Source organism: Acidisoma sibiricum (assembly GCF_057837225.1).
This window is the reverse complement of record NZ_CM174445.1, coordinates 2,500,405-2,554,248: the sequence shown is the minus strand read 5'-3', so window position 1 is coordinate 2,554,248 and position 53,844 is coordinate 2,500,405. Positions and strand designations below refer to the sequence as shown.

Here is a 53,844-nt window from a genome sequence, read left to right as displayed (position 1 = left end):
ATAGCTGGGGTCATCTGATCTTCAAGGACCTGGTCAAGGCCAGCGGATGACCACGAGATGCCCACCGGCAATGCCAGGATGGAGACATGTCCATGAGTATTGAGACGAACGTTCAGACCGTGAAGGACTTCTTTGCCGCGATCGGCCGCGGCGACAGGGAGGCTTTACTGGCGCTGGTCGCCGAAGACATCGAGTGGATCATTCCCGGCCAGGACTGGCCGCTGGCCGGAACGCGCCACGGTCACGCGGGGCTGGCGGATTTGCTTGAGACGGCTTCCAAATCGATAGAAACCTCCACGGAACTGCGGGAGTTCGTCGCGCAAGGCGACAGGGTCCTCGTCATCGGCTTCGCGAGGGGAACGATCAAAGCGACGAACAAGACGTTCGAGGATGACTGGATCTTCGCCATTACGGTCGAGCACGGAAAGCTGACGCGCATCCGGGAGTATATCGACACGCAGGCACTGGCGCGTGCCTCGCAGATGGATGCGTCCGGGCCGGCGTAGCAGGGCGTTTGCATAGCCTGCCCGGCGGCGCCCCCGGCCGTCCGGGCGCCACATCGGGTTCATCCGCGCATCACATGCGCGGATGACGACAGACAGGATCAGACGTTTTCAGTATCGAGCGCGTAGCCGGCGGCGCGGACCGTGCGCACCACGTCCAGCTCGCCCGGCCCGTTGATGGCCTTGCGCAGCCGGCGGATATGAACGTCGACCGTGCGCGGCTCGACATGGATGGACGGTCCCCAGATCGCGTCCAGCAGCTCTTCCCGCGAAAAGACGCGGCGCGGCCGCTGCATAAGGAATTCCATCAGCCGGTATTCGGTCGGCCCCAGATGCAGCTGGCGGCCGTTGCGGCTGATGCGGTGGGCGGACAGATCCAGCGTGATATCGTGAAAGGTCAGCTCGCCCTTGGCCGGCACGGTATTGGAGCGGCGCATCAGCGCCCGCATGCGGGCAACCAGCGCCTCGGTGCTGAAGGGCTTGGTGACATAGTCATCGGCGCCGGTATTGAGGCCGCGCACCGCATCCTGATCTTCGCTGCGCGCCGTGATCATGATCACGGGCAATTCGCGCGTCGCTGGCCGGCGGCGGATCTGGCGGCAGACCTCGATGCCGGAGAGATGCGGCAGCATCCAGTCCAGCAGCACCATGTCGGGCTTCACTTCGTTGATGCGGGTCAGGGCTTCTTCGCCATCCCCCGCCTCTTCAACCCGAAAGCCCTGCTTTTCGAGATTGTAGCGCAGCATGGTCATCAGCGCGGCCTCGTCCTCAACGATGAGGACGAGCGGCTTATTGGAAAGAGAGACGCTGTCAGGGATCACTACGGTCTGCCTTTAAATCAAGCGCCGTGCTGGCGATTGACGGTAAAGCTGCTCTCGCCCTTCGGCCGGTCACTCGGCATGGTATCGCCGGTAATGGCGTAATAGACGGTCTCAGCAATGTTCGTGGCATGGTCGCCCATGCGTTCCAGGTTCTTGGCCATGAAGAGAAGATGCGTGCAGGGGGTTATGTTGCGCGGATCTTCCATCATGTAGGTGATCTGTTCGCGGAAAATCGCGGAATAGACGTCGTCGATCATGATGTCCGAGCGCCAGACTTCCAGCGCGCGATCGGCATTGCCCTCACCCAGCGTATCGACCGTGTTCTTGAGGTTTTCCTGCACCAGGCGGCACATATTGGCGATGCCGCTGAGCGAGAAAGGCACCGCCATCTCGTTCAGAACCAGCGTGCGCTTGGCGACATTGGCGGCATAGTCGCCGATGCGTTCCAGGTCGCTCGCAATCTTGAGCGATGAGACGATCAGCCGGAGATCGGAGGCCACGGGCTGGCGGAGGGCCAGCAGCCGGATCGCGAAATCGGCGATCTCCCGTTCCAGCTTATCGACCGCCAGATCGTCCTGCACGGCGTAGCTCGCCGCCGTCGCGTTATGTTCCACGAGCGCACGGCTGGCATTGGCGGCCTGGGCCTCTACCATTCCACCCATCTGGGTCAGAAGGGCCTTCAGCCGCCCCAGCTCCTGCTCGTAGCTTTTCACGATATGTTCGCTCTCACCCTGCTTATCCATGATCAGGCTCACCCGAACCGGCCGGTGATATATTCCTGCGTCTGCCGTTCCTTCGGCGCCGTGAACATGGTCGCCGCACTATCAACCTCGATCAGGGAGCCGAGGTAGAAGAAGGCCACGCGGTCGGCGCAGCGCGCCGCCTGCTGCATGTTATGGGTCACGATGACGATCGTGAAATCCTTCTTCAGCTCGTCGATCAGCTCTTCGATCTTGAGCGTGCTGATCGGGTCAAGCGCACTGGTCGGCTCATCCAGGAGCAGGATTTCAGGCCGCACCGCGATGGAGCGGGCAATGCAGAGGCGCTGCTGCTGGCCGCCCGACATGCCGGTGGCCGGCGACTTCAAACGGTCCTTGACCTCATCCCACAGCGCCGCGCGGGTCAGCGACCACTGCACGCGCTCATCCATTTCAGCGCGGGACAGCTTTTCATGCAGTTTCACGCCGAAGGCGACGTTGTCGTAGATCGACATCTGGAAGGGGGTCGGCTTCTGGAAGACCATGCCGACGCGCCGGCGCAGCATGTTCAGGTCGATATTGTCGCCGACGATATTCATGCCGTCGAGCATGACCTCGCCCTCGGCGCGCTGGCCGGGATAGAGGTCATACATGCGATTGATCACGCGCAGCAGGGTGGACTTGCCGCAGCCCGACGGGCCGATCATGGCAAGCACCCGCTTTTCCGCGACATCAAGGTTGATGCCCTTCAGCGCATGGGTATTGCCATAGTAAAATTGCAGATTGCGGATCGACATACGCGGCAGAGTGGCCGCATCGCCCGTCTCATGGGTCGCTTCGATCGGTCTTACCTGTTCCGTCACCGACATCTCACATCACCTGTCATTGGGCATCAGTTCAAAACCAGACCGCAATCAGAACCAGATCGAATCTGGGCGCACCGGGCCCATTCACGAGCCCGCATAGCCGAGTGGCCCCATGGGGGCCATGGCCGTTCAGTTAAGGTTTGATGACGGCCACCACCGCCGTCCCACACCGCGACCGCGATCTTGGCACAAAAAAGGGCTGCCGAAGCAGCCCTTTTGACGAATATCGAATGACGTTTAACGGGTTATTCGGCCGCCTGAGCCTCGGCCTTGAGATCGACCACGCGCAGATAGGGGCGGAGCGTCTTCCAGCCCTGCGGGAAGCGGGCCTTCGCATCCTCGTCCGACAGGCTCGGCACGATGATGACATGCTCGCCCGGCTGCCAATTGGCCGGGGTTGCGACCTTGGTGCTGTCGGTGAGCTGCAGACTGTCGATGACGCGCAGGATTTCGTTGAAGTTGCGGCCGGTGCTGGGCGGATAGGTCAGGCTGAGGCGCACCTTCTTGTTCGGGTCGATGATGAAGACCGAACGCACGGTGACGGAGGGGTCAGCCTCGGGATGGATCATGCCATAGAGCGTGGAGACCTTGCGGTCCTTATCGGCGATGATCGGGAAATTGACCGTCTGTCCCTGGGTTTCCTCGATATCGCGGGCCCAGCCGCTGTGGTTTTCGGTGCTGTCCACCGACAGGCCGATCGGCTTGACGTTGCGCTTCTCCCATTCCGGGGTCAGGCGCGCGACGGCCGCCAGTTCGGTCGTGCAGACCGGGGTGAAATCCTTCGGGTGGCTGAAAAGAATGCCCCAGGAATTGCCGAGATACTCATGCAGGTGGATGGGACCGATGCTGCTATCCTGCTCGAAATCGGGGGCGATCTGGCCCAGCTGGATGGTCATGGCGTGCTCCTTGTGGCGTTTTCTGCGCGCCAGATTGCACTGGCGCACGGCCCGATCAAGCGTCCCGGAAAAGAAAGACAGAGCCTTTCTTTCTTCTGTGTCTTGTGGAAATTCCTTCCAAATAGAACGGCACCGAAAGTAAATCTCTCTTCACCGCGCGGCGCTCGCGGATGCCCCTGGAAGAGTTTGCCACCAAACCGTGTCACGTTCAGGCGCGGTCATCGCCTTCCGGCGCGGGGCCCGGGGGCGTGGCGCAGGTCGCCGCGGCTCCGATCAGACGGTGCGTGTGGGATAGGTGGGCGGCGTACCAGCTGTCGGGCGTGAAGGGCCGCAGCTGCACGCCGGGCGGGATCGGGTTGCCCTTGGCATCCCGGTGCGCCAGCTGGCTGCAATCGATCACCAGGGGCACGGGCCGGGCTGTATCGCTGCTCTGGCCGATCGCACCCACCCAGAAGGCGACATGGCGGATTTTACCCTTCACCTGGAAATAGAGCAGGTCTGCGGGAAGCAGCTGCGCCACCAGGCTGTCCGACAGCGGACCGCGCAAAATGTCTGCCGTCAGGCAGCCGTCTCCGCCGGGACCGGCCAGGCGCCGGACCCGGCCCTGCCGCCCGACTCCCGTGGGCAATTTCAGCCCGAGCGCATAGTTGAAGACGAAGGACGAGAAATTGCTGCAATCGAGCCCGAGCCCATTGGCCCCGGCCTTGACCGGCAGCCAGGGCCATAATGCGGGCGGGCGCCAGGACGGCAGATGGTGATGCTGATAGGGCAGCCCGATATGCCGGGCGGCGATATTGATCACCCGCTCGCGCTGGTAGAGGGCATCGCGGCGGGGCAGGCTGGGTGCCGGATATTGCCGGGCCGGCGGCCCCCAGGCCGCGCCGCGGGCATGGGCATTCTGGGCCTCCCAGACGGCAAACGAGAGATCGGATTCAGCATCCGGGTCATCCCAGGGGGATGCGTCGAAACCCGAATCCAGCACAGGCTGCGGCACGGAAAAGCGCAGCGCATAGGGAGACACATAGGACTCGCCGGGCAGATCGGACGGCGCGGCGGCTGCCGCCCGGACAGACGTATCAGCCGACGACATTTGCGCCCTCGCCCCCTGAAGCGTAAAGCCGGCTACATAGGCAGACGCGGCACCCAGACAGGCCCGTCGGCCAAGCCTTCCCGGTTCGGCCGCCGCCTTTTGACCAGAGGCCACCATCATCCACCCCCTTGCGAGGAAAGATCAGGAGCGACCATGCGGTTTGAAAAGGGACGGCAACTCAAAGCCCGCGGCTTCCTCTTCGACATGGATGGCACCCTGGTCGATTCCGGTCCCGTCGTCGAGCGGGTCTGGGGCGAATGGGCCGCGACCCAGGGGCTGGATGCCGCCGGACTGATGCCCGTGGCCCATGGCCGCCGCGCCATCGAGACGATCGCCATGTTCGGCAAGAATGTCCTCGACCTTGAGGAAGAGGCGCGCAAGCTGGAAGAGGCCGAGCGGCTGGATATCGATGGCCTGTCTGAAATCGCGGGCGCTCGCGCGCTGGTCGCGGCGCTGCCGGCAGACCGCTGGGCGATCGTCACCTCGGCCGACGAGGCTTTGGCCCGCATCCGCCTGACCGCCTGCGGCTTTCCGATTCCGAAGGTCCTGATCACGGCCGAATCGGTCGAGCAGGGCAAGCCGCATCCGCGCTGCTACCAGATGGGCGCCGCCGGCCTCGGCTTCGATCCTGCCGACTGCTTCGTCTTTGAGGATGCCGATGCGGGCCTGGCCGCGGGACGCGCCGCCGGCGCGCAGGTGATTGCCATCGCCTCCACGCAGTCCTCCGACAATCTCGACCGCAAGGGCGAGCTGTGGATTCCCGACATGGCCGGGCTGAGGGTGGTGCTGGACGGCGACTGGATCAGCCTGACACATGACTGATCGCGGGCGCTTGAAGGGCGGGTAAGATGTCCGCCTCTATTTCGTCACGGTGGCAGGCTCATATTGGACTGCCAAACACGTCACCGAGGGCCGAAGCGATGCGTATGAGAGATCGGACGAAGGGTGCGGCCGTTGCGATGCTCGGTGGTGCCGCGCTGCTCGTGGGCAGCGGGCTGATGGCGCCGCATCCGGCGCTCGCCTGGTGGAGCGGCGGCGTCTGGGTGGGCGGCCCGGCGCCCGGCTATTACGCGCCGCGCCCCTATTACGCCCCGCGCCCATATTACTACGCGCCGCCGCCGATCGTGGTGGCGCCGCCGCCGGTCTATTACGCCGCCCCACCCGTCATTTATGCCGCGCCGCCGCCCCCGCCGCCGGTCTATTATCCGCCGCAGACGGCCGCACCCGCAGCGGTCGCCGCCGCCCATGCCTGCTATACGCCGTCCTTGACCTGCCCAATGGAAGTGGCACGCGCGCCCGGCAGCACCTGCTACTGCTCGGACAGCAGCGGCGACCGCGTCTACGGCCGCGCGCAGTAACGCTGCGCGCGCTCTGGGGCGACGGCCATAGGGCGCGCCGGCATTGCAATTTCCGTGTCGATACCGCAACCTATCCGCCATGGCTGAACGCCTGACGGGAGGTCCGCCCGATGTCGCACCGAGAGGCACGCTGTCAGATGCGCCGCGCCCATCCAGGGCGCCGCGCGGGTTTGTTCCTGTATGCGGCGCTGGCCCTGGCGATGCTGATCGGTGTGAATATTCCGAGCCGTCCGGCCTGGGCCGGCTGGGGCTTTCGCGCCTGGATGGGTGATCCGAACGAGGCCCATAGGCCGGGCCAGCCGCCGGGTGACCCGGATGACGGGCCGGATATCAAGCTGCCCCCCGGGTACGGCGACTCCTCCTCCGCGGCCAATGCGCCAACACTGCCGACGATCAGCAATACCGCGGGTGACGCCTTGCCGCCGATGATGAACTTCTCCTCCAGCGCCGGCGCCGGCAGTTTCGGCAAGTCGCAATAGGCTGCCAGGGCCCCTCAGGCTTGAGCCGGCGGCGTTTCTGTTTCATGAGCGCCTGGCCGCGTGACTGTCCGCGGCTGTGGAGAGGCGACTGACATGAGAGTGACCGCGCTGATCGTCTGTGCAGGGCGTGGCACGCGCATGGGCCCCGGCGCGCCCAAGCAGTATCGGATTTTGGGCGCGAGCCCCGTGCTGCGGCACACCGCCATCGCTTTCCTCAACCACCATGAGATCTCCGACGTCGCCGTCGTCATTCATAAGGATGACCGCGCGCTGTATGACGCAGCGACGGCGGGGCTGCGTCTCTTGCCGCCGGTGACCGGCGGCCTGTCACGCGATGAAAGCGTGCGGCTGGGTCTGGAGGCGCTGGCGGCAAGCGCCACGCCGCCCGACCGGGTGCTGATCCATGACGGCGTGCGGCCCTTTGTCACCGCCGAGACCATTACAGCGACGATCGCGGCGCTGGACGGCGCGGAGGCCGCGATCGCCGCCATGCCCGTTTTTGACACGATCAAATCGGCGAGCGACGGCACCATCACCGGCACCATCGACCGGTCCATTCTATGGCGGGCGCAGACGCCGCAAGGGTTCCGGTTTCAGACCATCCTGGAGGGTCACCGCGCGGTCGCCGGGCGCACCGACCTGCCACCGATCACGGATGACGCCTCGGTCGCCGAAGCGCTGGGCATTCCGGTGCGGATCGTCCAGGGGTCGGAGGATGCGTTCAAGATCACAACTGAGGCCGATCTCCGCCGCGCCGAACGGCATCTGCGCGGGGATGAGTGAGACTGCCCCCTACGGCGTGAAACGGAACATGAGTGTCTGCGGCCTGCCGAGGAGACTGGGCGGCAGGGGCAGTGTCCGGCATTTGGGTGACAGAAGGGCTTTGACAGCACGCAGAGAATAGGCGCGCAGATCAGGTTCCGCCTCCACCCGCGACTGGTCAACCGGCGCGACCTCTGCCAGTCTCACCGTCCCGCTCGCATCCGTCACTGCCCTAATAACAACATGCATGGGCTTGCCGTCTTGGGTCCCATTGTCAATACGCCAGCAGGCCCTGACATAGTCTGCAATGGCGCCACGTTGCTCGGGCGTAAGTTTACTCACGGCAGAAGGGGAAGATAAGGCACAGCGGCAGGGCACCGGTTTTGGTGTTTGGAGTGGCAAGGACGAATGAGCACAGCCACCGGCCAGCGCGAGCCAAATGAATGCGCTGACCAGTAAGCTATGGTCTCGCACCAATGAAACCCGCGATGGCGCAAAAGACAGTGCCTTTTGTGTCATGCGCCGGTTACCTTCGAGACGCCGTGCCGTCGTGCGGCATTCCGATGTGTCGATCCGGCGTCAGCTCTTCTTCTCCACCAGGCTCACGCCATTCGCGTCCGCGATGAAGTCGGACAGCATGGGCACGTAGTCGTCGCCCTTTCCGGCGCCGACAGCGGAAGCGAAGGAATTGCGGACCGCCGCACCGATCGGATTGGCGAATTGCACCGCATTGGCATAGGCGGCCAGATAGCTCGTATCTTTCAGCGCATTGCGGATCGCGAATTGATGGGCGTTGCGGTCGCGCTCCAGCACATATTTCATGAAGGTCTGGTAGAAGCCGCAATCCATGCGGCCGCCGCGAATGACGCTGTCGAAGACCGGGGCGCTGATCCCGGCCTTGGCCCCCAGCGCCAGGGCTTCCGCATAGAGCGCCGCATAGCCCATCGAGAGGAAGTTGTTGAGCAGCTTCATGGTGTGGCCCGTGCCCACCGGACCCGTGGGCATGATGCGCCCGGCGAAAGCTGCAAGCAGCGGGTGGATGCGCGCGACCGTCTCAGCATCGCCGCCGACCATGACATCGAGCGTGCCAGCCTCGGCATCTTTCGGCGTGCGGCTGAGCGGTGCGTCAACCAGCGTGATGCCGCGCTCGGCCAGACGCGCGGCGAGCGCCACCGTCTGCGCCGGATCGGACGTTGAACAGTCAATGATCACGAGCGGCTTGCCCGCCGCCGCCAGACCGTCCGGCCCCTCGACCACGGCCGAGACTTCCGGCGATCCGGTGACGCAGAGCACGACGATATCGGAGGCGTCCGCCAGCGCACGGGCGGAGGCGGCTTCCTGCGCCCCCTCCGCCACCAGCGCGTCCACCGCGCCGCGGCTGCGATGGGCCAGAACCGAAAGCGGCCAGCCTTTCCGAAGAATGTTGCGCGCCATTCCCTGGCCCATCAGGCCGAGGCCGACAAATCCCACACGTTCCTTGGTCAAGGCTGGCTCTCTTTCTTGGTCTGTTGGTCTTAGATAATCTGAGCGGCCCGGACATCATTGGGCGGCAGACGGGCGCCGAGCGGCAAGACCACCCGGCCGTGCGTCTCATTGATGACTTCAGCCGCTGAGACATAGAAGGCCAGGATCGCCGTCACAAGACCGGCATAGCCGCCGACCATGGTCGCATGCGCGATGCCCCAGGCGCCCAGGGCCAGCAGAAGGAAGGTGATCCAAAGGGCGAGAAAGATATAGGACACCCCGCGGTTCAGGGTCTGGCTGGCGATCCACATGTAGAAGGTGAAGACGCCCCACATGAACAGATACCAGCCGACGAAGGCGGCCGGCACATGGGCTGCGAAAAAGGTGACGAACAGCGCGAAGGACCACCAGAAAGCGCCATAGGCGCAGAAGGCGACGAAGCCGAAGGTATTGCCGCGCGGCAGTTCCAGCAGGCCGGCCGCAAACTGGGCGGCGCCGCCGAAGGCGAAGGCCAGCGCCAGCACCATCGGCACCCCGGCCTCGGAATACCAGCCCGCATTGACCATGCTGAGCATCCAGGTGGTGAGAGCGAAGCCGGCGAGTCCAAGCGGCGCCGGATTGGCAAGCTTGTTCATGTGAGTCTCCCCATTGTCCGGCGTCTTGGCGACCGGATCATTCTTGGTTGGGCGACGGGCCAGGGACCGCCACGGAAGAAGGCTACACCTTCTTCCCGGACTTATGGAAGGTTCCGATCAATGCGGCGGCCGCCGGGCAGCACGGCCCTGTTTCGTTTCGAGAAGCCCGTGTTACGCTACGCGCCACAACCTTTCCTGGAGCCTGAGATGACGAGCCCGACCTGGCACGACAAAGCCGCCGCCCTCAAGTTTGAAACCCGGTCCTTCATCGGCGGCGAAATGGTCGAGCTGAGCGGCGGTCATTTTGAGACCGTCAATCCTGCCAATGGTGCGGTTCTGGCCGCCATCTCGCAGGCGTCTCAGGCCGATATCGACCGCGCCGTGGCCGATGGCCTGAAAGCATTCAAGGGCGGTGCCTGGTCGCGCATGGCGCCGCGCGACCGCATGGCCGTGCTGTATGCCTTCGCCGATCTGATCGAAGACTCGGCCGAGCTGCTGTCCCTGCTCGACACGCTCGACATGGGCAAGCCGATCAACGACATGATGACGATCGACGTGCCCTCGGCCGCGCATACCATCCGCTTCTCGGCCGAATGCATCGACAAGCTGACCGGCACGACGACCGCGACGCCGTCGAATGTGCTGCATTACACCACGCGCGAGCCGCTGGGCGTCGTCGCCTGCATTGTGCCCTGGAACTATCCGCTGCTGATGGCGGTGTGGAAGATCGCGCCCGCACTGGCCGCCGGCAATTCCGTCGTGCTCAAGCCCGCTGAGCAGTCACCGCTGTCGGCCGTGCATCTGGCGCGGCTGTTTGTGGAAGCCGGTGGACCGCCGGGCGTCTTCAACGTCATCAATGGCGTGGGCGAAGTGGCCGGCAAAGGCCTCGCCCTGCATATGGATGTCGCCAAGGTCAGCTTCACCGGCTCGACCGAGGTGGGCAAGCTGATGATGATCTATTCCGGCCAGTCCAATATGAAGCGGATCGCGCTGGAATGCGGCGGCAAGACGCCGCAGCTGCTGATGGGCGATCTGCCGGACGTGGCGACGGCCGCCAAGACCGCCGCCTGGGGCATCTACAACAATATGGGCGAGGTCTGTAACGCGGGCTCCCGCCTGCTGGTCGATAAGAAGATCCATGACGAATTCCTCTTCAGCTTCATGCGCGAAGCGGAATCCTGGGTGCCGGCCGACCCGCTGCTCGAAAGCACCAATATGGGGCCGCTGGTGACCTTCGAGCATCAGAAGCGGGTGCTGAACTATATCGGTATCGGCAAGCAGGACGGCGCGTCGCTCGCCTTCGGCGGCAATGTGCCGCAGGGCCTGGAAAAGGGCGCCTATGTCGCGCCTGCTTTGTTCACCGGCGTCGGACCCAAGATGCGCATCGCCCAGGAAGAGATTTTCGGCCCCGTCGCTTCCGTCATCCCAGTCGATGGCATCGAGAATGCGATCGAGGTCGCCAACGACACCATCTATGGCCTGGCCGCCGGCATCTGGACCAGCGATCTCACCACCGCGCACCGCCTGTCGCGCGAAATCGAGGCCGGCACCATCTGGGTGAACTGCTTCGACGAGGGCGACATGACGCAGCCCTTCGGCGGCTACAAGCAGTCCGGCAGCGCCCGCGACAAATGCTTCGATGCCGTGCTGGCCTACACGCAGTCGAAATCGACCTGGGTGAAGCTGGTCTGACGACTTTTGATCGACTATGCGCTCGTTCGCCACCCGCCCGTAGCGGGGGGCACTGGCCGCTGCTATGGCAGGATTGATCTGCCATTGGCAGCGCCGGACACGGATATTCCGGCGCTGGTCGCCAATCTGGCGGATATGCGGGGGGCGGTGATCCATACCAGCCCCCTCTCCCGCTGCCGCACTGTCGCCGATGCCCTGGCATCTGACTGGGGCACATCCGCGCTCCCTGACAACCGTCTGCTGGAACTGGATTTCGGCGCCTGGGAAGGCCTCAACTGGGATGACGTGCCCCGCGACGCGCTGGACGCGTGGGCCTCGGACCTGCTGGGCTTCGCGCCGCCGGGCGGCGAGACCGGCCGCGATCTGATTGCCCGCGTCTCGGGCTTCTGGGCCGGGCTTGTGGCCACCGGGGGCGCCCATGTCATCATCACCCATGGCGGGCCGGTGAGGGTGCTGCTGTCACTGACGCAAGGCGAGGCCGTGGATCTGTCACGCCCCGCACCGGCCATGGGTCAGGTGATCCGCGGCAGCGGCATAGGAACGCCACCGGCTTTGGCGTAAATGCCAGGCCGCGCCCTGACAGAGACCTGCCGATGCCTAATGCCAAACACCCCATTCTGCACGCGCTGAGCGATCCGCGCCTGCGCTACCGGCACGGCCGGCTGATCCACGGCCTGCGCGTGGCGGTGGGCATCTTCCTCGGCATGGGCATTACCTATGCCGCCCATATGCCGAACGGGGAATGGACCTCCATCTCGTTCCTGATCGTCATGGTCGGGTTGCAGCATCACGGCAATATCCGCAGGCGGGCACTGGAGCGCGGCGCAGGCACGCTGCTCGGCGCGGCCGCCGGCCTCGTCGTCATCGGCCTGCAGAGCACCCTCGGCATCACGCCCCTGACCTTCGCGGTGATGGCGCTGTTCTGCGGCGCCTGCGGCTATCACGCCATCAGCCGCGGCGGCTATGTCGCGCAGCTGTCCGCCATTACGCTGATGATCGTCGCCGGCTACGGCCAGGACCCGATTACCGTCGGGCTGTGGCGCACCGTCAATGTGCTGCTGGGCATCGTCATTGCGCTGGCACTGTCCTTCACCCTGCCGATCTTTGCCCGCGATTACTGGCGTTTCGGCATGGCCGACGCGCTGCGGCGCTGCGCCGGGCTGATTGCCCCGGCCCAGGACGGCGCTATCGACGACGCGGCCGCACCGCGCGCGGGGGTGGAGACGATCAGCCCCGTGCTCAATCGTCTGCGGCCGCTGATGCCACCCGTCGCGCGGGAGACGCGGCTGCCGATGGCCCAGCTTGAGAGCATCCAGCGCAGCCTGCGCCTGTTCCTCAGTCTGCTGGAACTCCTCACCAGCCCTGAGCCCGCGTCCCATGGCAGGACGCCCGGCACCACCGACTGGAGCCTGTCGGCGGATGAGGCCACACGTCTGGCCGCGCGCCTGATCGCCATCGCCGAAGGGCTGGAGACCGGCGCCTGGGCTCTGCCCTGGTCACCGCCCGCGATCCAGGAGAGCCAGGCCGCCCGCATGGCCGAGGCGGAGCTGGACAGAATGCGCGCATTTCTGCTGGCCGCGCCGCCGCTATGGTCGGTCTAGAGTTTGTCCGCCGCGCGCGGGTCAATGCGCACGCCGGTCGCGAGCATCGCCTCTGCCGCGCCTTCGTCGGTGATCAGCGTATTGCAGCCGATACGGCGGATGGCGGCCAGGATGGCCGCCGCCCGGCGCTCGCCACCCGTGGCGATGACGATATGGGCCGCCTGCGCCAGCGATGACAGATCGACCGACATGACCCGGTCGTTGATGACATGGTCGATGGTATGCCCGTCGGCATTAAGCAGATTGCACATCAGGTCGCAGACCCCGCCGAGCGTAATGACCTGGCGATAGTCACGGTCATCCAGCAGGGCGCGTGACAGCGAGGTGGAATCATGGGCGACCTCCCCCACGCTGACGACCGCGACATCCAGCGCGGCCCCCAGACGGTCGATGCGATCGAGACCGCATTTCTCGCGCAGCGTCATCTTGGTGCCGAGGGAATCGACGATCAGCGGAGCGGGATAGAGGAAGCAATCGGCGCCGATCTGGCTCGCGAGCTGCCAGGCGAAGTCGCTCGGATTGTCCTGCCGTACCTCGATCACCCCGCCGAGGAGGGATACGACCTTGGCCCCCTGTATCCGAGGCACCCGAAAACTGCCGAGCGAGGCCAGCAGCGTGCGGCCCCAGCCGACGCCGATCATCATGTCGTCCATCATGGCTTCAGACAGGAACTTGCCCAAGGCGAGGCCGACCGATCGGGCTGCAGCCTCCACCGCATCGGCCCGCGGCACCACGATGGCCTCGTCCAGGCCCAGGCGCTGTTCCAGCGCCATGGCCAGGGCCATGCAGCGGCTCTCGCCCTCATCGATCCAGATCTGCACCTCGCGCCGCTTCAGGGCCTCGTCCAAGAGGCGGATCACGGTCGTGCGGCCAACGCCCAGGGCTGCCGCGATGTCCTTCTGGGTCATCTTGCGGTCGTAATAGAGCCATGCCGCGCGCAGGCGGAGGGAAGCATCATCCGCCAAGGCAACCGGGGTGGTGCGTCTGAGCCTGGCCATTGGGTCGCGCGACATCCTCTTCGACGATTTGTCCGGTTCTGCATTTGGGGATGACCGTGGCAGTAGCCCAAGCCCATCAGCAGCAATGTGACGCCGGGACATGCTGTCAGTATTACAGCCGGATTATGGCGATCCGAACCATCGCGGGGCCATAGTTGCGAGGGTCAATTTGACTTTTGCTTGTCTCGACGAATAAAAGTCGCGAGCCTTTGTTGCACGAGGATAGATTTCGATGGCGTTAAGGGCTGATCCGGGCGCACGGACAGGCGTGAGGCTGTTTCTGGACACGGCGGACCGCACCGCCTGGGACCGCTGGCTGCCGACCGGGCTGTTTCATGGCGTCACCACCAACCCGACCATTCTGGACCGCGCCGGCCTTACCAGCACGATTCCGGCGCTGACCAAGGTCGTGCAGGAGTTGCTGACCTACCCGATCCATGAAGTGCAGGCGCAATGCTGGGGCACGGAAACGGACGCGCTGATCGAGACCGGGCGGGCGCTGGCCGCAATCGACCCCCGCGTCGTCGTCAAAGTGCCTGTGACCGAGCAGGGCGTGCGCGCCGTGACGAAGCTGCACGCCCTGGGCATCCGCACCACGCTGACCGCGGTCTATGCCGTGCATCAAAGCCTCACCGCCGCCGCCCTGGGGGCAGACTATGTCGCCCCCTATTTCGGGCGCATCAATGACAGCGGGCGCGACGGCATCGCCACCATCACGGCGATGCTGGACGTTCTGGCCGCCTCAGGCAGCCATACCCGCCTGCTGGTCGCGAGCCTGCGCCAGGCGGACGATCTGGCGACCCTCGCCGCCCTCGGCTGCGATACCTTCACCTTCAGCCCCACGGTCGCGGAACAGTTGTTCGCCGACACACAGACCGCTGAAGCCGCCGCTGTTTTCGAGAAGACGGCCGCCGGGCTCCACGGCTGATGAGCCTAAAGTCATCTAGATGACTCGATCTCCGTTCACTCCCCGGTCTAGAAGGGAGCTGGACGGAGAGGACATGGCAAGATGGCGGATGACACCAAGCTTCACTCCGGCGGATGCCATTGCGGGGCCGTACGGTTCAAGGTGCGGCTGAGCGACGGTTTCCGGTCTATCCGCCGCTGCACCTGCTCCTACTGCCGCATGCGTGGCGCCGTCATGGTCATGGCGGAAATGGGCGGAGTTACGGTCCTGCAGGGCGCGGATGCGCTGACACGCTACCGCTTTCATAGTGGAACAGCGCAGCACTTCTTCTGCGCCCGCTGCGGCATCTATACGCATCATCAGCGCCGATCGAACCAGGATCTGTTTGCCGTCAATGTCGCCTGCCTGGAGGGCGTCAGCCCCTTCGATTTCGCCGAGGTACCGGTCATGGACGGCGTCAACCATACCAATGACACCGGCCAGCCCACGCGCCAGGCGGGCGTGCTGCGCTTCAGTCCGGCTGACTAAGCTGAGACCGCCGGGGCAGCGTGAGCCACCCTGCCCTGGCCTACGCGCGCTTGACCCTGCCCATTCCCACCCCTAGAAAATTCCCCTATGCCCGATCGTGAAACGCTGACCGCCGCAGACCCTGAGGCGCGTCCTGCTTTGGATGCGCCCAAGGACCAGGAGATCGCCATCACGCGGGAAACCCTCCGCGACGGCAGCATTCTGGCGCGCATCATCGCCGATGCGCCCGCGGGCATGACCTTCATGTCCGAGCAAGAACTGGCCGACAGCCTGGCGCGCACGATGGCCGAGCATCCGGCAGGCGAGGATCTGTGGCTGTTCGGCTATGGGTCGCTGATGTGGAACCCGGTGATCGACTTCGCCGAGCGGCGCGTGGCCACCATCTATGGCTTCCATCGCGCCTATTGCCTGTGGCTGCTGCTGGGCCGCGGCTCACCGGACCGCCCGGGGCTGATGCTGGCGCTGGACCGCGGCGGCTCCTGCGCGGGGCTGGCCTATCGCATTCCGGGCCATCTGCTGGAGCGCGAGATGCCGCTGCTGTGGCGGCGCGAGATGCCGGGCCATACCTATCTGGCGCAATGGGTGACGGCCTACTCCCAGGCGGGACCTGTGCGGGCGCTCACCTTCGTGGTTGACCGCCGATCCCCGCGCTATGCCGGCAAGCTGACGGACGACGAGATCGCGCAGCGGGTGGCGACCGCCTCCGGCATCCTGGGCAGCTGCACCGCCTACCTCAGGGACACGGTGGCGGTGCTGCAATCGCTGGGGCTGAAAGACCCGCGCATGGACCGGATCGCCAAACTGGTCGCCGCACGAAAAGCCAAGTCTGCCACGACCGACGGAGCCTGATGCGCCCTGCGGTAATCCTGGCGGTCCATTCACGCCGGGCATCTACCGAAAGGACCGAGAAGGTGTATGGATATCGCGGCGGCGCGCGATAGCAAAGGACGCCCTTGCCCCGTCCTGATCAGAAGACCGGCGGCGCGGGGTCTGTCCTTTCGGCATCTCCCTTCGCGTAGCATAGCAGTTAAAAATCCATGTCCAGTTCATGAACCCGTCCGACCTGTTCCTTATTTTGGCCTGCATAACCTTTCTCGGATGCAGTCTTCTTCTGGGGTCGGGGTTTGCGCGACGGTCAGCCACGCTGATCTGGTGGGGATCGGGGTATGGCCTCGGCGGCCTTGGCATGGTCGTCATCATCGCCGCCCAGCGAATCGGATCGACGCTGCTCGCCAATACCGGGTCCGCCCTGGTGCTCTGTGCCTATGGCATGCTCTGCGTCGCGATGGGGTCGCTGAGCGACAAGCGCCGCAAGCGCTATTGGATCATTCCGCTCGGCCTGATCTGGATACCGGTCGCGCTCATCCCGCCGCTGCCTGGCAATGCCCTTCTGCGCATGATCGTCTTCGGACCCTTCGCCGCAACCTTCATGCTGACGCTCGCCTGGTATGTGTTCCGACTGCCCGCCCGTCCGCCCGCGCGGTTGCCGCTGGCGGCACTGGCCCTGTTTCACGCCTGTTTTGCCTGTGGCCGCTCAGCCGCCCTGATCGCCAGCTACGGACCTGCGGCCCATCGGTTCTGGCTCTATGCGACCCCGATCGAGGGCATGTTTTTTCTGTTCTCAGATGCTTTCCTTGTCATGAACCTCGTGCGCTCGGTCGAGGAAAGCGCGCTTCTGCAGGAAGCCCATACCGATTTCCTGACCGGCGTGCTGAGCCGGAGACAATTCTCCAAGCTGGCGCAGAAGGCGCTGCGGCAAGGCCCGTGCAGCATCCTCATTCTGGACATCGATCATTTCAAAGCGGTGAACGATCAATTCGGCCATGCGGTGGGCGACACGGTACTGCGGGAGGTGGGCAGGATCTGCCAGCAGGAGGCCGGCCAATCCGATCTCGTCGGGCGGCTGGGTGGCGACGAATTCGCCATTCTCGTGACCAGTTCTGACGAAACCGCCCGCTCCATCGCGACGCGGATCACCGGCGCCTTCGGACTGAAGTGCCAGGCCATGGGCTGGCCCGCCAGTATCAGCGTTGGCATGGCCGGCAACGACGACACCAAAGCGGCGCTGGATTCTTTGATCGGCCAAGCCGACCAGCAACTTTACAACGCCAAGCGCCGACGGCCCCGGCCCGCCGCATGACGCCGCAGGGCATGCGACACAGCGCGCTTAACCTGCCGCCTCGGCCTCGCCATAGGTGGTAGGCGCCGGATGCGGCGCGCCATCGGGGTGTTCGAGCGCCGCCAGCGCCATGATGCGCTCCTCGGATGCGTCATCGAAGGCGATCTCACCGGCCAAGCGACCGGACCGCATGACGAGGATGCGATCGGAAATGGTCAGCACTTCGGGCAGGTCGCTGGAGATGACGAGGATGGCCAGCCCCTCGGCCGCGAGTTCGCGCATCAAGGCATAGATTTCCGCCTTCGTTGTCACATCCACGCCGCGGGTCGGCTCATCCACGATGAGCACGCGGGGCTTCGCCGCCAGCCATTTGGCAAGCACGACCTTCTGCTGATTGCCGCCCGACAGCAGGCCGACCAGCTGCTCGACCGAGGGTGTCTTGATGCGAAAGCGATCGACATAGCCGTCGATCATGCGATCCTCGGCGCCCGGATTGACGAAATTCGCGTTCGAGAGCCGGCCGAGACCGAGGGCGGCGAGCGACAGATTGGCGCCGACACTCATGCCGAGCACCAGCCCCTGACTTTTGCGGTCTTCCGGCACCAGGCCGATGCCGAGGCGCATTGCGTCGCCAGGCTTGCGGATACGCACAGGTTTGCCGTCCAGCGTGACCGCGCCCTGCGGCGCGGGGGGCGCACCGAAAATGCCAAGCGCCATTTCCGACCGGCCCGCACCGATCAGCCCGGCGACACCGACGATCTCGCCCGCCCGCAGATCGAAGGAAATGTCGTGATAGCGCCGGCCGTCCGACAGGCCACGGACGGAGAGCACCACCGGCTTGCCGTCCAGCACCGGGCGCACGCGTTTCACCCCGGCCAGATCGCGCCCGACCATGAGACGCACAACCTCATCCGGGTCGGTCTCCGACAGGCGGGTTGTCTTCACATGCCGTCCGTCGCGCAGCACGGTGACGTAATCGCAATTATCGAAGACCTCGCGCATGCGGTGCGAAATATACAGGATGGTGACGCCGCTCGCCTTGAGGTCATGCACCACCCGGAACAGGACCAGACTATCGGCCTCCGACAGGCTCGACGTCGGCTCATCCAGAATCAGCAGCCGCGGCTCATGCACCAGGGATTTGCAGATCTCGACCAGTTGCTGCTGCGCGATGGTCAGCTCGCCCAGGCGCAGATCGGGGTCGATCGCGATGCCCATGCGGGCGAGTGCGACGCGGGCGCGGGCGCGGAGCGCGGCGCGGTCAACCATAATGCCGGCCAGACGCGGCTCAGCGCCCAGGAAGATATTTTCAGCGACCGACATATTCGGCGCCAGCATCAATTCCTGAAAGACGATCGAAATGCCTTTGGATGCGGCGTCACGCGTGCCGGACAGCTGCAGGTGGTTGCCGTCGAAGATCAGGCGGCCGGAATCGGGCCGCAGCGCACCCGCGATGACTTGCATCAGGGTCGATTTGCCGGCGCCGTTCTCACCCATGATCGCGTGGATGGTCGCGGTTTCGACGTGAAAGCTCACGTCGCGCAGCGCCTGCACGCCGGGAAAGCCCTTTGAAATCGCGTCCACCGTCAGCAGCACGGACATTCGTTTTTCCTCAAAGTCAGGCAGCGCGCCGCCCCCGGGACACATCCCGGGGACGGCGATAGTAGAAGCCGGCTGCTTACTTCGCCTTGGCGATGAAGCCGTCGACATTGTCCTTGGTCACGACATCGGTGCCGGTGTCGGTGATCTTCGGCACCGTGCCGCCCTTGGTCAGCGTCTCCAGCATGTCGATCGAGCCGGTGCCCATGGCATAGGGGCGCTGGCCGACGAGGACGGTGGCATAGCCTTCCTTCAGCAGCTTGAGCTGCGGCAGCAGCGTATCGAAGCTGACGACCACGAATTTGCCGTCCTTGATGTCAGCCTTGCGGCTTTTCATGGCGCGCGCATAGGCCGCGGGCGCGAACATCGGCCAGCCGCCGGAGAAGTAGATGCCGTCGAGATGCGGATATTTCGACAGCACATCCTGAATGATCTGCACGGCGGCATTGGAATCATCATTGCAGGAATAGGGCGAGCCCGCGACTTCCTTGAAGTTCGGACCCAGCTGCTTCTTGAAGCCGGCGATACGGTCATTGAGGTTGGCGGCCGAGAGACCGCCGGTCAGCACGGCATAGGTGCCGCCATTGGGCAGTGCGGCCGCGAAGGCCTTGCCCGCCGTCTCACCGCCGCCCTCGTTATTGGTGCCGATGAAGCCGATGCGCTGCGACGCCGGCGCATCCGAATCGAAGGTGATGACGGGAATGCCCGCCTTGATGGCATCCGCAATCACGCCCTTGATGCTGTCGGGGTTGTTCGGCGCCACCGAAATGCCCGCGACATGCTTGGTGATGAGATCGCGGATGATGCTGATCTGCGCCGCGTCATCGAGCTGCGAGGGACCCGTGAAATCGCATTTGGCGCCGATCTTGGCGGCTTCCGCCTCACAGCCCGTCTCGGCATCGGCATAGAAGGGAATGCCCAGCGCCTTCGGCACCAGGGCGAAGGTCTTGTCGGCCGCATGGGCGCGCGGCACGCCCGCGCCCATGAGGCCGAGACCCATGGTCATCACAGCCGCCGTCGTCAGCAGAATTCTCTTCATTGTTTCTGTCCCTAGGTTTTTATTCTTTGACGCTTTGAGGCACGCCTATCGTGTTCGCCAGAAGCCCTTGCGGAGCTGATCGATGAACACCGCCAGCACGATGACCGAGCCGACGAAAACGCCCTGCCAATAGGCATCGGTGCCGAGCAGCACGAGGCCGTTGCGCAGAACTTCCAGAATGACCGCACCGATGAAGACACCCAGAATAGTGCCCTCGCCGCCGGTCAGCGCGGTGCCGCCGATGACGGCCGCCGCGATCACGCTCAACTCCTTGCCAAGACCCTGGTTGGAAATGGCCGAGGAGAGGTAGCTGACTTCGATGATGCCGGCGATGCCCGCCGTCACCGCTGAAATGACATAGACGCTGATCTTCAAACGATCGACTTCAAGCCCTGTCAGCCGCGCCGCACGTTCATTGCCACCGATCGCGTACAGCTGGCGGCCATAGACGGTGCGGCTGAGGGCAATGCCGGCAATGACCGACAGCACAACGAAGACGATAAAGGGGTTAGGCAGGCCGAAGGTCTGACCGCCGCCGAGATTGAAGAAGATACTGTCATCGGGCAGGAAGCCGTCGATGGAATGGCCACGCGTGATGACCAGCGCGAGGGCGCGGGCGATCGACATGGTGGCCAGCGTCGGCACAAAGGGCGGCATGCGCAGCTTGGTCACGCAGAGCCCGTTGAACAGCCCGATGGCGGCCGAAATCAGCAAGGCCAGAATGCAGGACAGAATGGGTCCGAAACCCGCATTCATGAAAGCCGCTGAGGAGACCGCGGCCAAGCCCCAGACGGAGCCCACCGACAGGTCGATGCCGCCGGTGATCATGACCATGGCCTGGCCGAGCACAACGATGCCGACGAAGGAGAAATTGCGGGAGTCGTTCAGCAGGTTATTGGGGGACGCGAAGTCCGGGGCGAAGAAGGACAGCCCCACGACCATGATCGCCAGAGCAGAGATGATACCAGTTTCACGGGACCGCAGCATGCGGCTGAGAAACGACTTCTGCGCAGGTGCCGGTCCGGTCTTGCCAGCCGCACTCATGCGCCTGTCCGCCCAAGGTCTAAATCGCGATCTTGACCGCCCAATCTTTCCTCCATCCCTGTCCGGCTGCGCCGATCTGGCCGAGCCGATTTATCCGTCCGCTTATGATCGCGGCATTGTCCGGCGCGGCATTGGTCCGACCACCGAGAAGACGGTATAGCGCGGCTGCATGATGCGGCAAGCCCGCACGATCACATCCGTGCCAAGCAAGCCACATAACAAAAATTTCGTGCAAAGACAGATGAGCGAAGAGGCGCATCGAAAACCCGTTTGATGCCGGCGTCACGGCAAGCCTGCCATTGGCCTGACGCTCCTAAACGCGTGACCGGCGCAATCATCAATTGACAGGCCCCCGGCGCGCTCCCTAACGTCGGCGGGCATTGTTCAGATCAATGCAGACTCTGCCTGACATCAAGACCGCCGCCGCCGTGTCTTCCAAAAAAAAGTCCAAGAACAAAATGACCGAGGGCAATCAAGATGGACACACCGTCCGCGGCCAATAAGGACTATCGGCATATCGTCCGGGCCGACAACATCAGCCTGTCCTATGGCAAAATCCAGGCCCTGCAGGGGATTGATCTCGCCATCGGCCGCAATGAAATCGTCGGCCTGATCGGCGATAACGGCGCCGGAAAATCGACGCTGATCAAAGTGCTGACAGGCGTCGTGAAGCCGACGTCAGGCCAGCTCCATATTCGCGACCAGCTGGTCGACTGGAGCCATTATTCGGTGCGCGAGGCGCACCGGCTGCGCTTCGAGACCGTCTATCAGGAAAAGTCACTCGGTGAAAAACAGCCGCTGTGGCGCAATATTTTCGTCGGCCGCCAGATTACCAACCGTTTCGGCTTCATCAAGGTGGCCGAAGAACGGCGCATTGCCAATGACATCCTGAAGAACCAGCTTGGGTTCCGGGGCGTCGGCATCGATGCCGATTCCACCATATCCAAGCTGTCAGGCGGGGAACGTCAGGGCATCGCCATCGGGCGGGCGATGTATTTCGACAGCGATCTCATCATCCTCGATGAACCGACCGTCGCCCTTGCCATCAGCGAAGTGCGCAAGGTGCTGGATTTTGTACGCTCCATCAAAGACTCCGGCCGTGCCTGCATCTATATTGAGCATAACCTTGCGCATGTGCATGCGCTGGCGGACCGGCTGATCGTGCTCGACCGCGGCCGCATCGTCGCCGACATCACATCCGGCGACATGACGCTTGAGGAATTAACCAAGTTTCTGATCGACCTTCAGCAAAGCGGCCATGCCGTGGGAATTGGCTGATGAGCACGCATCTCCCCTCGCCTGCCTCCGCCCAGCGCTCTCGCAGCCGTCCAGGCGTGCCCTGGCTGGCCCAGGTCGAGGGCCTGCCGATCATTCTCGTCTTCATCGTCCTGGTCGGCCTGTTCATCGTCACCGCGCCGCAGGTCTTTCTGCATTGGCCGATCTATCTGTCCTTCCTGACCACCGTGCCGCCGATGCTGGTTCTGTCCATCGGCCTGACGCTTGTCGTCGCGGCCGGTGAGATTGACCTGTCCTTTCCTTCCACCCTCGCCTTTTCCGGTTTTCTGTTTTCCGTCTGTGAAGCATCCCTGGGCAGTCCGTGGCTGGGCTTGATCGCGGCGCTCGCCGGTGGCGCGCTGATTGGCCTGGTCAACGGATTGCTGGTCGCCTGCATCGGCGTGCCCTCGATCATCGTCACCATCGGCACGCAGTTCTTTTGGGCGGGTACCGCCTCCATCCTGTCCGGCGGACAATCGAACGCTTTGCAGGAACTGGACGGCAGCGCGATCTACAATATTTTCGCGGGCAACCTGTTCGGGTTTCTGCCCATGCAGTCGCTCTGGGCGCTGGGGCTTGCAGTCTTCATGTGGTTCATCCTGAACCGCCATCGCTTCGGCGAGCATATCCTGTTCATCGGCGACAACCGGCATGTCGCGCGCGTCGCCGGCATCAATACCGTGCGCGAGACCATCAAGCTGTTCGTGCTGATGGGCGTGCTGGGCGGCTTTGCCGCCGTGCTGCTGACGCTGGAAAATCTCAACTACTTCTCGACCCAGGGACAGGGCTATCTGCTGCCCGCCCTGGCCGGCGTCTTCATCGGCGGCACCTCGGTCTTCGGTGGTGCGGCCACCATCGTCGGCACGTTTTTCGGCACCTTCATCATCGGCATGCTGGAGGCCGGCATCGTCGCCACCGGCATTGCCGGCTTCTGGGTGCAGGCCATCGAAGGGGTGGTCTTCGTCTCTGCCGTGACGCTGCATCTTCTCATGGAAAGCCCGGGCAAGCTGCGGCAGCTGAGCGCCATCGTGGGACTGGGTGGCATCCGCCCCTGACACCGGTCTCTGAGACTTCCACCGCGACCGCGGATCAACCACGGCCGTCAAAAAGACCATCAACGCGAGGACACAAAAATGACCAAAGCAAAGGCAGCCCTTCTCGCCGGCGTCGCATTGGGCTTTGCCCATTTCGGCGCCACCCCTGCATCGGCGACCCAGCCGACGACGAGCGGGCCGCTCGGCGAGGGCATGACGATCTATATGCAGATGGGCGGCAATCCCGGCGACGGCGCGACGCTCGCCCGCCAGACCGGTGCCGCGGATGCCGGCCACGCCTTCGGCATCAAGGTTGTGGAGCAATTCTCGGCCTGGAATCCTGAGACGATGCTGACCCAGTTCCGCCAGGCGCTGGCGGCGCGGCCGACCTGCATCGCCGTCACCGGCCATCCCGGCGACCCGGCCTTCGATCCGCTGATCGCCCAGGCCGAGAAGCAGGGCACGCTGGTGACGGTCGGCAATACGCCGCTGCCCGTGGCCGAGAAGACCTATGGCGACCACGGTACCGGCTATGCCGGCGTCGATCTTTATATCGGTGGTGCGATTACGGCCCAGGCGATGCTGGCGGCCGGCCTGAAGTCGGGTGACACGGCGCTGGAATATGGCGTTTTCAATGAGACGGAACGCAGCCAGAGCGACCGCGGCCTGACCGACACGCTGGAGAAGGCCGGGGTGAAGGTCACCAAGCTCAATATCTCCCCGCAGGTGGATTCGGACTCCTCGCTGGCCGTGCCGATCCTGGTCGCCTTCCTGGAATCGCATCCGAACCTGCGCGGCATCGGCACCCAGCATGGCGGCGTGACCGGCTTCATCCCGCAGGCGCTGCGGCAGGTCGGCAAGAAGCCCGGTGATATCATTGTCGGCGGTATTGACCTGGCGCCGTCCACCATCGCCGGTCTGCAGCAGAAATACATCACTGCGACGCTCGATCAGCAGTTGTACCTGCAGGGCTTCCTGCCGGTGACGCAATGCGTGCTGTCGGCGAAATATCACTTCGCCGGGCTGAACATCAACACCGGCGCCGGCGTGCAGACGCCGGCCACGATCGACGCGCTGATCCCGCTCATCAAGCGCGGCATTCGCTAAGCCAGGCCGAACGTGCGGGCTGGGGCGGCCAGGAAAGCGGCCGCCTCAACCCGCGATCGGCCGCTGTGATAGTTTGGCGTGCCCAAGCGCGCATGAAAACCGATCGGTTTTCGTCAATTTCGGCAAAGCCCAAAACCGCCATAGATATTTCAGGATGATCTGCATCCGATCTAGCGGACGGGCGTAAAACATTCCAATATGGTCATCCGCCGCCGTCTGTGTCGTGCAGCCGTTCCCTGTTTCGTCAGAGTCTCGCACTGTCCAGCATGTTTGGTGCGACAGTCGTCTGACGTACGGTCGGCCGGCCGCCATTCTATCGTGTTGGTACGAAAGACGGATCGTGCCGCTCTGGGTAAGGGTCGAGAAGCTTGTCTGAATTCTACATGGCGTCCCTCGCCAGACCGCAAAGTTTTGCCGCTGCCGCGGGGTCATCCCCGGCGATCGCCACGCCGCTTAATCTTCTCTGCATTGCCTGGATCGACGATACCCAACTGACACGCGAATGTTTTGCCCATGCGGCTGCCGCGATGCAGCCTTTGCTGGCGATCGTGCCCTTTCATTCGGTGAGCGCCTTTCTGGCTGACCCGCCGGCCGCCGCCGATCTGGTTGTCTATCACCAGCACGGTGACGATACTGCAGCTTTGGAGGCAATGACGGACGGCCAAAGCCCGGCCCTGCCGATGAGCCCCATCGTCATTTTAGCCGATACCGTGACTGAGACGGTGACGCGCGCGGTGCAGCGGTTTCCGCGCGGCATGGCGACCTTGCTGCCGACCCGTGAGACGAGCCTGCATATGGTGGTCGCGTCCCTGTTCCTGATTTTTCACGGCCGTGACATCGCCCACCAGCCCCTGACACCGGCTGCCACCCCCTTCGCGCCCCCACGCCACGACGCCAGTCACGCCGATACCCTGACGGCGCGCGAACGTGCTGTGCTGGAACTGGTCCGCCAAGGCTTTGCCAACAAGGATATCGCGACGCATCTGGTGATGAGCATCAGCACCGTGAAGGCCCATGTCCGCAACATCATGCAAAAGACGCACGCCACCAACCGCACTCAGCTCGCGCTGAGCGCCGAGCGGCAGTTGCACAGACCCCGCCTGCACGGCGGCGAGTGACAATCATCATGTCGGCCGACGGATATCCGCTGTGGTGACGACACATCACGGTGCGCGATCATCGAATTTGCCGGTTGCTTTCGGCCGTGGCCGGACCGAGGACAGGCCGATATCGTAGCGGAGATAGTGGTCGGTCGGGGCGTCGGCCACGCGGACCCGTCTGCGCCACAGCACGCGCCAGAGCCTTATGCTTTGCATGATCCACCGCAAGGGTGGCCGTAATGCCAGTCTTTCTCCGGGGGCAGACATATCTTGCCGGTCTTTCTCGATAAACGAGGGGCAAGAAACAAAAAACCCCTCTGGTGAGGAGGGGTTCGTCTGGTCTGCTGAAAAAGCGCGTCTATCGCTTACCGCATACGAGCCCCATCCATGCGCCGCTTGGTATCGCGACGAACGGTATGAAAGACGCGGCGGTGGGCGGAGGCGTTGATCATGCCCACAACGCTAGATGAAAAAACCAATCCGGCAAGCTGATTTCTGCATGCGCTGACAACATGGCGGGCTGCATGCGCGGCATGAGCCGCGTTTCAGCCGAGGGAGGCGGCCAGAGACAGAAGGACGACAGCTTCCGTCAATTGCTCGGTGGCGCCCAGCGTGTCGCCCGTATAGCCGCCAAGGGTGCGGCGGCCGAGGGCCGCCATCGCCAGCACCACGACGACGACCACCACTGCGACACGCGTCAGGTGATGCCCATGCATGGCAATCAGAGCGAGCAGCAGCGCCATGATCCAGCCGAGATAGACGCGCGGGCGGCGGAGACTGCCGAGCGACGCCGCCAATCCGCCGGGCCGCGCGGGTGACGACAGCAGCACCACGCCCGGCATGGCGGCGCGGCCGGCCATGCCAGCCACCACCAGCACAGGCAACACCACCGCCGGGTCCGCGATTTGCGCGAGGGCGCCCGCCCTCACGGCAACGGAGGCGATCAGCGCGAGGGCGCCGAAACTGCCGATGCGGCTGTCCTTCATGATGGCCAGCCGGCGCTCGGCGGTGGCGCCGCCGCCGATGCCGTCGGCGGTGTCGGCCAGCCCATCCTCATGAAAGCCGCCCGTTACGATGACGGTTGCGATGATCGCGAGGAATCCGGCCAGGAAGGGTGAGAGATTCCAATGCCCGGCGAGGCCATAGACCGCGCCACCGATCAGCCCGACGACGGCGCCCACCAGCGGCCAGGCCCAGACCCCGGACGCCATGGCGCTGGCCCTGGCCGCTTTCGGCAGCGGCAGGCGCGTCAGCAGCCCGAAGGCCGCGACGAGGTCGCCGATAATCGCCATGCCAGGGTGCCGGTCAGTCGCGATTGGTCACCCCCGCCTGGGCAAAGGTCGCCATGCCGGTATGGCAGGCGACGGCGGCGCGGAAGATGGCAATGGCGAGCGTCGCCCCTGACGCCTCCCCCAGCCGCATGTCGAGATTGAGCACCGCCGGGCGGTCCAGTTCCTGCACCAGATGGCGATGCCCGGCCTCGGCCGAGACATGGCCGATCATGCAATGCTCCAGCCCATCCGGCAGCAGCTTCAGCAGCGGGGCGGCGGCGGCCGAGCAGACGAAGCCGTCGAGCAGCACGGGGATGCTGTGGCGGCGGGCAGCGAGGACCGCGCCCAGAATGGCCGCGGTTTCACGGCCGCCCAAGCGGCGGGCGACTTCCCAGGGGTCACTCAGCGCGTCCCCATGCAATGCCAGGGCGCGATCAACCACCGCAGCCTTGTGGCTGACGCCGGCCGCATCCAGCCCGGTGCCGCGGCCCGCCCAACGCGCGCCGCCGCCGCCGAAAAGACCAGCGCACATGGCAGCCGCGGCAGTGGTATTGCCGATGCCCATTTCGCCGAGGCACAGGAGATCCGTGCCCGGCACGACGGCGTCATAGCCAATCGAAAGGGCCTTGTGGAATTCAAAGACCGTCATGGCCGCACTTTGCGTGAAATCGGCGGTCGGCTGGTCCAGCATCAGCGGCACGACGGAAAAGGCAGCGCCATTGGCTTTGGCGATCTGATTGACGGCCGCCCCACCGGCCTCAAAATTCGCCACCATCTGTTCGGTGACGGAGGACGGATAGGGAGAGATGCCCTGCGCCGTGACGCCGTGATTGCCGGCGAAGACGACGACATCGACCTGATCCAGCCGCGGCATCTCCCGCCGCTGCCAGGCCGCAAGCCAGGCGACGCCCTCCTCCAGCAGCCCGAGGCTGCCGAGCGGCTTGGTCAGAATGGCCTGGCGCCGCATGACGGCGGCCGCCGCCGCGTCATCCGGCCGCGGCAGTTTGCGCAGCAGGTCCTGCAGAAAATCCTGGGTCTGGGTCATCATGCCGATCACTCCTCTTGCGCGATGAGGTGAAAGAAACTGCCCGAAACGAGGCCGCGGCGGCTGCCGGCAGCACCCAAGCCCTGGCCTTTTGCATCGGAAAGCTGGGCGAAGGGCGTGTCATCTCCAGGATCGGAGACGGTTGAAAAATGGAATTCATGCCCGCGGAGACGCGTGCCCTGAGCCCCGAGCGGGTTATCAGACAGCAGCTTGGCCCGACGATAGCCGAGATGCATGCGCCGCACCGCGAAGCTCGTCGTATGGTTGAGCAGTCTCACCATTTCGTGAGTTTGTCCAGACGCATCCGTCAGGCCCGCGCCCAAAACCATGTAGCCACCGCATTCGCCGTGAACGGGCCGCGTTTCGGCGAAAGCGCGCAATCCTGACTTGAAGCGCCGCGTTGCAGCCAAAGCTGCCGCATGCAGTTCAGGATAGCCACCGGGCAGCCAGCAGGCCTTTGCCCTGTCATCCGGGGCTTCATCGGCGAGCGGGGAGAAGAACGACAGCTCAGCACCCTGCGCGCGCCAGCCGGCGAGCAGATGCGGATAGAGGAAGGTGAAGGCCGCGTCCTTTGCCACGGCAATATGCTGGCCGGGCGGACGGATGGCCGGCAGGGCCGCGACGGTCGTTGAGATCGGGCGGGCAAGGGCGATGATCGCGTCCAGATCAAAGCCCGCGGCCGCACGCTCGGCCAGGATCGCGATGCGCGCGGCGAGATCCCCCGTCTCCTCAGCCTGGACAAGCCCCAGGTGACGCTCGGGCAAAGTCAGCCGCGGCTCGCGCGCCAGCGCGCCCAGCACGGGCAGGCCGATGGCACTCATGGCTGGGCGGATGCCGGACTCATGTTTGGGACTGCCGCAGCGGTTGAGGATGACGCCCGCGATATCGACCCCCGGCTCGAAGCCGACAAAGCCACGGACAGAGGCCGCCGCCGTCTGGCTTTGGCCCGATACATCCATCACCAGCACCACGGGCAGGCCGTAGCGCGCCGCGAGATCGGCGGCCCGGCCCGAGGCCCCGGCGGGCGCATCACCCACATCCGCGCCGTCAAACAGGCCCATGGAGGCCTCGATGAGCAGAATGTCCGAGCCCGCGGCCGCATCGGCCAGCAATCCGTCCAGCAGATCGGGCGGCATGGCCCAGGTGTCGAGATTGAAGACCGGCCGCCCGGTGGCGGCCGCGTGAAAGGCCGGGTCGATATAGTCCGGCCCGGATTTGGCGACCGCGACCGTGAGGCCCCGCGCCTTCAGCGCCGCGGCCAGGCCCAGCGTAACCGTCGTTTTGCCGGAGCCCGAGCGGGGTGCGGCGAGGATGAGGCCGCGGGCGGGGCTCATCCCGCGCAGAGTTCCGGCGCGACAGTCGCGACGAGGTCGAGAATCTTCGCGCGCATGGCGACAATCCGGCCGATGACGATGAGGGCGGGGGCTTCCTCATCCGTTTCGCCCACGACCTCCGTGATATGGCCGAGATCGGTGACCGTGACGGTCTGCTCGGGCATGGTGGCGCCCACGATCAGCGCCGCCGGCATATCGGCTGCCATGCCGCCCGCCATCAGGCGGCGCGCGATGGTGCCGATGCGCTTGGCGCCCATATAGAGGACGATGGGCTGGCCGAGGCTCGCCATCACTTCCCAGTTCAGCGTCGCATGCTGGCTTTCTGCGCCATGACCGGTGGCGAAGATAATGGCCTGGTTGATGCCGCGCATGGTCGCCGGAATGAAGGCCGCCGCCAGACCCGCGACCCCCGCCGTGAGGCCCGGGATGACGCGGAAGGGAATGCCGGCCTCGACGAGGGCCAGAACCTCCTCCCCGCCACGGCCGAAGACGAAGGGATCGCCACCCTTCAGCCGCAGCACGCGGCGGCCGAGCCGCGCCTGCGCCACCAGTTGAGCGGAAATGCTGGCCTGTTCCGAGGAGGGCCGGCCGCAGCGCTTGCCGGCATAGATCACCTCCACATCCGGCTTCAGCAGGGACAGGATATCCGGGCCGACCAGCGCGTCCGTCAGCACGACGTCGGCCTGGGCGAGCGCCGAGACCGCATGCAGCGTGAGGTGACCGGCGTCACCGGGGCCGGCACCGGCCAGCCAGACATGCCCTGGCTGCAGCCGAGTTCCCTGCGCCATCAGGCGCGCCAGCGCCGTCTCAAGCGTCATCGCCATTCTCCACCGTGACTTGGCGTCACGGCCCCTCTAGGTTCCGGCGTGTGGATACGCCCTCTCTTCGACGCGGTTGGACGACCGGCGCCTGCGCCACCGCCGCCACGCGTGCGGCCGCCCTGGCACTGCTGACCGGTGACTTCCCCGACCCCTCGGTCATCCGCCTGCCTGGCGGGCAGGCGGTGGGTTTCGCCCTGGCCGAGACCAGGCTGCTTCCAAACGCCGCCATGGCCGCTGTCGTCAAGGATGCTGGCGACGACCCTGATGTGACGCATGGCGCTTTGATCCGCGCGACGCTGTCCCGGAGCACGCCGGGCACCGGCATCGTGTTCCGTGCAGGACCCGGCGTCGGCATGGTCACCCTGCCCGGCCTGCCTATTCCGCCCGGCGAACCCGCCATCAATCCCGTGCCACGCCGCATGATGACAGAGGTGCTGCAAGCGGTCTCGGCCGAGGCAGGCGCTGGCTGCGATTGGGTTGTCGAGATCAGCGTCGATAACGGGGCGGCACTGGCGGAAAAGACGCTCAACCCGCGCCTGGGCATTAAGGGCGGGCTGTCCATTCTGGGCACGACCGGGATCGTCATTCCTTTTTCCTGCTCGGCCTGGATCGACAGCATCCATCGCGGCGTCGATGTCGCGCGCGCCCTGGGCCTGCCCCATGTCGCGGCGGCGACGGGACGAACCTCCGAAGAGGCCGTGCAGGCCCTGTACGGCCTGCCCGATGCGGCGCTGCTCGACATGGGCGATTTCGTCGGCGGCACGCTCAAATATCTGCGGCGGCATCCGGTGCCGCGCGTCACCATCGCCGGCGGGCCGGCCAAGATGACGAAGCTGGCGCAGGGAAGGCTGGACCTGCATTCCAAGCGCGGCGCGGTCGATGCGGCCGTGCTGGCCGATCTGGCGCGGCAGATCGGCGCGGATGAGGCCCAGGCCACCGCCATCATGCAGGCCAATACCACGCTGCATGCGTTTGAACTGGCGGGGGATCTGCCGCTGGCGGCGGCCATCGCCGCCCGCGCCCATCGGGTCGCGCAGGACGTGCTGGGCGCTGCGCCGATCGCCCTCGACATCCTGGTCTTCGACCGTGTGGGACAGCTGATGGCGCGTCATCCGTCCGCGTCCTGACCGCGGAAGCGGCGCACATAGTCCGTATCGTAGAGCGCGCTGTCACGAAAACCCGCGGGGTCGATCGCCGGCCCCACCAGAATGAGCGCGGTGCGCGCGACCGGCGCTGCCGCATGCAGGCGGACAAGCGTGGCCAGCGTGCCGCGGATGATCTGCTCATCCGGCCAGGTCGCCCGCGCGACGATCGCGGCCGGACAGTCTGCGCCGTAATGGGGGGTGAGGGTTTCCACCACCTCCGTCAGGCGATGAATGGCGAGATGAATGGCGAGCGTGGCACCGGTGGCGGCGTAGGCGGCCAGCTTCTCGCCGGGCGGCATGGGGCTGGCACGGCCGTCCAGCCGCGTCAGCACGACGGACTGGGCCAGGCCCGGCACCGTCAGTTCCCGCCCCAGAGCAGCGGCGGCGGCGGCGAAGGCAGGCACGCCCGGCACCATCTGCCAGGCGATGCCCAAAGCATCCAGCCGCCGCGTCTGCTCGGCGACTGCACTATAGATTGAGAGATCACCCGAATGCAGCCGCGCGACATCCTGACCGGCTTCATCGGCCGCCGCGTATTCGGCGGTGATCTGATCGAGATTGAGCGGCGCGGTATCGACCAGCCGGGCGCCCTCCGGGCAATGGTCCAGCATGGCGCGCGGCACGATGGAGCCGGCATAGAGGCAGACCGGGCAGCGGGCGAGGATGTCGCGCCCGCGCAGCGTCAGCAGATCGGCCGCACCCGGCCCGGCACCGATGAAAAAGACCGTCAATGCACCACCCCTTGGGCCAGCGCGCAGGTGACGCCGCCGGCGGAGATGCGCGGCAGGACCAGGCGTCCAGTAGGTCCAGTGGCCGCGAGGGCTGCGGCTTCTGCGACGGAAGCGAGGCCGACTTCAGCCTCGGCCCGGCGGGAGCGGGTGAGGCAGCGGCCCTGCTCGCCCTTCAACTCCGCCTTGGCGATCCACAGGATCGGCAGGCCGAGCGTTTCGGCAGCTTCCATGATACCGGCTTCGCCGCTGCGGAATTCGGGCACGGCGAGCATATCGGGCCGGCCAAAGCCCTGATCGGCAGCCTCGGTCAGAAGGGCGATGATCGCCTCGGCCGTGACGCCGGTGCGGCAACCAATTCCCGCGATAATCATGGCTTTACGGCCCTATATTGAAGCACGGTGCGAGCGGGCGAGAAGCCCTGCATGGCGCCCAGCGGCTCCAGCCGCTCGATGCCGATGCGGGTCAGACGGCCACCCCAGCGGTCATGCAGGGACAGCACCACGCGCTCAGTCTCCAGCGTCACGGCATTGATGACGAGCCGCCCGCCGGACTTCAATGCAGACCAGCAAAGCTCTGTTATTGCGGGATTGGTGGCGCCTCCCCCGATGAAGACCGCATCCGGCACCGGGAAGCCGTCCAGCGCGTCCGGCGCTTCGCCCTGGCGCAGCAGCAGGCCCGGCACGCCCAGCGCCATCGCATTGCGCTTGATCCGCCCGGCGCGATCGGCTCGCGCTTCGATTGCGATGGTGCGGTTAGCCGCGTGCGCGAGCATCCATTCGATGCCGACCGAGCCGGAGCCCGCGCCGATATCCCAGAGCAATTCGCCGCGCCGGGGCCCGAGGGCGGCGATAGTCAGCGCCCGCACCTCCCGCTTGGTGATCTGGCCGTCCGTCTCAAACCAATCCTCATCGAGACCAGAACTGAGCGGCAAAGCGCGACCACCCGCAACCTCCAGCGCCATCAGGTTGAGCGCTGAGACCGCATCATGAAGACCCTTTGACGCCCTGAATTTAAACGAATCTTCCTGGGGACCTCCGATCTGCTCCAAAACCTGGATCGTGGTGTCACCGAACCCCCAGCGCGTCAGCAAAGCGGCCAGCGCCGCTGGCGTGCTGGCATCAGCCGAGAGGGCCAGGATACGGGCTTTGGGCTGCAGCAGCGGACGGATGGCTTCCAGCGGCCGGCCGCACAAGGAGATGGTGGCGACATCCTGCAGCCCCCAGCCCAGCCGGTTGGCCGCCAGGCTGAAGGAGGACGGGGCTGGAATGGTGCGGATTTCGCCGATCGGAATCTGCTTCGCGAGGAGGGAGCCGATGCCGAAGCAGAACGGGTCCCCCGAGGCAAGCACAACGGCGCGGCGGCCCGCCCAAGAGGCGATGAGGGGCAGCGCATCGGTGATCGGGCTCGGCCAGGTATAGGCTTCCGTATCCCCGATCAGCGACGCGGCAAGGGTCAGATGCCGTTCGCCGCCGGCCACAATCTCAGCCTGGGTCAACGCCGTGCGCGCCGCCGCCGTCAGCCCCTCGACACCATCCTCGCCGATGCCGAGAATGGTCAGCCATGGCACCCGGCTTACCATTGCGCGTTCTCATTCTCGGCGGCACGGCGGAGGCCTCTGGCCTTGCCCGGCTGGTCGCGGCCGAGGATTGGATCGCGCCCGTGCTGTCCTTCGCCGGGCGCACCATGGCGCCCGTGCTGCCACCCATTCCGCATCGTATCGGCGGTTTCGGCGGTGCTGCGGGCCTGGCCGCTTATCTGCGGGCGGAAGGCGTAGACCTGCTGATCGACGCCACGCATCCTTTTGCCAATCGTATGTCGGTGAATGCGGCGGAAGCTGCGGAGCGCGCGGGCATGCCCCGCCTGGTGCTGCAACGCGGCCCCTGGACGCGCATCGCCGGTGACGACTGGCGCGAGGTGCCAAGCGTCATTCAAGCCGCCGAAGCGATCGGCGCGGCGCCCGCCCGCGTGTTCCTGACCATCGGGCGGCAGGATCTGCTGCCCTTCCGCGATATCGCGCCCCAGCACGCCTATCTGATTCGCAGCGTCGATCCGCCGGACACAGACCTGCTGCCGCCTGTCGCGGACATTCTGACCGGGCGCGGGCCGTTTGATGCCGCGGCAGAGCGTGATCTTATGGAAAGCCGCAAAATCAGCGTCTTGGTGACCAAAAACTCGGGTGGCGCGGATGGCAAGCTGGTGGCCGCGCGCGCCCTCGGCCTGCCCGTCATCATGGTCGCGCGCCAGCCGCCCCCGCCGGGCGAGACGGTCGCGACCGCATCCCAGGCGCTGGACTGGATCGCCCGTCATGCGGGCAGAGCGCCAGTGGCCCGCGGCGCATAGACCCAGTCGCGCAGACCCTCACCCCGTTCGATCCGCCGCGTCTCGGCCGTGCCGATGATGACCAGAGTGCGCATATCCGCCCGCTCCGGCGCAGCAGCGGCATCGGCCAGCGTCAGAATCTCGATCCGCTCATCCGGCCTTGTGACGGCGGAGGCGAAGATGACCGGCGTTTCGGGCGGCAGAACCTCCAGCAACGCCGTCAGCGCCGCGCCGAACTGCCAGGGCCGGGCGCGAGAGATAGGATTGTAGAGGGCCAAGGCAAAGCCAGCGCTCGCGGCCGCCCGCAAGCGGTTGAGGACGACCGTCCAGGGTTTGAGATTGTCGGACAGCGAGACGACTGCGAAATCATGCCCCAGAGGCGCGCCGATGCGGGCGGCGGCCGCCAGCATGGCCGAAATACCGGGCAGGACGTGAATATCCAGCGCGCGCCATTCCACGGGGCCGCTCTCGACCGCCTCAAACACCGCGCTCGCCATGGCGAAGACGCCCGGATCACCGCCCGAGACCACGGCCACGCGGCCGCCTGAAGCGGCGCAATCCAAAGCGGCACGGGCGCGCGCCAGCTCCTCCCGGTTGTCGGAGGCATGGCGCGTCAACCCGGCATGGTCCGGGACGCGGGCGACATAGGGGAAGTAGCCAAAGACATCCGTGCAGCGCGTGAGCGCGGCCGAGGCTTCCGGCGTGATCAGCGCCGCATCGCCGGGGCCGAGCCCGATGACGTAAAGCATGCCGGTCATCGCGGACCCTGGCGGCCAGGGACCAGGATCATGGAGAAATAGGGCGCCGCGCCATCCGCGATCTCGGCCAGCGGCAGGATGCGGCTATCGTTCATGGTGCCACGCTCGACATAAATCGCCCGTTCGGCCCGGCCGAGCGTGGCCAGAACGCGGCGCACTTTAGCGAGGTTGCGGCCGAGCTTCATGACGACCGCCGCATCCGTGCGGCGCAGCGCCTCCATCAGCTCGGCTTCCGGCATGGTGCCGGGCACGACGGAGAGGACGTCGTCACCATGGGTCATCGGCGCCTGCGCCTGCGCCCAGCAGCCGGTCATGCCGAGGACGCCGGGCACGACTTCCATGGGGAAACGCTCGCGCAGCCGGTCAAACAGATACATCGACGAGCCATAGAAAAACGGGTCGCCCTCACAGAGCAGCGCCACATCCTGGCCTGCTTCCAGGCGCGCGCGGATGCTCTCAGCCGCCTGATCGTAGCATGCGGTCATGGCGCCGATATAGCGCGGGTCGGTATGGGGAATTTCGACCGTCACCGGATAGTCGAAGCGCAGTTCCTCGACATTCGCGCTGAGGTAGCTGGACGCGATGCTGCGGGCATGGCCCTGGCGCCCGGCCTTGGCGAAGAAGGCGATGACCGGCACTGCGCCCAGGATACGCGCGGCCTTGACGGTGATCAGCTCGGGGTCACCCGGACCCATGCCGAGCGTGATCAGCCGGCCGGTTTGAGGACTGGTCACTCCGCGTCACTCGCCAGCGCATTGACGGCGGAGACCGCCATGGCGCTGCCGCCGCGACGGCCTTCGACGATGAGATAGGGCACGCGGCCATCGGCGGCGAGCGCTGCCTTCGATTCCGCGGCGCCGACGAAACCGACCGGCAGGCCGATGACCGCGGCAGGCAGCGGCGCCCCGGCATCGAGCAGTTCCAGGAGATGAAACAAAGCGGTCGGCGCATTGCCGATGGCAACCACCGCACCGCCCAGGCGCTTCCCCCAAAGGTCCAGCGCCGCGGCCGAGCGGGTATTGCCGATGGCACGCGCGAGGCCGGGCGTTTCCGGCGCGTCCAGCGTGCAGATGACCTCATTCCCGGCCGGCAGGCGGGCACGGGTGATGCCCTGGGCGACCATCTTGGAATCGCACAGGATGGGTGCGCCGGCCAGCAGCGCGGCGCGCCCGGCTGCCGCAAAGCCGCCGCCGAAGCGGATGGCCCCGGCCACTTCCACCATGCCGCAGCCATGAATGACGCGCACGGCGATGCGGCTTTCGGCCGCCGAGAAGCGGGCGAGATCGGCCTCGGCCCGGATAATGGCGAAGGAGCGCTCATAGATAGCGGCGCCATCGCGGATGTAATCATAACGGTCAGTCATGGCAGCAGGCTCTGCATCAGCGCGGGGATTTCCGCCAGGGTCAGATCGCGGTGAGCTGGCATATCCTGAGGCTTACCGTCACGGATCAGGTCAAATCGCGCCGCCCGCCCGACCAGGGTGACGGAAGCCGCACCGGGATGGGCGCAGCCCTTGGTGCATCCCGAGAGGTGAAGCGGCTGATCCTCTGCCCGCCGCGTGAGCGCCAGAAAACCCGCGGTCGCATGGGTCTCCACCGCGCCGCGGGCGCAGGCGGGCGCCCCGGCGCAGGTGACGATCGACAGCCGTCCGTCATCGGGCGCGGTGATCAGTCCGAGCGCCGATGCTTCGTTCACCACTTGGGTCGCATGGGCCGAAGCCACGCCCGCGATGCAGACGCTTTTCCAGGGCGTCGGGCGAAGCTTGCCGTCACCCACACGCGCGGCGATGCGGGCAAGACCGGCGAAGGCGGCGGCCGTCATCTGGCCGAAGGCGGGGGTGACGAGCACGAAACCGCTGTTGCCCATGGCGTGAAAGCCAGGCCGTGGCGCGGCGCCGCTGCGGGTGGTGACGCGGGCCGTGCCCTGGCGCGCCAGACGGCTCACCTCGCTTGCGATAGCACCGGGCGCGCAGGGCTCATCATTCACCAGCCACTGGCCGGAGACGTAGCGGATGGTGACGTCGAGGCTGATGCCGGTCAGCGGCAGCGCGCCGCCGCCATCCAGCACGATGCCGAATTTCGCGGGAAGGTGCGTGGCTGAAAGCGCGCGATCCACCTCCGCTGCAACCTCCAAAAGCCCCGATGGCAGCGTGGAATCAGCCCCCAGCAAAGGCGAGACGAGAACCCGGCTGCCCTCACCCGCGGCACCGCCGGCGGCTTCAATGGCCGCCGTGAAGGGCGCGATGGCCTCAGACGTCAGGCCGCGGATCTGGATATTGCCGCGATTGGTGATCTCGATCACGCCATTGCCGAAGCGGTCAGCGGCATCCGCCACGGCCACCGCCAGATCGGCCGCGACGGAACCCGCCTGCGGACGCACGCGGGCAAGCCAGCCATCGCCCGATTCCATCGGCCGGAACAGGCTGGGACACCAGCCGCGGATAAGGTCTTCGCTGATCACTCCGCCGCCTCCGCCATCAGGACGGAGAGGCTGTTGCGGCGGGAGTGCCACAGACCTTCGGTCAGCGCGCGGTTGAACTGGCGGCGCATGGCGGCGAGCGCGGCGGGATTGGCCTCCGCCAGGAAAGCCGCCACCTCGGCGGTACCCAGCGTCGCATCGAAGAGAAGATCGAACTGCGCGTCGAACCGGTCGGGCAGCGTCACCGCAAAACCGGTCAGGCTTTCCGCCGCACGGGCGATTTCGGCGGCACCGCGAAAGCCATGGCGCATCTGCCCGGCAATCCAGCGCGGATTGGCGGCGCGGGCGCGGGTAACGCGGCGGATTTCCTCAGGCGTGGTGCGCAGCTTGGGCGCCGCGGGGTCGGCGGTGTCGAGATGATAGAGCGCGGGCGATGCGCCGAGAGCAGAGGCAGCTGCGGCAAACCCGCCTTCGTGGGCGGCGTAATCAGGACTTTCCAGAATATCGGTCTCGGCATGGTCCTGGGCATGGACGAACCCGTCTGCCAGGGCGATGCGGGCGGCGAAACTATCTGCTCCGCCGTCCATCGCGACGGAGCCCGCGGCATAGTCGCGGCCGATCTGCGCGCGCGGTCCCGACAGATCGACGCCCGTGCCGTAGCGCCCGGCTTCCGGCCCGAAGACGCGCGCGCCGGCCTGTCCCGCGAGCGGGTTGAGGTCCGACGGCTCCTCCCGCGCAGCAACAGCCACAACGGCCTGATCGAACAAGGCGATCTGGCCCGCGAAGGCATCGCGAAAGAGGCCGGAGATGCGCAAGCTGACATCGACGCGCGGACGGTCAATCTCCGCCAAAGGCAAAATCTCAAACCCCGTCACGCGGCCCGTGGCATTGTCCCAGAGCGGCCGGGCGCCGAGCAGGATGAGCGCCAAGGCCAGATCCTCGCCGCCGGTGCGCATGGTGGCACTGCCCCAGAGGTCTATGACCAGGGCGCGCGGCCAATCCCCCTGCTCCTGCCGGTGGCGCGCGAGCAAGGCGCGGGCGGCTTTTTCAGCCAGCGTCATGGCCGAGCGCGTGGGGATGAGGCGCGGATCGAAGGTGACGAGGTTGCGGCCGGTGGGCAGGACATCGGCCCGCCCCCGCGTCGGCGCGCCGGCGGGACCGGGCGGGACGAAACGGCCGTCAAGGGCGGCCAGCAGTGCCGCCATCTCGGCCCCGCCGCAGGCGTCCAGTTTCTCCGCCAGAACCGCGCGCGGCATATCCGGGCTGGCGGCCGCGAGTGCGGCCAGCAGACCGTCCCGCTGTGGGGGCGGCGGGTTCTGGCCGAAGACATGCAGGCCGTCGCGGATCTGCATGTCCTTGACGTCACAGAGATAGGCGTCGAGCCGGGCCAGGGCCGCGTCCTCGCCCTCCTCCTCAAGCTTGGCACCTGCTTCCGCCAGCAGGCCCGAGGCGCGGGCTTCCGCCAGGATATCTTTCTTCAGCACCGTGGCGCGGCGCCGGTCCAGCCCGTCGGCACTTGCGAATTCGTCAATCAGGCTTTCCAGCCCTTCGGCGCGGCCGGAGAGGCCCGCACGCTGTAAGGGCGGCGTCAGATGGCCGATCATCACCGCGCCCAGACGGCGCTTGGCCGGGGCCGCTTCACCGGGATTATTGACGATGAAGGGATAGATCACCGGCAGGCCGCGGGTGAGGCGCACCGGCCAGCAATCGGCGGATAATGCCGCGGCCTTGCCGGGCAGCCATTCCAGCGTGCCATGCGTGCCGAGATGGATCAGCGCGTGGCACTCTGCCCGCAGCCGGTCATAGAAGGCGATGTAAGCGGCCGAGGGCGCGGCATCCGGGTCATGATAGCCGGACTTGCGATCGGCGCCCGCCGCGCGGTCAGGCTGCACGGCGATGGTGATATGGCCGCGGCTAACCGTCTGCCGCGTTGCCAGCCGCGCCAGATCGTCCGGCGACAGGCTCTGCCCCATGCCGGTGTCATAGCCCGCGCCGGAGAGCGCGCTGAGGATGACGGCAATGCTCGCCAGACTGTCGAGGCCGACGGCATAGCCGAGTTCATGGCTGGTGGGGCCTTCGGCGCCGGGATAGTCCGAGAGGATGATCGCGATGCGGCGCGCGGCCACGGGCGTCTCGGCAAGCCTGGCCCAGCCTGCCGCGCGGTCAGCGGCGAGCGCGATGCCATCAGCCTCCGGCACCAGCCGCGCCTGCCCGCTCTCGTCACGCTCCTTGAAGGAAATGGCGGTGGTGAGAAGCCGGCCGTCCGCCTCCGGCAGCACGACCTGCATGGCGAGATCGGCCTGCGACAGGCCACGGGCGGACTCCGCCCAGGCCAAGCGGCTGGCGCCCGCCAGCACGCATTGCAGGATCGGGCAGCCGGCTGCCTCCAGCGGCGAGGCCGCATTGCCCAGGCGGGCGGAAAAGCCGGTGAGATTGAGGATGACGGATGGCTTCCAGGCGATCAGCCAGTCCCGCACGAAAGCGGCCGAAGCGGGGTTTTTGAGACTGTCGGCATAGAGCGCACGGACACCCAATCCCCGCGCCGCCAAAGCTTCTGTCAGCGCCGTGACCGGCGCCGTTTCGCCTGCCAGCAGATGGGAGCGGTAGAACAGAATAACGGCGTCCGGGGCGCCGCGCGCGGTGCCGAACAATCCGTAATCGGGCAGGTCTGCGACCGTGTCAGGCGCGTCGGGCCAAAGCCCGACGGTATGCGCCGCCCATTGCCACATGCGGGCGACATTCTCCGCGCCACCCTGGCGCAGGGCGCGGTCAATGGCCGCGCGCGCGGCAATATCCATGGTGGAGACGGCTGCGAGTTTCGCATCATCCCCCGTGCCGTCGCCCGGCAGCACGGCCAGCGGAATGCCCTGGTCGCGGCAGGTGGCGGCAATCTCCTCGACCCCGTAACGCCAGTATTCAGCGCCGCCGAGCAGGCGGATGACGACGGCGCGGGCCTGCGCCACGACCTGTTCGCAGAGAAGATCGACCGAGAGCGGATGCAGGAAGCGGCCGATCCGCTCCACCCGCCGGGTCGGGAAGCCGTCAGGCAGACGCGCGGCCGAGGCCGCCGCCAGATCGCTGTCCGAGAAGGACATGAACAGGATGTCGGCGGGCATGCCGCCGGGCTCGACCGCCTGCTCGCCCTCCTCCAGCCCATGGCTTTCCCGAAACAGGATGTGCATGGCGCGGCTTTCGCTAGCCCCTGATCGCCTGGGTGATGGCGGCGTGATCCAGCCCTTTTCGGCCGATGACGACGATGCCGCCCGCCGCCTCACCCGGTGCCCAGGCGCGATCATATTCATGGCGGAAGCGGCTGCCGACGCCCTGCACGACAAGGCGGAGCGGCTTGCCGTCCACGCGCACGAACCCCTTCATGCGCAGCACGTCATGCACGGCGGCCGTCTGCTGCAGCCGGGCGATCAGCGGCTCGGGCGCCGGTTGCGGCCCCAGCGGCACGACAAAGCTTTCCCAGTCATCATGCTCATGATCGTCCAGCCCGTCATGATGGGACGGCCGCCCGTCGAGATCATCCTCGGCGCGCGCGGTGAGACCGAGGAGAATCGACGGGTCGATCCGCGACTCCCGGCTTGGCAGCACCTTCACGGCGCGCGGCAGCTGGGCCGCGACAGCGGCGGCGAGACCGGCAATGTCGCTCTCGGCGAGGAGGTCGGTTTTGTTGAGCAGCACGAGATCGGCCGCGCTCAATTGGTCCTCGAAGACCTCGGCCAGCGGATTGTCATGATCATAGGCCGGATCTTCGGCCATCATGCGCGCGACCTCCGCGGGGTCGTCGGCGAAACGGCCGGCGGCGACCGCCGGCCCGTCCACCACCGCGATGACGCCATCGACCGTCACCCGGCTGCGGATGGCGGGCCAGGTGAAGGCTTTGAGCAGCGGCTTGGGCAGCGCGAGACCCGAGGTCTCGATGACGATATGCTCCGGCGGGTTCGGCCGATCGAGCAGCGCTTCCATGGCGGGCAGGAATTCGTCCGCCACCGTGCAGCAGAGGCAGCCATTGGAGAGTTCGACGATCTGATCCTCGTCGCAGCCCTCAATGCCGCAGCCGGCCAGCACGCCGCCGTCGATGCCGAGGGAACCGAATTCATTGACGATGACGGCGATGCGGCGGCCGCCGGCATTTTGCAGCAGATGCCGCACCAGCGTGGTTTTGCCGGCGCCGAGGAACCCGGTGATGATGGTCGTGGGAATGCGCGCGCTCATGCGGCGGTCTCCAGAGCCGGGATACGGCCGATGACGGTATTCCTGAGGCTGTCCGGGCGGCGGCTGGGCATCAGCGCGCCCGTCTCATGCGCCGCATAGGCGCGGGCATAGGTGAGGATGTCCGCCGCGTTTTCAGGCGCCAGGCGGCTCATGAGATAGCCCCATTTGCCCGGCGCGGTGACGGCCAGGCTGCAGCCTTCGCCACAGCGCGACAGGCATTTGACGGCGCGGAGGGTGAAGGGCTCGTCCCCCGTCATCAGGTCCGCGATACGGTCATGCAGGGTCGCACCCGGCCGCGGTTCATCAGGATGTCCGCAGGTGACGCAGATATGCAGGGTGGCGTCAGGATGGGGGGCATTCGCCAAGGTGCAATCTCCGGCAGGTCAGCCGTCCGAACGCCGGGCGGATACGGGGATGCGACCGCGGAAAACGCTTTCCGCGACCTTGGCCAAGCGGTCATGATCCAGGGCACCCCGCCCGGACGGACCAGAGACGTCAGTGGATGGCAGGTCTCCTGGCTCGCGGATCAGGCGCCTTTCCGTCTGCCTTCCCAGGTGACCATTTCACCCAGTGGCTTTCGACGGTGGCTCTCCGCTTACAGTTGCGGGGGCAGCCGCGGCTTGAGGTGACCCCTTGCATGAGGGGCCATCTGCACCGCATTCCCTTTTCATCCTCCGTGACGGCGAGAGCCGTTGGAGGAACCATCGCAAATGATCTAGAAGCCAGGGCCATGGCCCGTCAATCAGATAGCAGCGTGACCCTGATCCTCGGGGGGGCGCGCTCCGGCAAAAGCCGCCACGGCGAAAGCCTGATCGCAGCCCTGCCGCCGCCTTGGGTCTATATCGCGACGGCGGAAGCCTGGGACGATGAGATAAAAGCCCGAATCGCGACCCACCGCGCGCGGCGGGATGCGCGCTGGCAGACGGTGGAAGCGCCGCTGACCTTGCCGCAGGCTCTGCGCGCTGCCGGCGACCGGCCGGTGCTGGTCGATTGCCTGACGCTGTGGCTGACCAATCTCATGCTCGGAGAACACGCGCGCGGCCCCGCGACGGATGATCTGCTGGCCGCCCTGGCCGCACGGGGCGCGCCCACGGCCCTGGTCGCGAACGAAGTGGGCTTGGGCATCGTGCCCGAACACCGGCTGGGGCGGGATTTTCGCGACGAAGCCGGGCTTCTGCATCAGCGCATCGCGGCCCGCGCCGATCAGGTCTTGCTCATGGTGGCCGGGCTGCCGATGGTGGTGAAATGACCGACCAACCTCCTGGCAACCCGGCCGAGGCTCAGCGCTGGGCCGCGAAGATGGCACGCCGCAAGGCGGTGCAGGATGCCGAGGTTGCCAGCAAGACGATCGAGAAGGGACTGCTCATGGTCCATACCGGACCGGGCAAAGGCAAAACCACGGCGGCCATGGGCCTCGCCTTGCGGATGCTGGGCCGCGGCCGTCAGGTCGCCATCGTGCAATTCATCAAAGGCGCCTGGAGCACCGGCGAGCGCTTCGGCCTGGAACGTTTCGGTGACCTGTTGACCTGGCATAGCATGGGCGAAGGCTTCACGTGGGAGACGCAGGACCGCGATCGCGATATCGCCGCCTGCGGCCGCGCCTGGGATGAGGCGCTGGCACAGATGGCGCGGCCCGATCTGTCCCTTCTCGTGCTCGACGAGCTTTGCATCGCCTTGCGCTACGACTATGTGAATCTGGAGACCGTGATTGCAGCCCTGGCCGGCCGGCGCGCCGATCTGCATGTCGTCGTCACCGGCCGCAACGCGCCGCCAGCGCTGCTGGAAGCGGCCGATCTGGTGACCGAGATGCAGGCGACCAAGCATCCGTTCAAAGCTGGCATCAAGGCGCAGGAGGGAATCGAGTTCTAGCATGCGGCATAGCGGTTGCATCTTCGCAGCGGCGGAGCCATGACAGAGAAATCATGACGCACGCGCAATGGCAGGATGTCTGAGGAGATGACCACGCAGCCGGATAGCGATCATCACTGGCTGGATCTGGTCCACGCCCCGGTTTTCGTATTGGATGCACGCGCTGGCCTGGTGCTGCGCAGCAACGCGGCTTTCCGCCGTATCATGCCGGCCGACAGCCCTCAAACGCCGGCACCGGTTGGCGCCGTTCTGGGCGACGGTGCGACGCAGGCTTTGCTCGACTATCTGCGCACCATGCCGCCGGATGGCTCGCGCAACACCTTGTCGCTGATCTGTACCACGGTTCACGGCCCGATGATGCTGATCCTGCATCTGGCCGAAGTGCCTGGTCATGCACGTCGCTGGGTCGTGACGGTGGATGAGCGAACCCTGTTTTTTCAGGGAGAATCTGCCGACAATGTCGGAGACACCTTCCGCGGCATTATTCAGCAATTGCCGATTGGGATCGATCTGTTCGACGCGTCCTGGCGCGCCATTTTCTACAACGCCTATTCCGACAGCCTTTACCTGTACGATCCCTATTACGATCTTGAGCATCACGAATGGTTCGAGCGCGCCTTCCCTGACCCGCAGGACCGCGCGCAGGGCAAAGCCATGTGGGACGCGGCGCAGGCGGCGCTGGACGCCAACCCGGCCGAGCCGCAGCATATCGAGTGGCGTGTCTGCTGCTCGGACGGAGCGTATCGCACCCTTTCCAACATGATGTGCAAGATCGGGACGCATTACGCCTTCATCTATTGGGACATCACCGAACAACGACAGCTGGAGGATCGCCTGCGCCAGCTTGCCAGCACCGATATGCTGACCGGCGTCTATAATCGCCGCCATTTCTTCGCGGCCGCTGCGGCAATCCTGCCGGAGATCACGCCCGCGACCACGTCGCTAGCCCTGCTTCTGGTCGATATCGATCATTTCAAACGGGTGAACGACAATTTCGGCCATCAGGCCGGTGATCAGGCCCTGGTGGCGGTCGCAAACCGCTGCGGCGCGGTGCTGCGGAAACGGGACGTCCTGGCCCGCTTCGGCGGCGAGGAATTCGCCGTTCTTTTACCGGCGACGTCGCTGACGGACGCCCGGCTGATCGCCGAGCAGCTTCTGGAGGCGGTCGCCCGTGCGCCCGTTCCGACCAGCGCCGGCAGCCTGCAGCTCAGCGTGAGCATCGGCCTCGCTGTCTGGGATGAGGAGATGACGACGATCGACCAGCTCATCGAACGGGCCGATGCCGCCCTCTATGCAGCCAAGCGCGCCGGCCGCAGCCGGGTGGTCGCCGATAGCGGCGCGCAACCGCCTGAGGACCTAAAATAGTCATGTCTCCGCCGCGGGGAAACAGGTCATCCCGTATCGTCGGCGACATGATCTCGGCCTATGGTGGGGCCTGGCGACAATGCCGCCACGCTGTCCCGGCTGACCAGGAGTACACCTATGCCCCGACCCGCCAAAGATCTTTTGCCTCTTCTGACCTTGGCGCTGCTGCAATTCTGGCTGGCAACCCCCAGTCACGCCGATCAGGCTTCCGCCCAGGCCTGCGCCCAAAAGCTGCCGCCGGAGGCTGCCACCATCTACCAGGCCACGGCGCCGCAGATCACGCACGCCAGCGATATCATCAGCATTCTGAAACCTACCGTCCGCTCGCTGGTCATGGACGGCAAGGTGACCCAGGCAACCGCGCGGGCCTCGGCCAAGCTTGCCTATCCCTGCCTCAAAGACCTCAAGTAATCAGCACGCCAGATCGGCCTGCGCCTAGCGTTTGTCAGTTTCGGTCAGAAACGCCTATTCAACACCGTCATACCCGCGCAAGCGGGTATCTTCTGGCGGAGTGTCGCCATTTCCGGCGCGGTGTCGCCTGCTACCGCCAAGAGGATGCCCACTTTCGTGGGCATGACGGGGTTAACTGTTTCAATCAAAGTCTGACAGACTCTAGCGGCGCAGGACCGACAGGAAGGTCTCGGTAAAGCGCTGCGGCGTGCCAGCCCAGACGCGTTCCCGCAGGGCCTGCCAGCGCTCCTTGCGCTCCCCCAGTTCCATCGTCAGCGCCTGGTCGATGGCCTCGGCCACCTCGTCCGCGTCATAGGGATTGACGATGAGGGCTTCCTTCAGCTCATCCGCGGCCCCTGCGAAACGGGACAGAATGAGCACGCCGGGATCGGCGCTGGACTGGGACGCGACATATTCCTTGGCGACGAGGTTCATGCCGTCGCGCAAGGGAGTGACCAAGCCGACACGGGCGACACGATAGAAGCCGGCCAGGCTTTTGCGGCTGAGCGCGCGGGTCATATAGCGGATGGGAATCCAGTCGAATTCCGAATAGCGGCCGTTAATGTCGCCGACCAGCCTGTCCAGCGTGCGGCGCAACTGCTGGTAGCGATCAACATCCTCCCGCGAGCGGGCGGCCACCTGCAGCATGGAGACCTTGCCGCGATGCTCATGAAACCGTTCCAGCAGCTGGTCGAAGGCGCGGAAGCGGTTGGGCAGGCCTTTGGAATAGTCGAGCCGGTCGGCGCCGATGACGAGGGCGCGGCTGAACAGGCTTTCGCGAATACGCCGCACTTCGGCGCCGCGCGCCGCGCGCACGGCGGTCGCCGCGAATTCCTCAGCGTCGATGCCGATCGGGGCGGTGACCGTTTTCACGACGCGGCCTTTATAGACCACGCTGCCGTGCTCATCGGCGGTTAGGCCCAGAAAGGCCTTCACGCAGGCGAGGAAGGCGTGGCGATGCTCGTCCGTATGGAAGCCGACGACGTCATAGGCGCAGAGGCCGCGCAGCAGGTCGATGCCGCAGGGCATGGCATCCAGAATTTCGGGCGGCACGAAGGGAATATGCAGAAAGAAGCCGATGCGCTGCTCGGCACCGAGCGCGCGCAGCTTCTCGCCGACCAGGAACAGCTGATAGTCATGCACCCAGACCAGATCGTCATCGTTCAGAAGCGGCTGCAGCGCTTCCGCAAAATAGGTATTGACCTGGCAATACCCTTCGTACTGGTGGCGATGGTAATCGAGATAGTCCAGCCGGTAATGCAGCAGCGGCCACAGCGCTCCGTTCGAGAAGCCGACATAGAAGTCATGATATTCGCGGTCGGTCAGGTCGATCGTCGCATAGGTCACGCCCTGCGCGTCATGCAGGCTGGGCGTGCGGCCGTTATGGCCGCGCTTGCCGCTCCAACCGAACCACAGCGTGCCGGGCTCCAGACCGCTGCCTAAGGCGACCGCCAGGCCGCCGGCGCGCGGCGCCTTTTCAGTCGGGATCTGAACCCGGTTGGAGACGATGACGAGGCGAGACAAAGCGCTTCCTTTCGTATGGAGGGTAAGAGGCCGCCGTTCAGAGCGAATGGCTGCGCGCCGGTTGCCGCTCCACGACATCCGCCATGCGGGCCAGCCAGGCGCGCACCCTGGCAGGCTCCCCGCCGAAGACGCGATGCACATGCAGACCCTGCCCGCCCAGCGCCTCGGCCGCCGCCATGCCTTCCTCGTCCGTGACGTCGTCACCGATAAAAACCGGGACCCGGCCGGCAAAGGGGGCATCCTCCATGAGGTGACTCACGGCATGGCCCTTGCCCACACCCTGCGCCCGGATTTCATAGGCCATCAACGCCGGCAGGATTTCGGCGCGGCCCTGCGCGGGTGCGACCAGATCGGCCAGAAAGCGGCCGATCTCGGCCCCGTGCTCCGGGGCCTGGCGATAGTGGACGACGAAGCCCACGGATTTTTCCTCGATGAAGGCGCCGGGCCAGAGATGCAGCGCCGCTTTGACCTGGCCGATCCAGCTGTCGCGCTCCGGCAGATCGGCCGCATGCGGCGCGATCGTGCCGTCGGGCAGGCGCAGGCGGGCGCCATGCTCGGCCGCGACGGCCATGCCCGGCAGTGGCAGCAGACGGTCGACATCTGAGAGGGGGCGGCCGGTGACGATGGCGACGGCGCCACCCAGGGCCGCCGAGAGGCGGGAAACGACGTCCGGCAGCTCAGGCGCCACCCAGACCAGGTCATGCCGCTCCGCGATATCGAGCAGCGTGCCATCCAGATCGAGAAACAGGGCCGTATCGCGGGTCAGGTCTGGGATCGGGGCAGGCTCTGTCATGCGGATCGCGCTCTCTCAGGCTAAGCGGGACCAGTCAGCGGCCCGCTTTGGACCTAGAGATAGAGTGCTTGCGCGGAAGCGCTAGCCCATGGGCGCGTCAGGCTGCATCCCGAAACGCATCGGGGATGTGCCGCATGCGGCCCATGGCATCGACCAGCCAGGCGTCGAAACGCAGGCCATTCTGTCCCCATTCAGGATGCTGGCCCTGCAGAATGGCGCCGGCCAGAAGCAGCCGCTGCTGCTGCCGCAGCGACAGGGCATAGGCAGCGGTCGCCAGATCCGGGCCGGTTTTGACTTCGACCAGCGTCAGAATGCCGTCGCGTTCGGCGACGATATCGACCTCGCCGGCGGGCGTGCGAACGCGCTGGCCATGAATGACCCAGCCACCCTGACCCAAAGCCTCAAGAACGCGCTTTTCACCATCAAGGCCCTGGCGCTGCGCCCGGGTGCCCTGGGCCTGGCGCCGGCCGGGATCTGCTTTGCGGAACGCCTGAAGATCCTGAACAGACATGGGATTGTTTCCGATACACGCAGGAGTTGTATCGCATGAAGCGAACGGAAAGGGAACAGAAAAATGGACCAGGATCAGCAGACAGCGGTCGCGCGGGGCCTGGGCGCCTCTGCCAAGGCAGTCTAGGCTGGTGGCACAGAACAGGGAAACGCATCATGCCCAATCAGGAATCCGCGCCGGGACGCGGCTTGCATAACCAGCCTTATGGGCAGCTCTCCGATGGCAGGACGGTGACCGAATACCGCCTGCGCAATGCGGCCGGCTTCGAGCTGCGCTTCCTCGACCTCGGCGGCATCGTGACCACGATCATGGCGCCCGATCGGCAGGGGCAGGTCGCGAATGTCAATCTCGACCATGCCGATCTCGCCCTTTATGAGCGCAATCCCGGCTATTTCGGCGCGCTCATCGGCCGCTATGCCAATCGCATCGGTGGTGCGGGCTTTACGCTGGGCGGCAAGCGCTACGATCTTGCTGCCAATAACGGTCCCAATACGCTGCACGGCGGCAATGTCGGTTTCGACAAGGCGATCTGGCAGGTCCGCGCGGCCCAAAGCGGCTCGGCGCTCTCGGCCGTGCTCAGCCATACCAGCCCGGACGGCGACGAAGGCTTCCCCGGCACGATGAAGATCGAGGTCGTCTACAGCCTGCAGGAGGAGAATGAGTTCCGCATCGACTATCAGGCGACCAGCACGGCCGAGACCGTCATCAACCTCACCAACCACGCTTATTTCAATCTCGCCGGCAATGACCAGGGCTCGGTCCTGGACCATATCATCGAGATCAATGCCGAAAACTACACGCCCGTCGATCTGCATGGCATCCCGACCGGCGAGATCGCGCCGGTTGAGGGCACACCGCTGGACTTCCGCACCGCCAAGCCCATCGGCGCCGGCATCCGCATGGCGCATCCGCAGATCCTGCGGCAGAACGGCTATGATCATAACTGGGTCCTGGACAAGCCGGCGCCGCAGGCACTGACGCTGGCCGCCCGCGCCTATGAGCCGCGCAGCGGGCGCATCATGGAAGTGGAAACGACCGAGCCTGGATTGCAGTTCTATACGGCCAACTATCTCGGCGGCGGATCGGCCGGAACCGCCGGCGTCGCCTATCGCCAGTCCGACGCTTTCTGCTTCGAGACGCAGCATTTTCCCGATTCACCCAATCGGCCGGAATTCCCCACGACCGTGCTGCAGCCCGGCCATATTTTCCGTTCCAGCACCATCTATCGCTTCAAGACCGATCGCGACTGACGCGCATCGTCACAGCGTGTTCAGGAATCTCTGCGCCTGATCGGTCATCGCCTGTCGCTTGGCCGGGTCCATACGGCCAAGCGACGCGTAGATCAGGCTCATGCGCTGATTGCCGCTCAAAGTTCTTTCGTTCTCAATCAGAAAATTCCAGTACAGGTAATTGAAGGGACAGGCGTCGTCGCCGACAGCTTCCTTCACCTTGTACTGGCAGTGGCGGCAGTAATCGGACATGCGGTCGATATATTTGCCGCTCGCGGCATAGGGTTTGGACCCGAGATAGCCGCCATCGGCATGCAGCACCATGCCATGCACATTCGGCAGTTCCACCCATTCATAGGCATCGAGATAGACGGCGAGATACCATTCGGCGACCTCTTTCGGTTTTGCGCCGATCAGAAGCGCGAAATTGCCCAGCACCATCAGACGCTGGATGTGATGCGCATGCGCCAGGCGCCGCGTTTGATCCACGCATTGCGCCAGGCAGTTCATCTGTGTCGCGCCGCCCCAGTAGAGGGCGGGCAGCGGCCGCTGCGCATGCAGATAATTGCTCTCGGCATAATCAGGCATCTTCAGCCAGTAGATGCCGCGGACATATTCCCGCCAGCCGAGAATCTGGCGGATGAAGCCTTCGACGGCATTGAGCGGGGCGCGGCCATCGCGGTAGGCGCTTTCGGCGGCGTCACAGATCTCCCGCGGACCCAGCAGACCGGCATTGAGATAGGGCGAGAGCAGGGAATGAAAGAGCCGGTCTTCGCCCTGCCGCATGGCGTCCTGATAATCGCCGAAGTCGGGCAGCGCAAAGCGGATGAAATGGTCCAGCGCCGCCCGCGCATCCGCGCGCGTCACTGCATAGTCGAAGCCCTCCAGACTGCCGAAATTATGTCCGAACCTTTCCGCAACGAGGGCCAGCACCTCCTGAGTGATTGCGTCAGGCGGAACCGTAAAGGCCGGCGGCAGCGGAATCCGGGCCGGTAGCGGCTTGCGGTTATCGGCATCGAAATTCCATTGGCCGCCGACCGGCGTGCCATCCGCCATCAGCAGGCCGGTCTCGCGCCGCATGTCCCGATAGAAGAATTCCATGCGCAGCTGGCGCTTACCCTGTGCCCAGCGGCGAAACCGCGACAGCGCGCAGAAAAAGCGGTCATCCTCGCGGATCTCCACCGGCACGCCACAGGCTGCTTCCCAGTGCTGCATATCGTCGAGCACGCGGAACTCTCCGGGGGCGGTGGTGATGGCGGTGGCGACCGCGTGACGCTGGACGGCGCGCGCCAGTTCGCCACCCAGACTGCCGGTATTCTGCGGATCGTCGAGCCGCACGTAGTCGACCGTGAACCCCTCTGCCCGCAGATCCTCCGCGAAATGCCGCATGGCCGAAAACAGAAACGCGATCTTCTTGGGATGATGCGGCACATAGGCCGCTTCCTGCGCGACCTCGGCCAGCAGCACGATGTCGACCGCCGGATCGGCATCGCGCAGCGATGCGATATCGCGCGATAGCTGATCACCCAAAATGAACCTGATGCTGGATGTCCGACTGTGCTTCATCGTTCCGATATAGAATGAAGGGCCCGCCGGAGCCCAGCGGCGGGAGCCGTATCACGCGTCTAGTCGCGGCCAAGCGCCGGGGTCTGCTCATGATCAGCCTTCGGCGTCGCGGTCTCGGCCGCGGCCATCAGCGCGTCGCGCATGGTGGTGAGATCGCGCGTCAGCCGCTGCACCTCGGGCAGCGTCAATCCGGTCGCTTCAAAGATGCAGGCCGGGATCGCCTGGGCGCGCGCCTCCAGCGCCCGTCCCGCCGCGGTCAGCCGGACCTGCACCTGACGCTCATCGGCCGGATTGCGCTGGCGCTGGACCAGGCCCAGCGCTTCCAGGCGCTTGATCAGCGGTGTCAGCGTATTCGATTCCAGAAACAGCCGCGCGCCGAGCGCACCGACCGTCTGACCGTCCTCGGCCCAGAGCTGCACCAGGACCAGATATTGCGGATAGGTCACACCCATCGCGTCCAGCAGCGGCTTATAGATGCGGTTGAAGGCGTGGCTGGTCGAATAGGCGGCGAAGCAGAGGAATTCGGAGAGGTCCGGCAAGCCGACGGGAATCTCTGGCACGGGTGCATGGGTCATGGAAGCCTCCTGGCCGGCCAATGCCGGCCGATCACAAGACAGAGATAGGTCGCACGCGATCCAATCGCAACGCTTGACAGCCCGCTATCTTCCAGCTAGAAAACTCGCACACGATTTAATCGTGCTCGATTTTAAAAAAAGGAACGAAGTCATGTCCGTGAATGTTCTGTATACGACCGCCGCCCGCGCCAATGGGGGCCGCGATGGCCAGTCCGGCACGCTGGACGGCAATTTCGCCGTGAAGCTCGCGACGCCAAAGGAATTGGGCGGCGCCGGCGGTGACGGTGCCAATCCCGAACAGCTTTTTGCCTCGGGCTATGCCGCCTGCTTCCTCGGCGCGATGAAGTTCGTCGCCTCCCAGGGCGGCCCGGCGAAAGTTCCGGCGGACGCGACCGTGACGGCGACGGTCGGCATCGGCCCGCGCTCGGAAGGCGGTTTTGGGCTTGAAGTGGCACTCGCCGTCGCCCTGCCCGGCGTGGCGCATGACGCCGCCGAAGCGCTGGTCGCGGAAGCGCATAAGGTCTGCCCCTATTCCAACGCCACGCGCGGCAATATCGACGTCAAGCTCAGCGTCGTCTGAGACGCCTGTCGCAGGACAAAAGGCCCGCGGGAGCAATCCCCGGGCCTTTTTTGTGGACCATAGTGCCGCGTCGCTACCGTTTGCGGCGGCCGCCGCGGTCGCGCATCACCGCCCAGCCGATAGTGGCGGCGATGCTGCTGACCACCATGCCCCAGACGATATCCTTCACCGTCAGCGTCAGATCCCAGTTCTTGAGCACCGCATAATTGGTGAGGTCATAGGTGCCGTAGGTAAAGAGGCCGAAGAGGCCAGCATGGACCATGACCCAGACGATGCCGCGCGACCGCCCCGGCCGCATGATGAAAATCATCAGCCCCAGAACATCGAGCAGGTAAAAGGCGATGGCCGGTGCGTAGCGCACCTGGGGCGACAGCATGTCGCCCATCACGGCGCGATAGCTCGGCCCCATCAGGCCGAGCCAGATGACATCCAGCGCCAGGAAGACCAGAAGAGCGACGACATAGGCGAGGAACGCCATAACGACCTCCGAACGGGGCGGAACCGGCCCCGGTAAGACGGGATGGACAGGACGACGCCGGTTCACCCCCGGCGCGAACGCAGCTATGACGCCGACGCTGGCGGCAAGATCATCCGGCAATGAATTGTTCTCAAGGCCTTTCTGGAAAGACGTGCTCATGATCCATCCATCCCGCCGCGTCCTTCTGGGCTGCGCTGCCGCCAGCGCCCTTGCTCTGCGAGTGGAGCTGCGCCCTGCCCGTGCCGCGGCGCCGGCTTCGCTCACCGCGCTGGAAAGCACCTATGGCGGCACGCTGGGCGTGTCGGCTCTCGATACCGGGTCAGGCCAGCGCCTCCTCTATCGGGCCGAGCAGCGCTTCCCGATGTGCAGCACCCACAAGGTCCTCAGCGTGGCGGCGATCCTCACGGCCGTCGATCAGGGCCGTCTCTCTCTCGACCAGCGCATCCCCTATTCCGCCGCGGATCTGCTGTCCTATGCACCCATCACCCGCGCGCATGTCAGCCAGGGAGAGATGACGCTGGGCGCGCTCTGCGCCGCCGCACTGGACTGGAGCGACAATACGGCGGCCAATCTGCTACTGGCCCAGATCGGCGGACCAGCGGGCTGGACGCGCTATGCGCGTTCGATCGGCGATGCGGTCTCACGTCTCGACCGCAATGAGCCGACGCTCAATACCGCGATCCCCGGGGACCCGCGCGACACCACGACGCCGAACGCCATGCTCGCGGACCTCAACCGGATTCTGCTCGGTCAGGTACTGTCCGCGCGATCCCGCCAGCAGCTGACGGACTGGATGCTGGCGAGCAGCATCACCGGCCCGCTGATCAAGGCCGGGGTGCCCAAGGACTGGCGGGTGGCCGACAAGTCGGGCTCGGGCGAGCATGGCACGCGCGCCGATATCGGCCTCATCCTGCGGCCGCGGAAGGCGCCGATCCTGGCGACCATCTACCTGACGGGGTCGCCGCTTGACCTGGCCGGGCAGAACACGGTCGTGGCGGCGGTAGCCCACGTCATTGCCGCACGCTTCGCGGACTGACCGCGCGACCGCTCAGCGCTGCGCCGCCTCCCAGTTCTGCGCCTGATAGAAGGGCGCGTTGGAGGGGGCGAGCATCGGCCGGCCGAGGATGTGGTCGGCCGCCTTCTCGCCGATCATGATGGTCGGCGCATTCAGATTGCCGGTGGTGACCTGCGGCATGATGGAACTGTCCACGATGCGCAGCCCCTCG

General features: G+C 65.6%; 60 protein-coding genes and 1 riboswitch (2 of these 61 cut by a window edge). Of the genes, 26 read left to right on the top strand and 34 right to left on the bottom strand.

Translation table 11 applies throughout. The features are described 5' to 3' along the window. Positions 1-50 carry the end of an NADPH-dependent F420 reductase gene (locus AC3G7M_RS12140; RefSeq protein ID WP_489212259.1) on the top strand. 553 nt of this gene lie to the left of the window's left edge, so 50 of the gene's 603 nt are visible here — the last part of the coding sequence; its start codon lies beyond the left edge, outside the window; its stop codon occupies positions 48-50. A gap of 36 nt (positions 51-86) precedes the next feature. Then, complete coding sequence (locus tag AC3G7M_RS12135) at positions 87-506, top strand: nuclear transport factor 2 family protein (RefSeq protein WP_489212258.1); 420 nt, start codon at positions 87-89, stop codon at positions 504-506. A gap of 98 nt (positions 507-604) precedes the next feature. Here AC3G7M_RS12135 and phoB read toward each other — a convergent pair whose 3' ends face one another. From phoB to AC3G7M_RS12110, 5 genes are all read right to left on the bottom strand, one after another. Next, entirely contained in the window at positions 605-1,255 is a 651-nt protein-coding gene (gene phoB, locus AC3G7M_RS12130) for a phosphate regulon transcriptional regulator PhoB (RefSeq protein ID WP_489216040.1), read from the bottom strand. Between the two features lie 86 nt (positions 1,256-1,341). Then, positions 1,342-2,067: a phosphate signaling complex protein PhoU gene (phoU, locus tag AC3G7M_RS12125; protein WP_489212256.1), complete on the bottom strand. Its 726-nt coding sequence runs from the start codon at positions 2,065-2,067 to the stop codon at positions 1,342-1,344. Between the two features lie 8 nt (positions 2,068-2,075). Further along, the gene (pstB, locus tag AC3G7M_RS12120; protein ID WP_489212254.1) at positions 2,076-2,891 is read right to left on the bottom strand and encodes a phosphate ABC transporter ATP-binding protein PstB; all 816 of its coding nucleotides are present in this window, start codon (positions 2,889-2,891) and stop codon (positions 2,076-2,078) included. Between the two features lie 242 nt (positions 2,892-3,133). Further along, the gene (locus AC3G7M_RS12115) at positions 3,134-3,784 is read right to left on the bottom strand and encodes a peroxiredoxin (protein WP_489212252.1); all 651 of its coding nucleotides are present in this window, start codon (positions 3,782-3,784) and stop codon (positions 3,134-3,136) included. Positions 3,785-3,992: 208 nt separating this feature from the next. Beyond that, positions 3,993-4,874, bottom strand: coding sequence for an NlpC/P60 family protein (locus AC3G7M_RS12110; RefSeq protein ID WP_489212251.1), 882 nt, complete (start codon positions 4,872-4,874; stop codon positions 3,993-3,995). A gap of 153 nt (positions 4,875-5,027) precedes the next feature. Between AC3G7M_RS12110 and AC3G7M_RS12105 the strand changes: the two genes are divergently transcribed. The 4 genes from AC3G7M_RS12105 (at position 5,028) to ispD (ending at position 7,494) form a co-directional block, all read left to right on the top strand. Further along, positions 5,028-5,696 carry an HAD-IA family hydrolase gene (locus tag AC3G7M_RS12105; protein ID WP_489212250.1) on the top strand — a complete coding sequence of 223 codons (669 nt, stop codon included), beginning with the start codon at positions 5,028-5,030 and terminating at the stop codon, positions 5,694-5,696. A gap of 104 nt (positions 5,697-5,800) precedes the next feature. Continuing rightward, on the top strand, positions 5,801-6,232 hold the full coding sequence (locus tag AC3G7M_RS12100) for a hypothetical protein (protein WP_489212249.1): 432 nt from the start codon (positions 5,801-5,803) through the stop codon (positions 6,230-6,232). 110 nt (positions 6,233-6,342) lie between these two features. Continuing rightward, positions 6,343-6,711 (top strand): hypothetical protein, encoded by a 369-nt coding sequence (locus tag AC3G7M_RS12095; RefSeq protein WP_489212248.1) that lies wholly within the window; start codon positions 6,343-6,345, stop codon positions 6,709-6,711. 93 nt (positions 6,712-6,804) lie between these two features. Next, a complete protein-coding gene (gene ispD, locus AC3G7M_RS12090; RefSeq protein ID WP_489212247.1) occupies positions 6,805-7,494 on the top strand; it encodes a 2-C-methyl-D-erythritol 4-phosphate cytidylyltransferase in 690 nt (229 codons plus the stop codon). Positions 7,495-7,503: 9 nt separating this feature from the next. Here ispD and AC3G7M_RS12085 read toward each other — a convergent pair whose 3' ends face one another. The 3 genes from AC3G7M_RS12085 to AC3G7M_RS12075 all read right to left on the bottom strand — a co-directional run bounded on the left by AC3G7M_RS12085 (position 7,504) and on the right by AC3G7M_RS12075 (position 9,572). Further along, positions 7,504-7,722, bottom strand: coding sequence for a hypothetical protein (locus AC3G7M_RS12085; protein WP_489212246.1), 219 nt, complete (start codon positions 7,720-7,722; stop codon positions 7,504-7,506). Positions 7,723-8,052: 330 nt separating this feature from the next. Next, on the bottom strand, positions 8,053-8,958 hold the full coding sequence (locus AC3G7M_RS12080) for an NAD(P)-dependent oxidoreductase (protein ID WP_489212245.1): 906 nt from the start codon (positions 8,956-8,958) through the stop codon (positions 8,053-8,055). A gap of 29 nt (positions 8,959-8,987) precedes the next feature. Next, positions 8,988-9,572, bottom strand: a complete 585-nt coding sequence (locus tag AC3G7M_RS12075; RefSeq protein ID WP_489212243.1) for an acetate uptake transporter — start codon at positions 9,570-9,572, stop codon at positions 8,988-8,990. 207 nt (positions 9,573-9,779) lie between these two features. Here AC3G7M_RS12075 and AC3G7M_RS12070 point away from each other — a divergent pair, with 207 nt between their 5' ends. Genes AC3G7M_RS12070 through AC3G7M_RS12060 form a run of 3 tightly spaced genes read left to right on the top strand, consistent with a single transcriptional unit; the run spans position 9,780 to position 12,865 of the window. Then, a complete protein-coding gene (locus tag AC3G7M_RS12070; protein WP_489212242.1) occupies positions 9,780-11,264 on the top strand; it encodes an aldehyde dehydrogenase in 1,485 nt (494 codons plus the stop codon). Between the two features lie 6 nt (positions 11,265-11,270). Next, a complete protein-coding gene (locus AC3G7M_RS12065; RefSeq protein WP_489212241.1) occupies positions 11,271-11,825 on the top strand; it encodes a histidine phosphatase family protein in 555 nt (184 codons plus the stop codon). Between the two features lie 32 nt (positions 11,826-11,857). Then, on the top strand, positions 11,858-12,865 hold the full coding sequence (locus AC3G7M_RS12060) for an FUSC family protein (protein ID WP_489212240.1): 1,008 nt from the start codon (positions 11,858-11,860) through the stop codon (positions 12,863-12,865). On the opposite strand, the gene AC3G7M_RS12055 is transcribed toward AC3G7M_RS12060, so the two are convergent. Beyond that, complete coding sequence (locus tag AC3G7M_RS12055; RefSeq protein ID WP_489212239.1) at positions 12,862-13,863, bottom strand: sugar-binding transcriptional regulator; 1,002 nt, start codon at positions 13,861-13,863, stop codon at positions 12,862-12,864. The genes AC3G7M_RS12060 and AC3G7M_RS12055 overlap by 4 nt on opposite strands. Before the next feature lie 268 nt (positions 13,864-14,131). Here AC3G7M_RS12055 and AC3G7M_RS12050 point away from each other — a divergent pair, with 268 nt between their 5' ends. The 4 genes from AC3G7M_RS12050 to AC3G7M_RS12035 all read left to right on the top strand — a co-directional run bounded on the left by AC3G7M_RS12050 (position 14,132) and on the right by AC3G7M_RS12035 (position 17,438). Next, complete coding sequence (locus tag AC3G7M_RS12050) at positions 14,132-14,791, top strand: transaldolase family protein (protein WP_489212237.1); 660 nt, start codon at positions 14,132-14,134, stop codon at positions 14,789-14,791. A gap of 81 nt (positions 14,792-14,872) precedes the next feature. Then, positions 14,873-15,298 (top strand): GFA family protein, encoded by a 426-nt coding sequence (locus AC3G7M_RS12045; protein ID WP_489212235.1) that lies wholly within the window; start codon positions 14,873-14,875, stop codon positions 15,296-15,298. An 87-nt stretch (positions 15,299-15,385) separates the two neighbouring features. Beyond that, the gene (locus AC3G7M_RS12040; protein ID WP_489212234.1) at positions 15,386-16,147 is read left to right on the top strand and encodes a gamma-glutamylcyclotransferase; all 762 of its coding nucleotides are present in this window, start codon (positions 15,386-15,388) and stop codon (positions 16,145-16,147) included. 199 nt (positions 16,148-16,346) lie between these two features. Next, a complete protein-coding gene (locus tag AC3G7M_RS12035) occupies positions 16,347-17,438 on the top strand; it encodes a GGDEF domain-containing protein (RefSeq protein WP_489212233.1) in 1,092 nt (363 codons plus the stop codon). Between the two features lie 27 nt (positions 17,439-17,465). Here AC3G7M_RS12035 and AC3G7M_RS12030 read toward each other — a convergent pair whose 3' ends face one another. The 3 genes from AC3G7M_RS12030 to AC3G7M_RS12020 form a co-directional block, all read right to left on the bottom strand. Next, the gene (locus AC3G7M_RS12030) at positions 17,466-19,019 is read right to left on the bottom strand and encodes a sugar ABC transporter ATP-binding protein (RefSeq protein WP_489212232.1); all 1,554 of its coding nucleotides are present in this window, start codon (positions 19,017-19,019) and stop codon (positions 17,466-17,468) included. 76 nt (positions 19,020-19,095) lie between these two features. Beyond that, positions 19,096-20,055, bottom strand: coding sequence for a sugar-binding protein (locus AC3G7M_RS12025; protein ID WP_489212231.1), 960 nt, complete (start codon positions 20,053-20,055; stop codon positions 19,096-19,098). Between the two features lie 45 nt (positions 20,056-20,100). After that, entirely contained in the window at positions 20,101-21,099 is a 999-nt protein-coding gene (locus tag AC3G7M_RS12020; RefSeq protein WP_489212230.1) for an ABC transporter permease, read from the bottom strand. A 477-nt stretch (positions 21,100-21,576) separates the two neighbouring features. Here AC3G7M_RS12020 and AC3G7M_RS12015 point away from each other — a divergent pair, with 477 nt between their 5' ends. The 4 genes from AC3G7M_RS12015 (at position 21,577) to AC3G7M_RS12000 (ending at position 25,633) form a co-directional block, all read left to right on the top strand. Further along, positions 21,577-22,377: an ATP-binding cassette domain-containing protein gene (locus AC3G7M_RS12015; protein ID WP_489212229.1), complete on the top strand. Its 801-nt coding sequence runs from the start codon at positions 21,577-21,579 to the stop codon at positions 22,375-22,377. After that, positions 22,377-23,429, top strand: a complete 1,053-nt coding sequence (locus AC3G7M_RS12010; protein ID WP_489212228.1) for an ABC transporter permease — start codon at positions 22,377-22,379, stop codon at positions 23,427-23,429. Before AC3G7M_RS12015 ends, AC3G7M_RS12010 begins: the two co-directional genes overlap by 1 nt. 78 nt (positions 23,430-23,507) lie before the next feature. After that, the gene (locus AC3G7M_RS12005; RefSeq protein ID WP_489212227.1) at positions 23,508-24,515 is read left to right on the top strand and encodes a substrate-binding domain-containing protein; all 1,008 of its coding nucleotides are present in this window, start codon (positions 23,508-23,510) and stop codon (positions 24,513-24,515) included. Positions 24,516-24,883: 368 nt separating this feature from the next. Continuing rightward, a complete protein-coding gene (locus AC3G7M_RS12000; RefSeq protein WP_489212226.1) occupies positions 24,884-25,633 on the top strand; it encodes a helix-turn-helix transcriptional regulator in 750 nt (249 codons plus the stop codon). Positions 25,634-25,678: 45 nt separating this feature from the next. Here AC3G7M_RS12000 and AC3G7M_RS11995 read toward each other — a convergent pair whose 3' ends face one another. The 5 genes from AC3G7M_RS11995 to cobA all read right to left on the bottom strand — a co-directional run bounded on the left by AC3G7M_RS11995 (position 25,679) and on the right by cobA (position 30,083). Then, positions 25,679-25,807, bottom strand: coding sequence for a hypothetical protein (locus AC3G7M_RS11995; RefSeq protein WP_489212225.1), 129 nt, complete (start codon positions 25,805-25,807; stop codon positions 25,679-25,681). Positions 25,808-26,160: 353 nt separating this feature from the next. Beyond that, positions 26,161-26,907: an adenosylcobinamide-GDP ribazoletransferase gene (gene cobS / locus AC3G7M_RS11990; protein WP_489212224.1), complete on the bottom strand. Its 747-nt coding sequence runs from the start codon at positions 26,905-26,907 to the stop codon at positions 26,161-26,163. A gap of 13 nt (positions 26,908-26,920) precedes the next feature. After that, complete coding sequence (cobT, locus tag AC3G7M_RS11985) at positions 26,921-27,934, bottom strand: nicotinate-nucleotide--dimethylbenzimidazole phosphoribosyltransferase (RefSeq protein ID WP_489212223.1); 1,014 nt, start codon at positions 27,932-27,934, stop codon at positions 26,921-26,923. 5 nt (positions 27,935-27,939) lie between these two features. Continuing rightward, entirely contained in the window at positions 27,940-29,265 is a 1,326-nt protein-coding gene (locus tag AC3G7M_RS11980; protein WP_489212222.1) for a cobyrinic acid a,c-diamide synthase CobB, read from the bottom strand. After that, positions 29,262-30,083: a uroporphyrinogen-III C-methyltransferase gene (gene cobA / locus AC3G7M_RS11975; RefSeq protein ID WP_489212220.1), complete on the bottom strand. Its 822-nt coding sequence runs from the start codon at positions 30,081-30,083 to the stop codon at positions 29,262-29,264. Before cobA ends, AC3G7M_RS11980 begins: the two co-directional genes overlap by 4 nt. Before the next feature lie 50 nt (positions 30,084-30,133). On the opposite strand from cobA, the gene AC3G7M_RS11970 reads away from it, so the two are divergent. After that, the gene (locus AC3G7M_RS11970) at positions 30,134-31,213 is read left to right on the top strand and encodes a cobalt-precorrin-5B (C(1))-methyltransferase (protein WP_489212219.1); all 1,080 of its coding nucleotides are present in this window, start codon (positions 30,134-30,136) and stop codon (positions 31,211-31,213) included. Here the strand turns inward: AC3G7M_RS11970 and cobM are convergent. From cobM to cbiE, 3 genes are read right to left on the bottom strand one after another with little or no spacing between them, the layout of a single operon-like run. Beyond that, the gene (gene cobM, locus AC3G7M_RS11965; protein WP_489212218.1) at positions 31,195-31,962 is read right to left on the bottom strand and encodes a precorrin-4 C(11)-methyltransferase; all 768 of its coding nucleotides are present in this window, start codon (positions 31,960-31,962) and stop codon (positions 31,195-31,197) included. The genes AC3G7M_RS11970 and cobM overlap by 19 nt on opposite strands. Next, positions 31,959-32,333: a cobalamin biosynthesis protein gene (locus AC3G7M_RS11960; RefSeq protein WP_489212217.1), complete on the bottom strand. Its 375-nt coding sequence runs from the start codon at positions 32,331-32,333 to the stop codon at positions 31,959-31,961. Before AC3G7M_RS11960 ends, cobM begins: the two co-directional genes overlap by 4 nt. Further along, complete coding sequence (gene cbiE / locus AC3G7M_RS11955; RefSeq protein ID WP_489212216.1) at positions 32,330-33,541, bottom strand: precorrin-6y C5,15-methyltransferase (decarboxylating) subunit CbiE; 1,212 nt, start codon at positions 33,539-33,541, stop codon at positions 32,330-32,332. The genes AC3G7M_RS11960 and cbiE overlap by 4 nt, the downstream gene beginning before the upstream one ends. Between cbiE and AC3G7M_RS11950 the strand changes: the two genes are divergently transcribed. Further along, a complete protein-coding gene (locus AC3G7M_RS11950; RefSeq protein WP_489212215.1) occupies positions 33,523-34,302 on the top strand; it encodes a cobalt-precorrin-6A reductase in 780 nt (259 codons plus the stop codon). The two genes, cbiE and AC3G7M_RS11950, sit on opposite strands and share 19 nt — an antisense overlap. On the opposite strand, the gene cobJ is transcribed toward AC3G7M_RS11950, so the two are convergent. Genes cobJ through AC3G7M_RS11915 form a run of 7 tightly spaced genes read right to left on the bottom strand, consistent with a single transcriptional unit; the run spans position 34,266 to position 42,043 of the window. After that, positions 34,266-35,039 (bottom strand): precorrin-3B C(17)-methyltransferase, encoded by a 774-nt coding sequence (gene cobJ, locus AC3G7M_RS11945; protein ID WP_489212214.1) that lies wholly within the window; start codon positions 35,037-35,039, stop codon positions 34,266-34,268. The genes AC3G7M_RS11950 and cobJ overlap by 37 nt on opposite strands. After that, on the bottom strand, positions 35,036-35,734 hold the full coding sequence (locus AC3G7M_RS11940) for a precorrin-2 C(20)-methyltransferase (protein WP_489216038.1): 699 nt from the start codon (positions 35,732-35,734) through the stop codon (positions 35,036-35,038). The genes cobJ and AC3G7M_RS11940 overlap by 4 nt, the downstream gene beginning before the upstream one ends. A 35-nt stretch (positions 35,735-35,769) precedes the next feature. Beyond that, positions 35,770-36,402, bottom strand: a complete 633-nt coding sequence (locus AC3G7M_RS11935) for a precorrin-8X methylmutase (protein ID WP_489212213.1) — start codon at positions 36,400-36,402, stop codon at positions 35,770-35,772. Then, positions 36,399-37,499 carry a hypothetical protein gene (locus AC3G7M_RS11930; protein ID WP_489212212.1) on the bottom strand — a complete coding sequence of 367 codons (1,101 nt, stop codon included), beginning with the start codon at positions 37,497-37,499 and terminating at the stop codon, positions 36,399-36,401. Before AC3G7M_RS11930 ends, AC3G7M_RS11935 begins: the two co-directional genes overlap by 4 nt. After that, positions 37,496-40,639 (bottom strand): cobaltochelatase subunit CobN, encoded by a 3,144-nt coding sequence (locus AC3G7M_RS11925; protein ID WP_489212210.1) that lies wholly within the window; start codon positions 40,637-40,639, stop codon positions 37,496-37,498. The genes AC3G7M_RS11930 and AC3G7M_RS11925 overlap by 4 nt, the downstream gene beginning before the upstream one ends. Positions 40,640-40,652: 13 nt before the next feature. Continuing rightward, positions 40,653-41,678: a cobalamin biosynthesis protein CobW gene (gene cobW, locus AC3G7M_RS11920; RefSeq protein ID WP_489212209.1), complete on the bottom strand. Its 1,026-nt coding sequence runs from the start codon at positions 41,676-41,678 to the stop codon at positions 40,653-40,655. Continuing rightward, positions 41,675-42,043 (bottom strand): DUF1636 family protein, encoded by a 369-nt coding sequence (locus tag AC3G7M_RS11915; RefSeq protein WP_489212207.1) that lies wholly within the window; start codon positions 42,041-42,043, stop codon positions 41,675-41,677. Before AC3G7M_RS11915 ends, cobW begins: the two co-directional genes overlap by 4 nt. 122 nt (positions 42,044-42,165) lie before the next feature. Continuing rightward, positions 42,166-42,399, bottom strand: a riboswitch (cobalamin riboswitch). Between the two features lie 9 nt (positions 42,400-42,408). On the opposite strand from AC3G7M_RS11915, the gene cobU reads away from it, so the two are divergent. The 4 genes from cobU to AC3G7M_RS11895 all read left to right on the top strand — a co-directional run bounded on the left by cobU (position 42,409) and on the right by AC3G7M_RS11895 (position 45,323). Beyond that, complete coding sequence (gene cobU / locus AC3G7M_RS11910; protein ID WP_489212206.1) at positions 42,409-42,927, top strand: bifunctional adenosylcobinamide kinase/adenosylcobinamide-phosphate guanylyltransferase; 519 nt, start codon at positions 42,409-42,411, stop codon at positions 42,925-42,927. Beyond that, positions 42,924-43,547 carry a cob(I)yrinic acid a,c-diamide adenosyltransferase gene (gene cobO, locus AC3G7M_RS11905; RefSeq protein WP_489212204.1) on the top strand — a complete coding sequence of 208 codons (624 nt, stop codon included), beginning with the start codon at positions 42,924-42,926 and terminating at the stop codon, positions 43,545-43,547. Before cobU ends, cobO begins: the two co-directional genes overlap by 4 nt. 87 nt (positions 43,548-43,634) lie before the next feature. Continuing rightward, a complete protein-coding gene (locus AC3G7M_RS11900) occupies positions 43,635-44,912 on the top strand; it encodes a sensor domain-containing diguanylate cyclase (RefSeq protein WP_489212203.1) in 1,278 nt (425 codons plus the stop codon). A 117-nt stretch (positions 44,913-45,029) separates the two neighbouring features. Next, positions 45,030-45,323, top strand: a complete 294-nt coding sequence (locus AC3G7M_RS11895) for a hypothetical protein (RefSeq protein ID WP_489212202.1) — start codon at positions 45,030-45,032, stop codon at positions 45,321-45,323. A gap of 201 nt (positions 45,324-45,524) precedes the next feature. Here the strand turns inward: AC3G7M_RS11895 and AC3G7M_RS11890 are convergent, their stop codons facing one another. From AC3G7M_RS11890 to AC3G7M_RS11880, 3 genes are all read right to left on the bottom strand, one after another. Continuing rightward, a complete protein-coding gene (locus AC3G7M_RS11890) occupies positions 45,525-46,886 on the bottom strand; it encodes an alpha,alpha-trehalose-phosphate synthase (UDP-forming) (protein WP_489212200.1) in 1,362 nt (453 codons plus the stop codon). Between the two features lie 37 nt (positions 46,887-46,923). Then, on the bottom strand, positions 46,924-47,679 hold the full coding sequence (otsB, locus tag AC3G7M_RS11885; RefSeq protein WP_489212199.1) for a trehalose-phosphatase: 756 nt from the start codon (positions 47,677-47,679) through the stop codon (positions 46,924-46,926). A 97-nt stretch (positions 47,680-47,776) separates the two neighbouring features. Next, positions 47,777-48,190 carry a YraN family protein gene (locus AC3G7M_RS11880; protein ID WP_489212198.1) on the bottom strand — a complete coding sequence of 138 codons (414 nt, stop codon included), beginning with the start codon at positions 48,188-48,190 and terminating at the stop codon, positions 47,777-47,779. Between the two features lie 155 nt (positions 48,191-48,345). Between AC3G7M_RS11880 and AC3G7M_RS11875 the strand changes: the two genes are divergently transcribed. Beyond that, complete coding sequence (locus AC3G7M_RS11875; RefSeq protein WP_489212196.1) at positions 48,346-49,440, top strand: aldose epimerase family protein; 1,095 nt, start codon at positions 48,346-48,348, stop codon at positions 49,438-49,440. A 9-nt stretch (positions 49,441-49,449) separates the two neighbouring features. Here the strand turns inward: AC3G7M_RS11875 and AC3G7M_RS11870 are convergent, their stop codons facing one another. Further along, positions 49,450-50,949 carry a cryptochrome/photolyase family protein gene (locus AC3G7M_RS11870; RefSeq protein ID WP_489212194.1) on the bottom strand — a complete coding sequence of 500 codons (1,500 nt, stop codon included), beginning with the start codon at positions 50,947-50,949 and terminating at the stop codon, positions 49,450-49,452. Between the two features lie 95 nt (positions 50,950-51,044). Then, entirely contained in the window at positions 51,045-51,560 is a 516-nt protein-coding gene (locus AC3G7M_RS11865) for a MarR family winged helix-turn-helix transcriptional regulator (RefSeq protein WP_489212193.1), read from the bottom strand. A gap of 151 nt (positions 51,561-51,711) precedes the next feature. Between AC3G7M_RS11865 and AC3G7M_RS11860 the strand changes: the two genes are divergently transcribed. Next, positions 51,712-52,140 carry an organic hydroperoxide resistance protein gene (locus AC3G7M_RS11860; protein WP_489212191.1) on the top strand — a complete coding sequence of 143 codons (429 nt, stop codon included), beginning with the start codon at positions 51,712-51,714 and terminating at the stop codon, positions 52,138-52,140. A 73-nt stretch (positions 52,141-52,213) separates the two neighbouring features. On the opposite strand, the gene AC3G7M_RS11855 is transcribed toward AC3G7M_RS11860, so the two are convergent. Further along, complete coding sequence (locus AC3G7M_RS11855; RefSeq protein WP_489212189.1) at positions 52,214-52,618, bottom strand: DUF2177 family protein; 405 nt, start codon at positions 52,616-52,618, stop codon at positions 52,214-52,216. A gap of 157 nt (positions 52,619-52,775) precedes the next feature. Between AC3G7M_RS11855 and bla the strand changes: the two genes are divergently transcribed. Further along, positions 52,776-53,654 (top strand): class A beta-lactamase, encoded by an 879-nt coding sequence (gene bla, locus AC3G7M_RS11850; RefSeq protein ID WP_489212187.1) that lies wholly within the window; start codon positions 52,776-52,778, stop codon positions 53,652-53,654. A gap of 12 nt (positions 53,655-53,666) precedes the next feature. On the opposite strand, the gene betA is transcribed toward bla, so the two are convergent. Further along, positions 53,667-53,844, bottom strand: partial view of a choline dehydrogenase gene (gene betA, locus AC3G7M_RS11845; protein WP_489212185.1) — the end only. It continues 1,478 nt past the right edge of the window; 178 of the gene's 1,656 nt are visible here — the last part of the coding sequence; the start codon falls outside the window, past its right edge; its stop codon occupies positions 53,667-53,669.

What these genes read in the sequence shown, in the direction of transcription:
- AC3G7M_RS12135 (WP_489212258.1), top strand. Translation starts at nt 87, where the DNA reads ATGTCCATGAGTATTGAGACGAACGTTCAGACCGTGAAGGACTTCTTT.
- phoB (WP_489216040.1), bottom strand. Translation starts at nt 1,255, where the DNA reads ATGACCATGCTGCGCTACAATCTCGAAAAGCAGGGCTTTCGGGTTGAA.
- phoU (WP_489212256.1), bottom strand. Translation starts at nt 2,067, where the DNA reads ATGGATAAGCAGGGTGAGAGCGAACATATCGTGAAAAGCTACGAGCAG.
- pstB (WP_489212254.1), bottom strand. Translation starts at nt 2,891, where the DNA reads ATGTCGGTGACGGAACAGGTAAGACCGATCGAAGCGACCCATGAGACG.
- AC3G7M_RS12115 (WP_489212252.1), bottom strand. Translation starts at nt 3,784, where the DNA reads ATGACCATCCAGCTGGGCCAGATCGCCCCCGATTTCGAGCAGGATAGC.
- AC3G7M_RS12110 (WP_489212251.1), bottom strand. Translation starts at nt 4,874, where the DNA reads ATGTCGTCGGCTGATACGTCTGTCCGGGCGGCAGCCGCCGCGCCGTCC.
- AC3G7M_RS12105 (WP_489212250.1), top strand. Translation starts at nt 5,028, where the DNA reads ATGCGGTTTGAAAAGGGACGGCAACTCAAAGCCCGCGGCTTCCTCTTC.
- AC3G7M_RS12100 (WP_489212249.1), top strand. Translation starts at nt 5,801, where the DNA reads ATGAGAGATCGGACGAAGGGTGCGGCCGTTGCGATGCTCGGTGGTGCC.
- AC3G7M_RS12095 (WP_489212248.1), top strand. Translation starts at nt 6,343, where the DNA reads ATGTCGCACCGAGAGGCACGCTGTCAGATGCGCCGCGCCCATCCAGGG.
- ispD (WP_489212247.1), top strand. Translation starts at nt 6,805, where the DNA reads ATGAGAGTGACCGCGCTGATCGTCTGTGCAGGGCGTGGCACGCGCATG.
- AC3G7M_RS12085 (WP_489212246.1), bottom strand. Translation starts at nt 7,722, where the DNA reads ATGCATGTTGTTATTAGGGCAGTGACGGATGCGAGCGGGACGGTGAGA.
- AC3G7M_RS12075 (WP_489212243.1), bottom strand. Translation starts at nt 9,572, where the DNA reads ATGAACAAGCTTGCCAATCCGGCGCCGCTTGGACTCGCCGGCTTCGCT.
- AC3G7M_RS12070 (WP_489212242.1), top strand. Translation starts at nt 9,780, where the DNA reads ATGACGAGCCCGACCTGGCACGACAAAGCCGCCGCCCTCAAGTTTGAA.
- AC3G7M_RS12060 (WP_489212240.1), top strand. Translation starts at nt 11,858, where the DNA reads ATGCCTAATGCCAAACACCCCATTCTGCACGCGCTGAGCGATCCGCGC.
- AC3G7M_RS12055 (WP_489212239.1), bottom strand. Translation starts at nt 13,863, where the DNA reads ATGGCCAGGCTCAGACGCACCACCCCGGTTGCCTTGGCGGATGATGCT.
- AC3G7M_RS12045 (WP_489212235.1), top strand. Translation starts at nt 14,873, where the DNA reads ATGGCGGATGACACCAAGCTTCACTCCGGCGGATGCCATTGCGGGGCC.
- AC3G7M_RS12040 (WP_489212234.1), top strand. Translation starts at nt 15,386, where the DNA reads ATGCCCGATCGTGAAACGCTGACCGCCGCAGACCCTGAGGCGCGTCCT.
- AC3G7M_RS12035 (WP_489212233.1), top strand. Translation starts at nt 16,347, where the DNA reads ATGAACCCGTCCGACCTGTTCCTTATTTTGGCCTGCATAACCTTTCTC.
- AC3G7M_RS12030 (WP_489212232.1), bottom strand. Translation starts at nt 19,019, where the DNA reads ATGTCCGTGCTGCTGACGGTGGACGCGATTTCAAAGGGCTTTCCCGGC.
- AC3G7M_RS12025 (WP_489212231.1), bottom strand. Translation starts at nt 20,055, where the DNA reads ATGAAGAGAATTCTGCTGACGACGGCGGCTGTGATGACCATGGGTCTC.
- AC3G7M_RS12020 (WP_489212230.1), bottom strand. Translation starts at nt 21,099, where the DNA reads ATGAGTGCGGCTGGCAAGACCGGACCGGCACCTGCGCAGAAGTCGTTT.
- AC3G7M_RS12015 (WP_489212229.1), top strand. Translation starts at nt 21,577, where the DNA reads ATGGACACACCGTCCGCGGCCAATAAGGACTATCGGCATATCGTCCGG.
- AC3G7M_RS12010 (WP_489212228.1), top strand. Translation starts at nt 22,377, where the DNA reads ATGAGCACGCATCTCCCCTCGCCTGCCTCCGCCCAGCGCTCTCGCAGC.
- AC3G7M_RS12005 (WP_489212227.1), top strand. Translation starts at nt 23,508, where the DNA reads ATGACCAAAGCAAAGGCAGCCCTTCTCGCCGGCGTCGCATTGGGCTTT.
- cobS (WP_489212224.1), bottom strand. Translation starts at nt 26,907, where the DNA reads ATGGCGATTATCGGCGACCTCGTCGCGGCCTTCGGGCTGCTGACGCGC.
- cobT (WP_489212223.1), bottom strand. Translation starts at nt 27,934, where the DNA reads ATGATGACCCAGACCCAGGATTTTCTGCAGGACCTGCTGCGCAAACTG.
- AC3G7M_RS11980 (WP_489212222.1), bottom strand. Translation starts at nt 29,265, where the DNA reads ATGAGCCCCGCCCGCGGCCTCATCCTCGCCGCACCCCGCTCGGGCTCC.
- cobA (WP_489212220.1), bottom strand. Translation starts at nt 30,083, where the DNA reads ATGACGCTTGAGACGGCGCTGGCGCGCCTGATGGCGCAGGGAACTCGG.
- AC3G7M_RS11960 (WP_489212217.1), bottom strand. Translation starts at nt 32,333, where the DNA reads ATGATTATCGCGGGAATTGGTTGCCGCACCGGCGTCACGGCCGAGGCG.
- AC3G7M_RS11950 (WP_489212215.1), top strand. Translation starts at nt 33,523, where the DNA reads ATGGCACCCGGCTTACCATTGCGCGTTCTCATTCTCGGCGGCACGGCG.
- cbiE (WP_489212216.1), bottom strand. Translation starts at nt 33,541, where the DNA reads ATGGTAAGCCGGGTGCCATGGCTGACCATTCTCGGCATCGGCGAGGAT.
- cobJ (WP_489212214.1), bottom strand. Translation starts at nt 35,039, where the DNA reads ATGACCGGCATGCTTTACGTCATCGGGCTCGGCCCCGGCGATGCGGCG.
- AC3G7M_RS11940 (WP_489216038.1), bottom strand. Translation starts at nt 35,734, where the DNA reads ATGGGTCCGGGTGACCCCGAGCTGATCACCGTCAAGGCCGCGCGTATC.
- AC3G7M_RS11935 (WP_489212213.1), bottom strand. Translation starts at nt 36,402, where the DNA reads ATGACTGACCGTTATGATTACATCCGCGATGGCGCCGCTATCTATGAG.
- AC3G7M_RS11925 (WP_489212210.1), bottom strand. Translation starts at nt 40,639, where the DNA reads ATGCACATCCTGTTTCGGGAAAGCCATGGGCTGGAGGAGGGCGAGCAG.
- cobW (WP_489212209.1), bottom strand. Translation starts at nt 41,678, where the DNA reads ATGAGCGCGCGCATTCCCACGACCATCATCACCGGGTTCCTCGGCGCC.
- cobU (WP_489212206.1), top strand. Translation starts at nt 42,409, where the DNA reads ATGGCCCGTCAATCAGATAGCAGCGTGACCCTGATCCTCGGGGGGGCG.
- cobO (WP_489212204.1), top strand. Translation starts at nt 42,924, where the DNA reads ATGACCGACCAACCTCCTGGCAACCCGGCCGAGGCTCAGCGCTGGGCC.
- AC3G7M_RS11900 (WP_489212203.1), top strand. Translation starts at nt 43,635, where the DNA reads ATGACCACGCAGCCGGATAGCGATCATCACTGGCTGGATCTGGTCCAC.
- AC3G7M_RS11895 (WP_489212202.1), top strand. Translation starts at nt 45,030, where the DNA reads ATGCCCCGACCCGCCAAAGATCTTTTGCCTCTTCTGACCTTGGCGCTG.
- otsB (WP_489212199.1), bottom strand. Translation starts at nt 47,679, where the DNA reads ATGACAGAGCCTGCCCCGATCCCAGACCTGACCCGCGATACGGCCCTG.
- AC3G7M_RS11880 (WP_489212198.1), bottom strand. Translation starts at nt 48,190, where the DNA reads ATGTCTGTTCAGGATCTTCAGGCGTTCCGCAAAGCAGATCCCGGCCGG.
- AC3G7M_RS11875 (WP_489212196.1), top strand. Translation starts at nt 48,346, where the DNA reads ATGCCCAATCAGGAATCCGCGCCGGGACGCGGCTTGCATAACCAGCCT.
- AC3G7M_RS11865 (WP_489212193.1), bottom strand. Translation starts at nt 51,560, where the DNA reads ATGACCCATGCACCCGTGCCAGAGATTCCCGTCGGCTTGCCGGACCTC.
- AC3G7M_RS11860 (WP_489212191.1), top strand. Translation starts at nt 51,712, where the DNA reads ATGTCCGTGAATGTTCTGTATACGACCGCCGCCCGCGCCAATGGGGGC.
- AC3G7M_RS11855 (WP_489212189.1), bottom strand. Translation starts at nt 52,618, where the DNA reads ATGGCGTTCCTCGCCTATGTCGTCGCTCTTCTGGTCTTCCTGGCGCTG.
- bla (WP_489212187.1), top strand. Translation starts at nt 52,776, where the DNA reads ATGATCCATCCATCCCGCCGCGTCCTTCTGGGCTGCGCTGCCGCCAGC.